This window comes from Polaromonas sp. CF318 (assembly GCF_000282655.1).
Lineage (GTDB): Bacteria > Pseudomonadota > Gammaproteobacteria > Burkholderiales > Burkholderiaceae_C > Polaromonas.
This window is the reverse complement of record NZ_AKIV01000046.1, coordinates 110028-165036: the sequence shown is the minus strand read 5'-3', so window position 1 is coordinate 165036 and position 55009 is coordinate 110028. Positions and strand designations below refer to the sequence as shown.

General features: G+C 63.8%; 52 protein-coding genes and 1 tRNA gene (1 of these 53 running past the window's edge). 27 read left to right on the top strand and 26 right to left on the bottom strand.

Annotated features, from left to right (window positions below):
- Positions 1-235: 235 nt before the first annotated feature.
- From PMI15_RS07760 to urtA, 8 genes are all read right to left on the bottom strand, one after another.
- Positions 236-1273, bottom strand: a complete 1038-nt coding sequence (locus PMI15_RS07760; RefSeq protein ID WP_007866254.1) for an aliphatic amidase — start codon at positions 1271-1273, stop codon at positions 236-238.
- Positions 1274-1298: 25 nt separating this feature from the next.
- Positions 1299-1640, bottom strand: coding sequence for a zinc ribbon domain-containing protein (locus PMI15_RS07755; RefSeq protein ID WP_007866250.1), 342 nt, complete (start codon positions 1638-1640; stop codon positions 1299-1301).
- Between the two features lie 29 nt (positions 1641-1669).
- On the bottom strand, positions 1670-2899 hold the full coding sequence (fmdA, locus tag PMI15_RS07750; protein ID WP_007866246.1) for a formamidase: 1230 nt from the start codon (positions 2897-2899) through the stop codon (positions 1670-1672).
- Positions 2900-2945: 46 nt separating this feature from the next.
- Positions 2946-3635, bottom strand: a complete 690-nt coding sequence (gene urtE / locus PMI15_RS07745) for an urea ABC transporter ATP-binding subunit UrtE (RefSeq protein WP_007866241.1) — start codon at positions 3633-3635, stop codon at positions 2946-2948.
- 19 nt (positions 3636-3654) lie between these two features.
- Complete coding sequence (gene urtD, locus PMI15_RS07740) at positions 3655-4398, bottom strand: urea ABC transporter ATP-binding protein UrtD (protein ID WP_036837966.1); 744 nt, start codon at positions 4396-4398, stop codon at positions 3655-3657.
- Positions 4399-4429: 31 nt separating this feature from the next.
- Positions 4430-5617 (bottom strand): urea ABC transporter permease subunit UrtC, encoded by a 1188-nt coding sequence (gene urtC / locus PMI15_RS07735; protein ID WP_007866234.1) that lies wholly within the window; start codon positions 5615-5617, stop codon positions 4430-4432.
- Positions 5618-5654: 37 nt separating this feature from the next.
- Positions 5655-6569, bottom strand: coding sequence for an urea ABC transporter permease subunit UrtB (gene urtB / locus PMI15_RS07730; RefSeq protein ID WP_007866230.1), 915 nt, complete (start codon positions 6567-6569; stop codon positions 5655-5657).
- Between the two features lie 116 nt (positions 6570-6685).
- Positions 6686-7948: an urea ABC transporter substrate-binding protein gene (gene urtA / locus PMI15_RS07725; protein WP_007866229.1), complete on the bottom strand. Its 1263-nt coding sequence runs from the start codon at positions 7946-7948 to the stop codon at positions 6686-6688.
- 213 nt (positions 7949-8161) lie between these two features.
- Between urtA and PMI15_RS07720 the strand changes: the two genes are divergently transcribed.
- The 6 genes from PMI15_RS07720 to PMI15_RS07695 all read left to right on the top strand — a co-directional run bounded on the left by PMI15_RS07720 (position 8162) and on the right by PMI15_RS07695 (position 15811).
- Positions 8162-11539, top strand: a complete 3378-nt coding sequence (locus tag PMI15_RS07720; protein WP_086003822.1) for an ATP-binding protein — start codon at positions 8162-8164, stop codon at positions 11537-11539.
- The gene (locus tag PMI15_RS07715) at positions 11532-12425 is read left to right on the top strand and encodes a response regulator transcription factor (RefSeq protein ID WP_007866227.1); all 894 of its coding nucleotides are present in this window, start codon (positions 11532-11534) and stop codon (positions 12423-12425) included. Before PMI15_RS07720 ends, PMI15_RS07715 begins: the two co-directional genes overlap by 8 nt.
- 116 nt (positions 12426-12541) lie before the next feature.
- Positions 12542-13114: a dCTP deaminase gene (gene dcd / locus PMI15_RS07710; protein ID WP_007866203.1), complete on the top strand. Its 573-nt coding sequence runs from the start codon at positions 12542-12544 to the stop codon at positions 13112-13114.
- Positions 13115-13278: 164 nt separating this feature from the next.
- Positions 13279-13758: a hypothetical protein gene (locus tag PMI15_RS07705; protein WP_007866200.1), complete on the top strand. Its 480-nt coding sequence runs from the start codon at positions 13279-13281 to the stop codon at positions 13756-13758.
- A gap of 323 nt (positions 13759-14081) precedes the next feature.
- Positions 14082-14756 carry a DUF6088 family protein gene (locus PMI15_RS07700; RefSeq protein ID WP_007866191.1) on the top strand — a complete coding sequence of 225 codons (675 nt, stop codon included), beginning with the start codon at positions 14082-14084 and terminating at the stop codon, positions 14754-14756.
- A 5-nt stretch (positions 14757-14761) separates the two neighbouring features.
- Positions 14762-15811: a nucleotidyl transferase AbiEii/AbiGii toxin family protein gene (locus tag PMI15_RS07695; RefSeq protein ID WP_007866189.1), complete on the top strand. Its 1050-nt coding sequence runs from the start codon at positions 14762-14764 to the stop codon at positions 15809-15811.
- Between the two features lie 20 nt (positions 15812-15831).
- Here the strand turns inward: PMI15_RS07695 and PMI15_RS07690 are convergent, their stop codons facing one another.
- Together PMI15_RS07690 and PMI15_RS07685 are read right to left on the bottom strand one after the other, a co-directional pair.
- Positions 15832-16254, bottom strand: coding sequence for a universal stress protein (locus PMI15_RS07690; protein ID WP_007866185.1), 423 nt, complete (start codon positions 16252-16254; stop codon positions 15832-15834).
- A gap of 96 nt (positions 16255-16350) precedes the next feature.
- Positions 16351-17268 carry a delta(1)-pyrroline-2-carboxylate reductase family protein gene (locus PMI15_RS07685; protein ID WP_036837955.1) on the bottom strand — a complete coding sequence of 306 codons (918 nt, stop codon included), beginning with the start codon at positions 17266-17268 and terminating at the stop codon, positions 16351-16353.
- 158 nt (positions 17269-17426) lie between these two features.
- On the opposite strand from PMI15_RS07685, the gene PMI15_RS07680 reads away from it, so the two are divergent.
- The gene (locus PMI15_RS07680; RefSeq protein WP_007866173.1) at positions 17427-17813 is read left to right on the top strand and encodes a hypothetical protein; all 387 of its coding nucleotides are present in this window, start codon (positions 17427-17429) and stop codon (positions 17811-17813) included.
- Positions 17814-17866: 53 nt separating this feature from the next.
- Entirely contained in the window at positions 17867-18142 is a 276-nt protein-coding gene (locus tag PMI15_RS07675; protein WP_036837917.1) for a hypothetical protein, read from the top strand.
- Here PMI15_RS07675 and pcp read toward each other — a convergent pair.
- Entirely contained in the window at positions 18135-18809 is a 675-nt protein-coding gene (gene pcp, locus PMI15_RS07670) for a pyroglutamyl-peptidase I (protein WP_007866167.1), read from the bottom strand. The two genes, PMI15_RS07675 and pcp, sit on opposite strands and share 8 nt — an antisense overlap.
- Positions 18810-18853: 44 nt before the next feature.
- Between pcp and PMI15_RS07665 the strand changes: the two genes are divergently transcribed.
- Positions 18854-19705 carry a 2-keto-4-pentenoate hydratase gene (locus PMI15_RS07665; protein ID WP_007866152.1) on the top strand — a complete coding sequence of 284 codons (852 nt, stop codon included), beginning with the start codon at positions 18854-18856 and terminating at the stop codon, positions 19703-19705.
- 8 nt (positions 19706-19713) lie between these two features.
- Here PMI15_RS07665 and PMI15_RS07660 read toward each other — a convergent pair whose 3' ends face one another.
- A complete protein-coding gene (locus tag PMI15_RS07660; protein ID WP_007866149.1) occupies positions 19714-20439 on the bottom strand; it encodes a DUF4136 domain-containing protein in 726 nt (241 codons plus the stop codon).
- 172 nt (positions 20440-20611) lie between these two features.
- Here PMI15_RS07660 and PMI15_RS07655 point away from each other — a divergent pair, with 172 nt between their 5' ends.
- The 3 genes from PMI15_RS07655 to PMI15_RS07645 all read left to right on the top strand — a co-directional run bounded on the left by PMI15_RS07655 (position 20612) and on the right by PMI15_RS07645 (position 24295).
- Positions 20612-21490, top strand: coding sequence for a neutral zinc metallopeptidase (locus PMI15_RS07655; RefSeq protein ID WP_007866144.1), 879 nt, complete (start codon positions 20612-20614; stop codon positions 21488-21490).
- A gap of 342 nt (positions 21491-21832) precedes the next feature.
- Positions 21833-23278 (top strand): DEAD/DEAH box helicase, encoded by a 1446-nt coding sequence (locus PMI15_RS07650; protein WP_007866141.1) that lies wholly within the window; start codon positions 21833-21835, stop codon positions 23276-23278.
- A gap of 90 nt (positions 23279-23368) precedes the next feature.
- A complete protein-coding gene (locus tag PMI15_RS07645; RefSeq protein ID WP_051001937.1) occupies positions 23369-24295 on the top strand; it encodes a YihY/virulence factor BrkB family protein in 927 nt (308 codons plus the stop codon).
- Here PMI15_RS07645 and PMI15_RS07640 read toward each other — a convergent pair.
- On the bottom strand, positions 24287-25150 hold the full coding sequence (locus PMI15_RS07640; protein ID WP_036837914.1) for a symmetrical bis(5'-nucleosyl)-tetraphosphatase: 864 nt from the start codon (positions 25148-25150) through the stop codon (positions 24287-24289). The genes PMI15_RS07645 and PMI15_RS07640 overlap by 9 nt on opposite strands.
- Positions 25151-25335: 185 nt before the next feature.
- Here PMI15_RS07640 and PMI15_RS07635 point away from each other — a divergent pair, with 185 nt between their 5' ends.
- Positions 25336-26691, top strand: a complete 1356-nt coding sequence (locus tag PMI15_RS07635; protein ID WP_007866131.1) for a hemolysin family protein — start codon at positions 25336-25338, stop codon at positions 26689-26691.
- Positions 26692-26856: 165 nt separating this feature from the next.
- On the top strand, positions 26857-27738 hold the full coding sequence (locus tag PMI15_RS07630) for a DUF2726 domain-containing protein (RefSeq protein ID WP_007866128.1): 882 nt from the start codon (positions 26857-26859) through the stop codon (positions 27736-27738).
- Positions 27739-27767: 29 nt separating this feature from the next.
- On the opposite strand, the gene PMI15_RS07625 is transcribed toward PMI15_RS07630, so the two are convergent.
- The 7 genes from PMI15_RS07625 to PMI15_RS07595 form a co-directional block, all read right to left on the bottom strand.
- Positions 27768-28658: a transporter substrate-binding domain-containing protein gene (locus PMI15_RS07625; protein WP_007866125.1), complete on the bottom strand. Its 891-nt coding sequence runs from the start codon at positions 28656-28658 to the stop codon at positions 27768-27770.
- Between the two features lie 175 nt (positions 28659-28833).
- Positions 28834-28909 (bottom strand) — tRNA-Thr (locus tag PMI15_RS07620).
- Between the two features lie 23 nt (positions 28910-28932).
- On the bottom strand, positions 28933-29940 hold the full coding sequence (locus PMI15_RS07615) for a class 1 fructose-bisphosphatase (RefSeq protein ID WP_007866123.1): 1008 nt from the start codon (positions 29938-29940) through the stop codon (positions 28933-28935).
- A 46-nt stretch (positions 29941-29986) separates the two neighbouring features.
- The gene (locus tag PMI15_RS07610; RefSeq protein ID WP_007866121.1) at positions 29987-30844 is read right to left on the bottom strand and encodes a tetratricopeptide repeat protein; all 858 of its coding nucleotides are present in this window, start codon (positions 30842-30844) and stop codon (positions 29987-29989) included.
- Positions 30845-30871: 27 nt separating this feature from the next.
- Positions 30872-33607 carry an aminopeptidase N gene (gene pepN / locus PMI15_RS07605; RefSeq protein ID WP_007866118.1) on the bottom strand — a complete coding sequence of 912 codons (2736 nt, stop codon included), beginning with the start codon at positions 33605-33607 and terminating at the stop codon, positions 30872-30874.
- 89 nt (positions 33608-33696) lie between these two features.
- Positions 33697-34801 (bottom strand): peptide chain release factor 2 gene (gene prfB / locus PMI15_RS07600; RefSeq protein ID WP_139200916.1). Its coding sequence is split into 2 segments (ribosomal slippage): positions 33697-34719 and positions 34721-34801, totalling 1104 coding nucleotides; the frame shifts between segments, so codons are not numbered across the junction.
- Between the two features lie 73 nt (positions 34802-34874).
- Complete coding sequence (locus PMI15_RS07595; RefSeq protein WP_007866112.1) at positions 34875-35813, bottom strand: alpha/beta fold hydrolase; 939 nt, start codon at positions 35811-35813, stop codon at positions 34875-34877.
- Positions 35814-35821: 8 nt separating this feature from the next.
- On the opposite strand from PMI15_RS07595, the gene PMI15_RS07590 reads away from it, so the two are divergent.
- Entirely contained in the window at positions 35822-37591 is a 1770-nt protein-coding gene (locus PMI15_RS07590; protein WP_007866110.1) for an acyl-CoA synthetase, read from the top strand.
- A 139-nt stretch (positions 37592-37730) separates the two neighbouring features.
- Here the strand turns inward: PMI15_RS07590 and PMI15_RS07585 are convergent, their stop codons facing one another.
- Entirely contained in the window at positions 37731-38396 is a 666-nt protein-coding gene (locus PMI15_RS07585) for an OmpA family protein (RefSeq protein WP_007866108.1), read from the bottom strand.
- A gap of 289 nt (positions 38397-38685) precedes the next feature.
- Here PMI15_RS07585 and PMI15_RS07580 point away from each other — a divergent pair, with 289 nt between their 5' ends.
- From PMI15_RS07580 to plsY, 3 genes are read left to right on the top strand one after another with little or no spacing between them, the layout of a single operon-like run.
- Entirely contained in the window at positions 38686-39747 is a 1062-nt protein-coding gene (locus tag PMI15_RS07580) for an aldo/keto reductase (RefSeq protein WP_007866106.1), read from the top strand.
- A 25-nt stretch (positions 39748-39772) separates the two neighbouring features.
- Positions 39773-40309 carry an aminoacyl-tRNA deacylase gene (locus PMI15_RS07575; protein ID WP_007866100.1) on the top strand — a complete coding sequence of 179 codons (537 nt, stop codon included), beginning with the start codon at positions 39773-39775 and terminating at the stop codon, positions 40307-40309.
- A gap of 47 nt (positions 40310-40356) precedes the next feature.
- Positions 40357-40989, top strand: a complete 633-nt coding sequence (gene plsY / locus PMI15_RS07570) for a glycerol-3-phosphate 1-O-acyltransferase PlsY (protein WP_007866098.1) — start codon at positions 40357-40359, stop codon at positions 40987-40989.
- Positions 40990-41004: 15 nt separating this feature from the next.
- Here plsY and PMI15_RS07565 read toward each other — a convergent pair whose 3' ends face one another.
- Positions 41005-41673 carry a TIGR02281 family clan AA aspartic protease gene (locus PMI15_RS07565; protein WP_007866096.1) on the bottom strand — a complete coding sequence of 223 codons (669 nt, stop codon included), beginning with the start codon at positions 41671-41673 and terminating at the stop codon, positions 41005-41007.
- Between the two features lie 4 nt (positions 41674-41677).
- Positions 41678-42163, bottom strand: a complete 486-nt coding sequence (locus PMI15_RS07560; RefSeq protein WP_007866093.1) for a YajQ family cyclic di-GMP-binding protein — start codon at positions 42161-42163, stop codon at positions 41678-41680.
- A gap of 70 nt (positions 42164-42233) precedes the next feature.
- Here PMI15_RS07560 and murB point away from each other — a divergent pair, with 70 nt between their 5' ends.
- From murB to PMI15_RS07525, 7 genes are all read left to right on the top strand, one after another.
- Positions 42234-43298 (top strand): UDP-N-acetylmuramate dehydrogenase, encoded by a 1065-nt coding sequence (gene murB, locus PMI15_RS07555; protein ID WP_007866090.1) that lies wholly within the window; start codon positions 42234-42236, stop codon positions 43296-43298.
- 3 nt (positions 43299-43301) lie between these two features.
- Positions 43302-44156, top strand: coding sequence for a hypothetical protein (locus PMI15_RS07550; protein ID WP_007866088.1), 855 nt, complete (start codon positions 43302-43304; stop codon positions 44154-44156).
- A 524-nt stretch (positions 44157-44680) separates the two neighbouring features.
- Positions 44681-45601: a nuclease-related domain-containing protein gene (locus PMI15_RS07545; RefSeq protein WP_007866086.1), complete on the top strand. Its 921-nt coding sequence runs from the start codon at positions 44681-44683 to the stop codon at positions 45599-45601.
- The gene (locus PMI15_RS07540; protein WP_007866084.1) at positions 45598-46239 is read left to right on the top strand and encodes an N-6 DNA methylase; all 642 of its coding nucleotides are present in this window, start codon (positions 45598-45600) and stop codon (positions 46237-46239) included. Before PMI15_RS07545 ends, PMI15_RS07540 begins: the two co-directional genes overlap by 4 nt.
- Positions 46236-47888, top strand: a complete 1653-nt coding sequence (locus PMI15_RS07535; RefSeq protein ID WP_007866082.1) for an Eco57I restriction-modification methylase domain-containing protein — start codon at positions 46236-46238, stop codon at positions 47886-47888. Before PMI15_RS07540 ends, PMI15_RS07535 begins: the two co-directional genes overlap by 4 nt.
- A complete protein-coding gene (locus PMI15_RS07530; RefSeq protein WP_007866079.1) occupies positions 47881-50418 on the top strand; it encodes a DEAD/DEAH box helicase family protein in 2538 nt (845 codons plus the stop codon). The genes PMI15_RS07535 and PMI15_RS07530 overlap by 8 nt, the downstream gene beginning before the upstream one ends.
- A 51-nt stretch (positions 50419-50469) precedes the next feature.
- Entirely contained in the window at positions 50470-51123 is a 654-nt protein-coding gene (locus PMI15_RS07525; protein WP_007866078.1) for a hypothetical protein, read from the top strand.
- A gap of 76 nt (positions 51124-51199) precedes the next feature.
- On the opposite strand, the gene argG is transcribed toward PMI15_RS07525, so the two are convergent.
- Both argG and PMI15_RS07515 read right to left on the bottom strand, forming a co-directional pair.
- On the bottom strand, positions 51200-52528 hold the full coding sequence (argG, locus tag PMI15_RS07520) for an argininosuccinate synthase (protein ID WP_007866075.1): 1329 nt from the start codon (positions 52526-52528) through the stop codon (positions 51200-51202).
- A gap of 37 nt (positions 52529-52565) precedes the next feature.
- On the bottom strand, positions 52566-52892 hold the full coding sequence (locus tag PMI15_RS07515) for a pyrimidine/purine nucleoside phosphorylase (RefSeq protein ID WP_007866071.1): 327 nt from the start codon (positions 52890-52892) through the stop codon (positions 52566-52568).
- Between the two features lie 187 nt (positions 52893-53079).
- Between PMI15_RS07515 and PMI15_RS07510 the strand changes: the two genes are divergently transcribed.
- Together PMI15_RS07510 and PMI15_RS07505 are read left to right on the top strand one after the other, a co-directional pair.
- Entirely contained in the window at positions 53080-53655 is a 576-nt protein-coding gene (locus tag PMI15_RS07510; protein ID WP_007866069.1) for an RNA polymerase sigma factor, read from the top strand.
- Positions 53655-54428, top strand: coding sequence for an anti-sigma factor domain-containing protein (locus tag PMI15_RS07505; protein ID WP_007866067.1), 774 nt, complete (start codon positions 53655-53657; stop codon positions 54426-54428). Before PMI15_RS07510 ends, PMI15_RS07505 begins: the two co-directional genes overlap by 1 nt.
- 84 nt (positions 54429-54512) lie before the next feature.
- Here PMI15_RS07505 and PMI15_RS07500 read toward each other — a convergent pair whose 3' ends face one another.
- Positions 54513-55009: the 3' portion of a glycine zipper 2TM domain-containing protein gene (locus PMI15_RS07500; RefSeq protein ID WP_007866064.1), read on the bottom strand. The gene runs 199 nt beyond the window's last position; the window shows 497 of its 696 coding nt (coding positions 200-696); its start codon lies beyond the right edge, outside the window; its stop codon occupies positions 54513-54515.

The following is a 55009-nucleotide window of genomic DNA, read 5'->3' as shown; positions in this document are numbered from 1 at the left end:
ATCTGCGGATATGAATCTGCTTTCTTCCTTTGCGTTTGCCCTTATCTCTGTTCATCTGCGTCATCCGTGGATAAAAGAATTCATCCGCAGATTACGCAGATTAAGAAAACCACGATCCAAGTCGTGTGCCAGTGTCTGGATGTAGAGGTTACGCCTCGGGTACAAATGTTCTGTTTTCAATCTGCGTAAATCTGCGTAAATCTGCGTCATCTGCGGATATGAGTCTGCTTTTTCCCTACGCTACCACACTGCTCTGATTCGGAATCCCCTCCATAGGCGCTTCATCCGTGCCAATCGTGGTGCGTGTAAACGACTCCACCTGCTTGCGCGCGGCCTCGGGGTCGCGCAGCCAGTCGGCGTAAAAGCTGAAGGGGCAGGTGGGCGTTCCCTTGTCGCCGTCGCCCGAGTTGATCATGCCGGTGTAGCCGCGGTGCAGCAGCTTGAACAAATGGTTCTCCGACTGGCCGTTGCGGCGGAAGTCGCGGATCAGGCTCTTGGACAGCGCCGCGTACTGCACGCCCATTTCCTCCTCGCCGCATTCGCCCAAGGTGCGGCCGTCAAAGCCTATCAGCGCCGAATGGCCGAAATAGGAATACACGCCGTCAAAACCCGAGGCGTTGGCCACCGCCACATAGGTGTTGTTGGCAAAGGCCATGGCCTTGGAGATCAGGATCTGCTGTTCCTTCGCCGGGTACATATAACCCTGGCAGCGGACGATGAGCTCGGCGCCCTTCATCGCGCAGTCGCGCCAGATCTCGGGGTAGTTGCCGTCGTCGCAGATGATCAGGCTGATCTTCAGGCCCTTGGGTCCGTCGCTCACATAGGTGCGGTCGCCCGGGTACCAGCCTTCAATCGGCACCCAGGGCATGATCTTGCGGTACTTCTGCACGATCTCGCCCTGGTCGTTCATCAGGATCAGCGTGTTGTAGGGCGCCTTGCGCGGGTGCTCCTCGTGCCGCTCGCCGGTCAGGGAGAACACGCCCCAGACTTTGGCGCGCCGGCAAGCGGCCGCGAAGATCTCGGTCTCAAAGCCCGGCACCGTGGCGGCGTTCTCGTGCATTTCCTTGCTGTCGTACATGATGCCGTGAGTGCTGTACTCGGGGAAGATCACCAGGTCCAGGCCGGGCAGGCCCTTCTTCATGCCTTCCAGCATGCGCGCGATGTTGTTCGCGTTCTCCACCACCTCGGCCCTGGTGTGAAGCCTGGGCATCTTGTAGTTGACCACCGCCACGCCGACGGTGTCCTTGCTGCTTGAAATATCGCCGTGAATCATGTCGTGCTCCTTGTGAGGGATGCCCTCAGTGGCTGATCATCCAGGGGCGTTTGCTCGGAAAGGCTTTATTGCCATTGGGCGCGGTCATCGTGGCGCCACGTTTGCCGCTCGAACAACAACCACAGCCGGCCGGGTGCTTGAGCCGCGCGTAGTCACCCGAACGCTTGGGCTCATGCCGGGCGCGCTCGTTGGTGTCCATCGCGCGGCGCGTGCCGTCCTCCATCAGCGCCAGCGCGGGCGCGACGGACAGGATGCGCGCGGCCGGGCCGCCGCAGGTCGGGCAGGCGGCGGCCTGGTTGCGCATGGAGACCGAGCGCAGCGCGTCAAAGCTGCCGCATTGCGGGCAATCGTAGTCATAGGTGGGCATGGTGCGGCGCCTCTTCCTTGTCGTTTCGTTCAACGCAGGTCGGGCGACAGCGGCATGCTGACCTTGCCGTCGATGTGCTTGACCGGCCCGGATGCATTCGGGTTGATGTCGAAGTCGAAGATGCCGGTCGGCAGCCACAGCGTGGCGCAGGAATTGGGCACGTCGACCACGCCGCTGATGTGGCCCTGCACCGGCGCCGTGCCCAGGATGGAATAGGCTTGCGCGCCCGAGTAGCCGAACTTCTTGAGGTATTCGATGGCGTTCAGGCAGGCCTGGCGGTAGGCGACGTTCACGTCCAGGTAGTACTGCTTGCCGGCCTCGTCGACCGAGATGCCTTCAAAGATCAGGTAGTCGTCGTAGCGCGGCGTGATCACGCTGGGCTTGAAGATGGGGTTCTTGATGCCGTACTTGGCCATGCCGCCCTTGATCAGCGTGACCTTCATGTGCACCCAGCCGGCCATCTCGATGGCGCCGCAGAAGGTGATCTCGCCGTCGCCCTGGCTGAAGTGCAGGTCGCCCACCGACAGGCCCGCGCCGTCGACGTAAACAGGAAAGTAGACCTTGGAGCCGCGCGACAGGTCCTTGATGTCGCAGTTGCCGCCATGCTCGCGCGGCGGCACGGTGCGCGCGCCCTCGGCCGCGGCCTTGTCGCGGGCGGCGCCCGTCATCTTGCCCATATGGGCGGTGCCGGCCGAGGGCGGGTTGGCCAGGCCCGTGCGCGTCGGGTCGCTGTCGATCAGCGCCTGCTCGCGCGTGTTCCACATCTCCAGCATGGCCTTGTCAGGCAGGCAGCCGATGAGGCCGGGGTGGATCAGCCCCGCGAAGTTCACGCCCGGCACATGGCGCGAACTCGTGAACATGCCCTTGAAGTCCCAGATCGATTTTTGCGCTTCGGGGAAGTGGTCGGTCAGGAAGCCGCCGCCGTTCTTCTTGCTGAAGAACCCGTTGAAACCCCAGAGGCTGTCCTGCTTGGCGCCTATGTCCAGCAGGTCCACCACCAGCAGGTCGCCGGGCTGCGCACCCTTGACGCCGACCGGGCCCGAGAGGTAATGCACGGTGGAAAGATCGATGTCGCGCACGTCGTCGGCGCTGTCGTTGTTCTTGATGAAGCCGCCGGTCCAGTCGAAGGTTTCCAGGATGAAATCGTCGCCCGGGTTGACCCAGCAGGCCATGGGGATGTCCGGGTGCCAGCGATTGTGGATGTTTTCATTGAGGGTGGGCGACTTCGTCAGGTCAACCTTGATCAGCGTGTCGGTCATGCCATATCTCCTGGTGGTGATGAATAAAGGGACAAGGAAAAGAAAATCAGACGGAAAGAAACTGTTTGATGCGCGCCGTGTCGGTGCCGGCCCGCGTGCTTTCATGCACCAGCTGGCCGCCTTCGATCACGAACAGCCGGTCGGCCACGTCCATCGCGAAGCTCAGCACCTGCTCGGACACCACAATCGTGATTTCGCGCATCTTGCGGATCTCGTTGAGCGCGCGCGCGATGTCCTTGATGATGGAAGGCTGTATGCCCTCGGTGGGCTCGTCCAGCAGCAGCACCTTGGGGTTGGTCACCAGCGCGCGGGCAATCGCCAGCTGCTGCTGCTGCCCGCCCGAGAGGTTGCCGCCCTTGCGGCTTCGCATGTCGAAGAGCACCGGGAACAGCGCGTAGATTTCGTCCGGGATCTGTTTGTGCTTGGCGTTCTCCAGGCCGGTCAGGATGTTTTCCTGCACCGTCAGCGTCGGGAAAATCATGCGGCCCTGCGGCACATAGGCCACGCCCTTGGCCACGCGCTGGTAGCTTTCGTCCTTGGAGATGTCCAGGCCGTCGACCTCAATCGTTCCGGACTTGAGCGGCAAAATGCCGATCAGCGACTTGAACAGCGTGGTCTTGCCCATGCCGTTGCGGCCCATGATGGCCACGGTTTCGTTCTTCTTGGCGCTGAAGGTGATGCCGTGCAGGGCCTCGCTCTGGCCGTAGCTGACGTGGAGGTTGTTGACGTTGAGCATGGTGATTTCCCCTTGATGCTTAATGGCCCAGGTACACGTCGATCACGCGCGGGTCGGCCTGCACTTTTTCCATCGACCCTTCGGCCAGGATCTTTCCCTGGTGCATGACGGTCACTTTGTCGGCGATGCGCTTGACGAACTCCATGTCGTGCTCGATGACGATCATGGCGCGGCCCTTGCAGATGCGTTTGAGCAGCTCGGCCGTCAGCTCGCGTTCTCGCACGCTCATGCCGGCAATCGGTTCGTCCAGCATCAAGAGCTCCGGGTCCTGCATCAGCAGCATGCCGATCTCCAGCCACTGCTTTTGCCCGTGCGAGAGCAGGCCGGCCTCGGTGTCCAGCTGGCCCTCCAGGCCGATCTCGGCCGCCACGGCCTGCACGCGGGCTTTGACTTCTTCCGTACGCTTGAAGAACAGCGCGCCGAACACACCGCGCCCGCGCGGGAACGAGACTTCCAGGTTCTGGAACACGCTGAGGTTTTCGTAGATGGAGGGCGTCTGGAACTTGCGGCCTATGCCCGAGCGCACGATCTGGTATTCGGGCAGTTTCGTCATCTCGGCGTTCTTGAACTTGATGCGGCCGTGGCTGGCGCGGGTCTTGCCGCAGATCAGGTCCAGCAGCGTGGTCTTGCCCGCGCCGTTGGGGCCTATGATCACGCGCAGCTCGTTCTGGTCGACGTAGAGGTTCAGGCTGTCGATGGCCTTGAAGCCGTCGAAGGAGACCGTCAGGTCCTCGACCGACAGCACGAAGTCGTTGGGGGTCATGGTGGGGGCGATCATGGTGGCTTCCTTGGTCTCAGGTGCGCTGGCCGCTCAGGCCGGGCGGCAGCGCGGGAGCTTCGCTGGCAGCGGCCGACGGGGGCACTATCGGTGGGACGGCGGGCGGCACGACTTTTTCGCGGCGCGCAAAGCGTTTGGCCAGCCAGGGCTTGACGCGCTGGGTGTAGACGCCGGCCAGGCCGTCGGGGAAGGCCAGCACCACGCCCAGGAACATGCCGGCCATCAGGAACAGCCAGAGGTCGGGAAAGCTTTCCGAAAAATAGGTTTTGCCGAAATTCACCAGCAGCGCGCCGTAGACCGCGCCCACCAGCGACATGCGTCCACCGACGGCGGCGAAGATCACCATCTCGATGGAGGGCACGATGCCGACCAGCGAAGGCGACATGAATCCCACCTGCAGGGTGAACAGCGCACCCCCCACGGCTGACAGCATGGCCGCGAAACAGAAGGCGAAGACCCGGAACATGGCCACGTCGTAGCCCGAAAAGCGAACCCGGTCTTCCTTGTCGCGCATGGCCAGCAGCAGCGTGCCCAGCTTGCTTTTCTGGATCCAGGTGCACAGCACGATGGCGCCCAGCAGCAGGCCGGCGCAGAGGAAGTAGAGGATGTACTTGGCGCTGTCGGTGCGCGTGTCCCAGCCCAGGATGGTTTTGAGATCGGTCATGCCGTTGACGCCGCCGGTGTAGCCCTGCTGGCCGATGATGAGCACCGTGAGGATCAGCGCCACGGCCTGCGTGATGATGGCGAAGTAGACGCCGCCCACACGCCGCTTGAACATGGCGTAGCCAATGATGAAGGCCAGCAACGTGGGCACTACCAGGATCAGCAGCAGCGTGAGCGGGAAGGACTGGAAGGGCATCCACCAGATCGGCAGCGCGGTGATCTGGTTCCAGTCCATGAAGTCGGGAATGCCGGGCGTGGACTGGATCTTGGTGGTGATGGGGTCGCTGGCCTCGAGCTTCAAGAACATCGCCATGCCGTAGCCGCCCAGGCCGAAGAACACGCCCTGGCCCAGGCTCAGCACGCCGCCGTAGCCCCACAGCATCACCAGGCCCAGCGCGACGAAGGCGTAACTCAGGTATTTGCCCACGAGGTTGAGGCGGAACAGGTCCAGCGCCAGCGGGAAGGCCACCAGCAGCACCAGGGCCAGCAGGGCGACGTTGCCCAGGCCGTTGCGCGTTATCCATTGCTTGAGGCTGTTCATGAAAAACTCCGGTTGTCTTGGGAATGTGTTGAAAAGCTCAGCGCCGCACCTTGGAGGCGAACAGGCCTTGCGGGCGCAGCATCAGGATGGTCACGATGGTCATCAGGGTCAGCACCTTGGCCATGGAGCCGGTCATGAAGAACTCGGCGACCGACTGGGTCTGGGCGATGCCGAAGGCCGAGACCACCGTGCCCAGCAGGCTGGCCGCGCCGCCGAAGGTGACGACCAGGAAGGCATCGACGATGTAGAGCGAACCGCTGGTGGGGCCGGTGGAGCCGATGGTGGTGAAGGCCGCGCCGGCCACGCCGGCGATGCCGCAGCCGATCGCGAAAGTCAGCCTGTCGGTCTTTTTGGTGTTGATGCCGGTGGCGTTGGCCATCACGCGGTTGGCGACCGTGGCGCGCACGCGCAGGCCCCAGCGCGACTTGTGCAACGCGATCAGCACGCCGCAGGTCACCACCAGCGTGAGCGCCATCACGAACAGGCCGTTGATCGGGATGTCCAGGCCGGGGGCCGGCGCCCAGGAGCCCATCAGCCAATCGGGCAGGGTGGGGCTGACTTCCTTGGCGCCGAAGGTGGTGCGGAAGATCTGCTGCATGCCCAGCGACAGGCCCCAGGTCGCCAGCAGCGTGTCCAGCGGGCGTTTGTAGAGATGCCGTATGAAAGCCCATTCGGCCAGCCAGCCGACGGCGAACGCGAAGATAAAGGCCGCCGCAATGGCGAAGGGAAAGTAGGCCTGCATGAAGCCCGGTGCGTAGGTTTCGGACAGGTGCGAAAACAGATAGATGGTGTAGGCGCCTATGGTCATGAACTCGCCATGGGCCATGTTGATCACGCCCATCTGGCCGAAGATGATGGCCAGGCCCAGGCCCATGAGCAGCAGAACGGAAAACAGGCTGAGCCCGGCAAAGCCTTGCATCAGGCCGATGTTGAGCATTTCGGAAAGATTCATGGCGGGGCTCCGGTGCGGCGGGTCAATCAAAAAAAGGCAATACGTCAGTCAAGAAAGCCCCTGCCGGCTCACCCCGCCACACGGCGGAATGAACCGGTAGGGGCCAGCGCGCTCGCTTACTGATAGCCCTTGGGGAAGGGGTTGGGTTCGATCAGGGCCGGCGATTCGGCCACCACCTTGAACTGGCCGTCGGCCTGCGCCTGGCCTATGCGGGCCTTGCTCCACAGGTGATGGTTTTCATGCAGCTTCACGTAGCCTTCGGGCGCGGTCTTGAGCTCGATGCCGGTAGAGGCCGCGGCGATCTTGTCCACGTCGAAGCTGCCGGCTTTTTCCACCGTGGCCTTCCACAGCCAGGGGCCGAGGTAGCCGGCCTGCGTCACGTCGCCGATCACCGCGTCCTTGCCGTACTTGGCCTTGAAGGCGCTGACGAAGGCTTTGTTGTTGGGGTTGTCCAGCGACTGGAAGTACTTCATGGAGGCGTAGAAGCCGTTCATGTTCTCGCCGCCTATGCCCAGCACTTCGTCTTCGGTCACCGAGATGGTCAGCAGGAACTGCTTGGCGGCGGTAACGCCCGCGGCCTTGAGCTGCTTGTAGAAGGCCACGTTGGAGCCACCCACCACCGCGATGAAGATGCAGTCGGGCTTGGCGACCTTGATCTTGTTGATCAGCGAGTTGAAGTTGGTGTGGCCCAGCGGGTAGTACTCTTCGCCGACGACCTTGCTGCCGGTGAGGTGGCCTTCGATGTGCTTGCGGCCTATCTTCATCGAGGTGCGCGGCCAGATGTAGTCGGAGCCGACCAGGAAGAAGGTCTTGGCTTTCTTTTCTTTCGAGGCCCAGTCCAGGCCGTAGAGGATTTGCTGCGTGGCTTCCTGGCCGGTGTAGATCACGTTCTTGCTCTGCTCCAGGCCTTCGTAAAAGGTCGGGTAGTACAGCATGCCGTTTTCTTTTTCGAAGATGGGCAGCACGGCCTTGCGCGAGGCCGAGGTCCAGCAGCCGAACACGGCGGCCACCTTGTCGTTGACCAGCAGCTTCTTGGATTTCTCGGCGAAGGTCGGCCAGTCGGAGGCGCCGTCTTCCTTGATGACCTTGATCTTGCGGCCCAGCACGCCGCCCATGGCGTTGATCTGGTCGATGGCGAGCTGCTCGGCCTGGATGGAACCCGTCTCGGAAATCGCCATGGTGCCGGTGGCCGAGTGCAGCTGGCCCACGGTCACTTCGGTGTCGGTGACGGCCAGCTTGGTGGTGTTGACCTTGGCCGTGGGAAATTGCTGGGCCTGCGCCCAGCCGGGCAGGCCGGCCAGCGGCAGGGCGGCGGCCACGCCCTGCATGAGGCGGCGGCGGTTGATGAGGGAAGATGGGTCGCGATCGTCGTTGGACATGCTGGGCTCCTGCGGTTGGTGAAAAACGGTGAAAGGTTGAAGTGATGAAGTGATGAAGGCTTGCGTCGGGGTCAGGTGAATCATGTTCACAAGGGCCGCGCATCCCTATACGTCAATCAACGTAGCCACCCTTGCACCAGATGTGGGCACACTTCTTGCGGGACCTTGGGCGTGCGTTGCCGCACGCCCTACGGCCGTTTGACGGAGACCGCCTTGACCATCGCCACCCAGAAAATTTTTCGTATTCGACGCGAGTACAACGCCTGGGTGGCCGACGAATCCATCGAGGACTATGCGCTGCGCTACACGCCGCGCGGCTTTCGCAAGTGGTCGGAGTGGCGCGTGGGCAACACGGCCTTCGGCGCGATGTCTTTCCTGGCGCTGGAGGCCATAGGCGGCGCCATCGCGCTCAATTACGGCTTCACCAACGCGCTGTGGGCCATCCTGGTGGTGGGGCTGATCACCTTCTTCACCGGCCTGCCCATCAGCTATTACGCGGCGCGCTACGGCGTGGACATGGATTTGCTCACGCGCGGCGCCGGTTTCGGTTACCTGGGCTCGACCATCACCTCGCTGATCTATGCGAGCTTCACCTTCATCTTCTTCGCGCTGGAGGCGGCCATCATGGCGCTGGCGCTGCAGATGTACCTGGACATCCCGATAGCGTGGTGTTACGTGATCAGCGCGGTGGTCATCGTGCCCATGGTGGTTCGCGGCATCACGCTGATCTCGCGCCTGCAGATGTGGACGCAGCCGCTGTGGGGTGTGCTGCTGCTGCTGCCCTACCTGGCGGTGTTCTGGAAGAACCCGCAGGCGTTTTCCGACTTCACGGGGCTGACGGGCCGCAGTTCGGGCAGCAGCGAGTTCGACCCGCTCATGTTTGGTGCGGCCGCCACCGTGGCGTTCTCGCTGGTGGTGCAGATCGGCGAGCAGGTGGACTTTTTGCGCTTCCTGCCTGAAAAGACGCATGCGAATCGCCGGCGCTGGTGGGCCGCGGTGCTGATGGCCGGGCCGGGCTGGATCGTGCTGGGCATGCTGAAGATGCTGGGCGGCGCCTTCCTGGCCTTCCTGGTGCTGCAGCATGAGCTGCCGGCCGCCAAGGCGGTGGAACCCACGCAGATGTACCTGGCGGGCTTTGCCCACGTGTTCAGCGACCCGGCGTGGATTCTGGCCGCGACCGTGGTCTTCGTGGTGGTGTCGCAGCTCAAGATCAACCTGACCAACGCCTACGCCGGCTCGCTGGCCTGGTCCAACTTCTTCGCGCGCCTCACCCACAGCCACCCGGGGCGTGTCGTGTGGCTGGTGTTCAACGTCGCGATCGCGCTGCTGCTGATGACGCTGGACGTCTTCTCTGCGCTTGAAAAGGTGCTGGGCCTTTACAGCAACGTGGCGATTGCCTGGGTGGGCGCGCTGGTGGCCGATCTGGTCATCAACAAGCCGCTGGGCCTGAGCCCGCCGGGCATCGAATTCAAGCGCGCGCACCTCTACGACATCAACCCGGTGGGCCTGGGCTCCATGCTGCTGGCCACCGTGGTGTCGGTGTTCGCCTATACCGGCGCCATGGGCCCACGGGCCGAGGCCTTTTCGCCCTTTATCGCGCTGGGCATGGCGCTGGCGCTGTCGCCGCTGCTGGCCTGGCTCACCAAGGGGCGTTACTACGTCGCGCGCAAGCCGCAGGCCATGGGCGTGCCGGGCCAGAGGGTGCGCTGCCACGTTTGCGAGAACGCCTTTGAAGCCGAAGACATGGCCAGCTGCCCGGCCTACGGCGCGCCCATCTGCTCGCTGTGCTGTACGCTGGAGTCGCGCTGCCACGACCGCTGCAAGACGCGCTCGCGCGCGGCCGAACAGGCCGAGGAATTTTTGAGCAAGCTGCTGCCCAGCGCGCTGTCCAGCCGTGTGAACTTCCGCGTCGGGCACTACATGGTGGTGATGCTCTCGCTGTGCGCGCTGCTGGCCACGGTGATGGGCATGGTCTACATGCAGGAGACCAGCTTCCCGCCCTCGGGCGACCTGGCCGGCCTGCTGCGTTCGGCTTTTGTGAAGGTGTTCGCCATGCTGCTGCTGATCGTCGCGGTGTGCAGCTGGTGGGTGGTGCTGGGCAGCGAAAGCCGGCGCATGGCGCAGGACGAGTCGAACCGGCAGAACCAGTTGCTGTCGCGCGAGATCGAGGCGCACCAGCGCACCGACGCCGCGCTGCAGACCGCCAAGGAAGTGGCCGAGTCGGCCAACCAGGCCAAGACCCGCTACGTGGCCGGCATGACGCATGAGCTGCGCACGCCGCTCAACAGCATCCTGGGCTATTCGCAAATCCTGCTCAAGGGCGAGGCGCTGGCCAGCACCCCGCGTGAAGCCGTGCAGACCATACAGCGCAGCGGCGAACACCTGCTGCAGCTCGTCGACGGCCTGCTGGACCTGGCGCGCATCGAGGCCGGCCGGCTACGGCTGGAGCCGATTCCCGTGCCGCTGCCCGATTTCCTCGAAGGCCTGGTCAGCATGGTGCGGCCGCAGGCCGAGGCCAAGGGCGTGGATTTTTTCTACACCCACAGCGGCCGCATGCCGGCCTGGGTGCAGGCCGACGCCAAGCGGCTGCGCCAGATCATCATCAACCTGCTGAGCAATGCGGTGATGTTCACCGACGCGGGCAGCGTGAAACTGCACGTGGACTGCCGGCGCGAAGTGATCCGCTTCGACGTGGTGGACACCGGCATAGGCATCGCGCCGCAGGACCAGCAGCGCATCTTCCTGCCCTTCGAGCGAGGCGCCGCGGGCCGGCGCCGCGGCGAGCCGGGTACCGGCCTGGGCCTGACCATTACCGGCCTCCTGACCGCGCTGATGGGCGGCGACCTGAGCTTGCAAAGCGAACCCGACAAGGGCAGCACCTTCAGCGTTCGCCTGTACCTGCGCGAGATCGACGACCCCGGCCCGCTGGCCGACCCGCCGCACCAGATCGCGGGCTTCTTCGGCAAGCGCAGGACGCTGCTGGTGGTCGATGACCAGCCGGTGCAGCGCCAGATGCTGGCCGGCATGCTCACGCCCCTGGGCTTTGACGTGAAAGAGGCGGCCAGCGGCCTGGAATGCATAGACAGCCTCAAGGACGGCGTGCCCGACGCCATCCTGCTGGACATCAGCATGGACGACCTGGACGGCTGGGAAACCGCGCTGCAGATACGCGGCCGGGGTTACGCCGGGGTGCCCATCATCGTGGTGTCGGCCAATGTGTTCGAAAACCAGGCCTCGCGCCTCAAGGCCGCGGGCTGCCAGGCTTTTGTCGGCAAGCCGGTGCTCGAATCCGAACTGATGGACGCCTTGCAGCGCCACCTGGGACTGGAGTGGGTGACCTCGGTGGTGTCACCTGCGCCGCTGGCGGCCGGCGTGGCGGCGGAAAGCTCGCTGGGCCTGCCCGAGGAAGCCCGCGCCGGGCTGATACGGCTGGTGAAACTGGGCCATGTGCACGGCCTGCACCGCCTGCTGGACCGCATCGCGGCGGAAGACCCGGCGCTGGCCGCGAGCTGCGCGCGGCTGCGCGGCTTTGTGAGCCGCTGCGAGCTGGAACTGCTGCTGGACCATTTGACGGAGGGCGCCGATGCTTGATACCGTTGACGAGCAACGCCCCGTGGTGCTGGTCGTGGACGACGCCCCCAGCAGCCTGGGCATGCTCTGCGACACGCTGGAAGGTGAAGGCTACACCGTGCTGGTGGCGCGTGACGGCGATTCGGCCTTGCAGCGCCTGGAGCTGGTCGCGCCCGACGCCATCCTGCTGGACGCCGTCATGCCAGGCCTCTCGGGCTTTGACACCTGCCGGCGCATCAAGGCCGACCCTGTCATGGCGCACATCCCGGTGATCTTCATGACGGGCCTGTCGGAGACGCCGCACGTGCTCGAAGGCTTTGCCTGCGGCGGTGTCGATTACGTCGTCAAGCCGCTGCGTGCGCAGGAGGTGGTGGCGCGCCTGCACACCCACACACGCAATGCGCGCATGACGCGGCTGGCGCGCGATGCGGTGGACGTGGCCGGCTTCGGTGTGGTGCTGGTCGATGCGCGCGGGCGCGTCGCCTGGCGTTCGCCGCAGGCCGCCCTCTGGCTGCAGGGCGCCGGGGGAGGGGCGCAGCCGGGTCGTTTGCCCGATTCCGTCCATGCGGCGCTGGAAGGCGACGCCGGCGAAGTGCTGTTGAGCCTGGCCGGCGTACAGCTGTCGGTGCGCAACATGGGCCGGGTCGGCATAGGCGAAACCATGCTGCTGCTGGAGCAGCGCGGCGCCAACGCGGCCTCGCCCTCGCGCCTGGCCAATGCCGCGCTGACGCCGCGCGAAACCGAGGTGCTCTCCTGGCTGGCCAAAGGCAAGACCAACCGCGACATCGGCGACATCCTGGGCATGAGCCACCGCACGGTCAACAAGCACCTGGAGCATATTTTCGAAAAACTGGGCGTTGAGACCCGGGCGGCCGCCGCGGCGCTCGCCACCGGGCATGTGTTTTAGCTGCTTCCCCTTGGTGGGTGGACGCCGGCAGCTCCCAAATCCATAGCGGCCGGGCCGCCGGAGCCGGCCGGCCGCCGGCTTGCCTACAATCGGGGCACAGTGAGGAGTTTCCCCGAATGAGCATCAAGAGCGACAAATGGATACGCCGCATGTCCGAGCAGCACGGCATGATCGAGCCTTTCGAACCCGGCCAGATCCGGCAGCGCGACGGCCACAAGATCATCAGCTACGGCACCAGCAGCTACGGCTACGACATCCGCTGCGCGCCCGAGTTCAAGGTCTTCACCAACATCCACAGCACGGTGGTCGACCCGAAGAACTTCGATGAAAAGAGTTTTGTCGACTTTCACGGCGACAGCTGCATCATCCCGCCCAACAGCTTCGCGCTGGCCCGCACGGTCGAGTACTTCCGCATCCCGCGCAACGTGCTGACCATCTGCCTGGGCAAAAGCACTTACGCGCGCTGCGGCATCATCGTCAACGTCACGCCCTTTGAGCCCGAATGGGAAGGTTATGTGACGCTGGAGTTCTCCAACACCACGCCGCTGCCCGCCAAGATCTATGCGGGCGAAGGCTGCGCCCAGGTGCTGTTCTTCGAGAGCGACAAGGACGACGTCTGCGAGGTCTCGTACAAGGACCGCGGCGGCAAGTACCAGGGCCAGGTGGGCGTGACGCTGCCGAAGGCCTGAATTTTTCCTGGCGACGCGGCTACGCCGCGCGTCAGCCTGATGCAGACGATTCTGGCTCGATAGCCAGAATTAAAAAGTACATTCTTTGTCTACCAAAAGACAAAGTTGTCCGAAGCAGGCATGTGGCGAACTTACGATCTGCGAACCCAAAAAAGGAGGTTCCAATGTCTGTTCGCTTGTATTCCTGTTCGATCATTTTCGCTGCTGCGGGCTTGACCGGTTGCGCATCTATCACCAACGACACCACCACGCCGGTCCGGTTTGAAACATTCAATAGCGCGGGTGTGGAAGTCAAAGACGTCGAGTGCACGCTCGAAAACGACTACGGCCAGCAAATCATCAAGACACCTGTTACGGCCAACGTACGTCGCTCATCCAAAGATTTGCAGGTCACCTGTGTCAGGCCCGGCGAAACCGATGGCCGCGGCGTGGTGGTTTCGCGCGCGAACGCCGGCATGGCCGGCAACATCCTCTTTGGCGGCGGCATAGGCGCCATCATTGACCACAACAAGGGCACCGCCTATACCTATCCGCAGTGGATCCAGGTCGTTATGGGTAAGTTGTTGACTTTTGACCGCAAGGCCGATGTTGATGGCAAGCCCAACAAGGGAACAGAGTTGCCAGCACCCGTCGCCGCCAAGTAAGCCGGCGCCTCAGGTCAATGCCGCGTGCCCTGCGGCTAAGCAAAGCCCAGCCCGCCCTGCAGTCGCTTTGAATAGCATCAGCACGGCGGGTTCTTCATGTCTTGCCGGATCACGTCTACCCTGTCGCAGGTCAAAGGATTGTTCGGTTACTTGGCCAGCAACACCAGCATATGAAACCAGCTTTTGCCGCGAAAACTGCCGGAAATTGCTCGCAAAATGGATTGCATTTGTCCGAAAAACAGTCTGCTTTTCGGTCGGACAGGTTGAAATTTGGTTAAAAATAATACCTTGTATTTTTAACAAAATAATTTCACAATCAAGCCATGAGCCTACAGCCAGCCTCAAAAACCGCCACCAAGCCTGCCAGCACGCCTGTGCCTGCCGCCACGCTGTCGCGTCAGTTGGCGCAGCGGATTGCGGGCCTAGTTCGCAAAGAGTCCGCACGGGTCTTCACCCCGGCGGATTTTCTGGACCTTGGCACGCCCCACGCGGTGGGCATGGTGCTGTCGCGCATGGTGCGGGCAGGCACGTTGCGCCGTGTGGCGCGCGGCCTGTATGACGTGCCGCGCATCCATCCCTTGCTGGGCGAACTGAGCCCGTCTACCGATGCGGTGGTGCAAGCCGTGGCCCGGCGCGACGGCGTGGTGGTGCAGCCCCTGGACGTGGAGGCCACGAACCTGCTGGGGCTGAGCGAGCAGGTAGTCGCCAAGCCGGTGTATGAGACCAATGGCCCCAGCCGCAAGCTGTGGGTGGGAGAGCAGGAGATTGAATTCAAGCATCGATCACCGCGTCGCGTCACGGCAGCTGCGGAATCCAGCAACCTGGTGTTTGCGGCGCTGCGCGGCCTGGGCAAAGCGCATGTGACGATGGAGCGTGTGGCGCACCTGCAGCAGATGCTGCCGCCGAAGCAGCGCGCGCAGCTACTCAAAGATTTGCCGTTGGCGCCGGTGTGGATGCATCCGTATTTGCGCCATATTGCCGCGTCACCCAAAGACTGAACGTCATGGCCACCCGCCCGCTCTCGAGCACCAGCTTCGCCCTGCAAAGTGTGCGGGAGCGCCACACCTTGATTGATGAAGTGGCGGCGCGCTTGCATGTTGCCGGCTTGATTGTGGAAAAAGACTTTTGGGTGGGCTGGCTTTTGGGCCGCCTGTTTGCCATGCCTGCGCTGGCGGGGCAACTGCAATTCAAAGGGGGTACTTCGCTGTCTATGGTGTTTGGTGCTGTACAGCGTTTTTCGGAAGACATCGACCTGGCCATCCTGCCCGCTGCGCTGGGCTTTGAGGAAGGCTACTTCAATGATGCGCCATCAGCCAGTCAGCGCCGCAAGCGCATGGAGGCATTGGCGCAGGCCAGCGAGGCCTATGTGCAGCGCCTTCAACCGGTGTTGGAGGTCGAAATTACGTCCGTACTGGGCGCCAGCCCCGCTGGGACACGCTGGCTCGGCTATGAGATAGACGGCAACGCGGGCACACCGAATCTATGGTTTACCTACCCCAGCGTTATCCCGCAAACCAGTGCATACATTGCCAAGCGGGTGAAGCTTGAGTTTGGCTCGCTCACCAACCAGCAGCCCAGTATGCAGGCTACGGCGCGCACTTTAATCTCAAGCGTGTTGCCCGCAGGCGCATTCACGGATGTGACGGCGCCGGTGGTGGCTTTGGACGTTGCCCGCACGTTTTGGGAGAAAGCTACCATCCTGCACGCAGAGCACCACCGACCGGAACACTTGCCGGTGCGTGACCGGTTCGCACGGCATTATTCGGATTTTTGCGCGCTATGGAGGCAGGACCGTGCCCGCACGGCTGGCCTACACAGGCTGGACTTGCTGGCCGATGTGGCGTTGCACAAGAGCCGTTACTTTGCCTCTGCTTGGGCAAATTACGGCACCGCTGCACGAGGCACCCTCAAACTGGTGCCGCCACCGTACCGCTGGGCCGCTATTGGAGAAGACTACGCGACGATGCGGCCCATGTTTTTGTCTGACCCACCAGCGTTCGGTGAGTTGATGCGTCAACTGACGCAAGCCGAAGCAGCGCTGAACGCGCCCTAAGCGCGGCCAGCTTCTACCGCTTATTTCACCAGCAACACCGGCGTCTCACTCTCAGCGACCACACGCTGCGCCACACTGCCGATCAGCGCGCGGCTCAGCAAGCCCTGGCCGTGCGTGCCCATGACGATGAGATGAGCCTTCTCGCGCCTGGCGGCGCGCAGGATTTCGTCGGTGGGCGTGCCGACCACGGCGATGGTCTTGAATGCAAGCTTGTGGCGCTTGAGGAAGCGCTCTATGGGCGCCAGCACTTTTTGCGACTCTTCAGCGTGGTAGGCCTTGACGTTGGCTGATCCCAGCATGGTCTCGACGCGGCCCGGCACGGGCGCCTGCACATTGACCACCACCACCTCGCCTTCGGCGCCGGCGAGGTCTTCATGGTTGACCAGGAAGGCTAGGGCTTTTTTGGTGTACTTGCTGCCGTCGGCAGCGAACAGAATCTTCATGCTTTTACCTCCGATGTGAATGGGCCAGCGTAACACCGGCATCACGGAACAAGTGTAGGTGAGCGCCTGCTTGCGCCTTGCGGGCCTGAAAACCGCTCAGGCCAACGCCGTGCGCGCCGCGGCCAAATCCCAGCCCGCCCAGCCGCAGCTTTTGAACAGCACCGGCCCGGCGGGTTTTTTCATGTCCTGGCGTATCACCTCGCCCAGGCTGGCGAAGCGGGCCACGTCCAGGCCGGCCTGCAGCAGGTCGCCGGCTTCATGCACGGCGTCAGGGGTGTCGACCAGCACGCTGCCCTGCGCGGCGACGTACTGGCACAGGGCGGCGCTGAGTTCGCGCATGGCCGGCGTGTAGGCGCCCACGGCGCTGATAAAACCATCGTCGCGCGGCAGGGCGCTGAGCACCACGCCGCCGGCGGGGGTGCAGGTGGCGGCCAACGGGCAGTCGGCCAGGGCGGCGTCGGGGTCGGGCACGACGCGGCCGTTCAGGCCCAGCGACTGCGCATGCTGCGCCAGGGCCTGGGCGCTGGCGTGGCTGCGCGAGGTGATGCGGAATTCGCGCACGCCCAGGCCCTGGGCAAAGGCTTCGAGGTGGGCCACGCCCTGCACGCCGGCACCGACGATCAGCATGGGCCCGCGGGTGTTAGGCGCCAGCCGCTGCGCGGCCAGCAGCGAGACGGCGGCGGTGCGCCTGGCGGTGACGGTGGGGCCGTCCAGCATCAGCCGGCGCCGGCCGGTGGCGACGTCAAACACCACCACGTCGCCCTGGATGGCGGGCAGGCCGGTGCCGGCGTTGGCAGGGGTCAGGGTGATGAGCTTGGCGATCACGGTGCGGGCGTCCAGCGCCGGCATCACGAAGAGGCTGCCGCCGCCCGGCAGGGGCTGCACCACCCGCTGCGGAACCTGGACCGACTCGTCCTTGAGCAGGCGCATGAGTTCGGTGACCAGCAGCGGGTAGGGTAGCCGCGCGGCGGTCTGTCCGGCGTCCAGCGAGGTGGGATACGGATGGAGCGTCATGCCTGCGATGGTAAGCGGGATGGCCCGCGAAGTGGTGGATGGGCCGGCGCCCCGGCCGAATTTCACGAGAGGTTTTTATCCTACAGCGGGACGGGCAAGGCGCCGAATGGACTATTGCCAGCCCGCCCTAGCATGGTGTAACCAACGGGGAGGTTGCCATGTTTACTGCGCATTTGAGGAAATTCGATGAACTGCCATACAAGACGCTGCTGATGGTCGCGGCGGGCCTGGTGATCCTGTGCCAGCTGGCCGCCATGGCCTTTGTGGCCGATTCGCAGGTCGCCAAAGCCAGGCTGCGCGACGAGCAGCGGCGGGCGGAACTCGTGGTGATCGCGCATTGCATGGAAACCAGCGCGGGTGCCGCGCGCCATAGCTGTATCCAGCAGGCCCGCGTCATCGCCACCGCACCGCCGCAGCCTGCGGCCGACAGCGTGCCCAGGGAGCCGGCTTTTGCCGAAGCTTCCAGTTCCGCGGGCCACGCGATGCCGGCCCGTCCGGTGCGTCCGCCGCAGGGCTTTATGGCCGCGTCTTTCGCCGTCCGCTAGCTTTGCCTGTTGTCAGGCCCGCGTAGGGCCGCCGCGGTTAGCATGGGGCCACGATGCAACCGTCACGCCCTCTTTCACGCCCTCTTTCACGCCTTTACCAGCCGCGCAACCCGCTGTTCTGGCTGATGCTCACGCTCAACGGCCTGTCGCCGCTGCTGGCTTGGGTGGTGCATAACCGCCCGCTGAACGCCTGGGCCACGCTGCTGCTCACCGGCTTCGCCGTGGGCAATGCCATCTTCGGCACTTTTTTGCTGTGGCGGCTGTTGCGCGACGAGCCGGCCGCGGCGCGGCAGGAGCCCGGCGCGCGGGACGACACCCTGGCTAACTGACGGCGCCCGCGCCCCTGGCGATGTCCCGCGGCGTGGCCAGCGCCGTCGCCACGGCCAGCCGCAGCCCGCGCACAATCTCGTCCAGCGGCATGCTGGGCGCGCCCTGTTCGGGCAGGTAAGGCACATGGACAAAACCGCCGCGCGTGCGCTTGAAGCCTCGCCGGGTGGCCAGCGCATGCATGAGCGCATAAAACACGTGGTTGCAGACAAAGGTGCCCGCCGTTTGCGAGACCTCGGCCGCCACGCCCGCGCCTTGCAGCGCCTGCAGCATGGCCTTGATGGGCAGGCTGCTGAAGTAGGCCGCCGGCCCGCCCGCCACCACCGGTGTATCGACGGGCTGCGCGCCGGCGTTGTCGGGGATGCGCGCGTCATTGACGTTGATGGCGATGCGTTCCAGCGAGATCGCGCCGCGCCCGCCGGCCTGGCCGACGCAGACGACCAGCGCCGGTTTGTGCAGCTGGATCAGCCGCGTGAGTTCGTCCATCGATGCCTGGAACACGGTGGGCAATTGCGCCGCCACCACGAGGTGGCCGCCTATGCGCTTGCCGTGCAGCGCCTTCACCGCCAGCCAACTGGGGTTCAGGGGCTGGCTGCTGTGGCCGGTGTCGCCAAAGGGGTCAAAGCCGGTCAGCAGAACGCGGGAGGAAGAAGAGGAGAGGGAAGCCATGTCGCCATTGTGGGGGAGGGCGACTTTATGGCTACCATGGCCTGATGAACAACACCCCCTCGCATCCGGACATTCCCGCGCTGGTCGCCGACCTGACCCGCGCCCGCCTCGAAGCCAGCCCGCTGCCCTGGCCTTCCACCGTGCCGGCCGATGTGCCGCTGGCCTATGCCACCGCGTTGGCCGTGCGCGCCGCGCGCAGCGCCCAGGGCGACGCCCCGGCCGGTTACAAGGTCGGCTTTACCAACCGCACGATCTGGCCGCGCTATGAGGTCTACGGACCCATCTGGGGCACGGTGTGGCACAGCAGCCTGGCGCGGGTCAACGCCTCGGCGCCCAACGAAGGCGTGCTCTCGCTCCAGGGCTTGTGCGAGCCGCGCATAGAACCCGAGGTGGTGTTCGGCCTGCGCGAGGCGCCGCCGCCCGACTGCACGGTAGCGCAGCTGGTGGCGTCGCTGGACTGGGTAGCGCACGGCTATGAAATCGTGCACACGCATTTCCCAGGCTGGAAGTTCAGCGCCGCACAAGCCGTGGCCGACGGCGGCCTGCACGGCCGGTTGCTGGTGGGCCACAGGGTGGCGCTGCCCGCCGCAACGGTGCCCGAGGCACTGATGGAAGCGCTGGCCGGCCTGCGGCTCAAGCTCTACGCCGATGGCGTGCTCAAGGACCAGGGTGTGGGTGCCAATGTGCTGGACGGCCCGGTGCAGGCGCTGCTGCATTTTGTGCGCGAGCTGCGCGCCACGCCGGGCGCGCCGGCTTTGCGGGCCGGCGACCTCATCACCACCGGCACGCTGACCGACGCCTGGCCGGTGCAGGCGGGGCAGACCTGGCATACCGAGATAGAAGCGGCCGGGCCGCAGGCCGGCGCGCTCAAGGGATTGGTGGTTCGGTTTGAATAACCGAGCAACTATTTCTTGATCACAGCACCCGTTTCGCTGTCGAACTTCACCACGCGCACCTGGCCGTTCTGGCCCGGGAAGTCGTCGAACACCGCGCGAACCAGGTAGGGCACGACCAGCGGCAGGTCGCCGCTGCCGCCTTCATAGACGGCGCGCGATTCAAACACCGTGCGCGGCGGCTTGCCGGGCGGTGTGCCTTGGGTGTCGAGCAGCCGCAGGCGCAGGCTGTTGGTGTAAACCGTCACATTGACCGGCCGGTCACCCACGTAGCGCGGCCCGAAGGGGTCGGGCACCCAGCCGCCGCCGTAGAGCCGCCCCGCGGCGTCGCGGTAGGGCGGCAGGAACACCATGTTGTCCTGGTAGACCGGCTGAAGCCAGGTTTTTTCCTCGCTGCGGCTGCTGGCCGCCACGTCGACCTGCAGGCGCCCGGCCTGGCCCTCGGCCGCGCGCTTGAGGCCGCGTTTTTCAAGCTCGGCCTGCACATAGCCTTCATAGGTGGCTTGCTCCAGCTGCCGCGTGGTGTCCATGGGCGTGATATAGCTGAAGGTGCTGCCCGCCGCGTCGGCGGGCCACTGGTTGAAGCTGGTCACGCGCGTGGCGATGGGGCTGGCACAGGCCGTGAGCAGCATGGCCAGCAGCAGCGCCAGGGCCAGGCGCGGCGAGCGGAACAACAGGGCGCCGGCGCTGCGCTGCGGGCCGGAGCCTGTGGGCGAGGAAAGGGCAGAAGTGTTCATGGGAAATGGATACACCGGGGTTCAATTTTGTTCCGCGGCGGGCGCGCCGCTCAAGTAAAGTCGGCGCATGCGCTGACACGCGCCCGGGGCATTGCGGCAGTGGGGGCAGTGCCGACTCCAACAAGTATTGCACGGTACAAGCACGGTAAAAGCACGGTACAAGGGGAAGATCATGAAATGGGAAGGCAATCGCGAATCCGACAACGTCGAAGACCGCCGCGATGACGGCGGCGGAGGCGGCGGTTTTGGCTTCGGCGGCCGCAGCATCGGCATAGGCACCATCGTGGTGGCCCTGGTCGGCGGCTGGATTTTCGGGATCAACCCGCTGACCATTCTGGGGCTGCTCAGCGGCGGCGCGCCGCCGGCCCAGGTGCAGCAGCAGGGGCCGGCCCACAGGCCGCCGGCCGACGACCGCATGGCCAAGTTCGTCTCCACTGTGCTGGCCGACACCGAGGACGTCTGGACCGACGTCTTCGCCAAGGGTGGCGGCACTTACCAGAAACCCCGGCTGGTGCTGTTCCGGGGCGCCACGCCCACGGCCTGCGGCCAGGGGCAGGCGGCCATGGGGCCGTTTTATTGCCCGGGCGACCAGAAGGTCTACATCGACCTCGGTTTTTACGAAACCCTGCGCAGCCGCCTGGGCGCGCCCGGCGATTTCGCCCAGGCCTATGTGATCGCGCACGAGGTGGGCCACCACGTGCAGAACCTGCTGGGCATCAGCGCCAAGATGGACCAGATGCGCGGCCGGGTCAGCAAGGTTGAATACAACGCGCTGAGCGTGCGGCTGGAGCTGCAGGCCGACTGCTTTGCCGGGGTCTGGGCGCACAACGCGCAGAACGCCCGCCAGATCCTGGAGCAGGGCGACGTCGAGGAGGCCATGAACGCGGCCGCCAAAATCGGCGACGACGCCCTGCAGCGCGCCGGCGGCGGCGCGGTGGTGCCCGAAAGCTTTACCCACGGCACCAGCGCCCAGCGCCAGCGCTGGTTCGACACCGGCTTTAAAACCGGCAGTGTCAAGGCCTGCGACACCTTTAGTACCCGAAATTTGTAGCCTGTCTGGCCGGATTCATTGATTGACGGTGGTTTCGAGCTATAAGATTGATAGCAATTTGCGGCCGGAGGCGGCCCGGGCGCCGGGCCCCCGGCAGGCCCTGAAACCGCGAATCCCCGGCAAAACCAGTCAATGGGCCCAAAGTGCGACAATACGGGGCTGAGGAAGCCCTGCACAAGCCCTGCCGCGCGGTCGATATCGCGCGGACCCGGGCGGTCTGCGGTGTTACCTTTCCCGCCAACGGCTGTGCTGTTGGCCGCACGCGCGCCCAGGCAACCCCATCCCCCGATACGCGCGCTACCACCGACAGAGATACCCGCAGGCGTTACGCAGAGCTTTCTTATGACATCCTCTTTTTCGAATCTTTCGCTGGCTGAACCGCTGGCCCGCGCCGTCGCCGAAATGGGCTACGAAACCATGACCCCCATCCAGGAGCAGGCCATTCCGGTCGTGCTGCAGGGCAAGGACGTGATGGGCGCCGCGCAGACCGGCACCGGCAAGACCGCCGCTTTTTCGCTGCCGCTGCTGCAGCGCATGATGAAACACGAAAACCCCTCGACCTCGCCGGCGCGCCATCCGGTGCGCGCGCTGGTGCTGCTGCCCACGCGCGAACTCGCGGTGCAGGTGGCCCAGCAGGTCGAGCTCTACGCCAAGTACACCAACCTGCGCAGCACCGTGGTGTTCGGCGGCATGGACATGAAGCCGCAGACCGCCGAGCTCAAAAAAGGCGTGGAAGTGCTGGTGGCCACGCCGGGCCGCCTGCTGGACCACATCGAGGCCAAGAACGCGGTGCTCAACCAGGTCGAATACGTGGTGCTGGACGAAGCCGACCGCATGCTGGACATCGGCTTTCTGCCCGACCTGCAGCGCATCCTGAGCTACCTGCCCAAGCAGCGCATCACCTTGCTGTTCTCGGCCACCTTCTCGCCCGAAATCAAGCGCCTGGCCTCCAGCTACCTGCAGGACCCGGTCACCATCGAGGTGGCGCGCTCCAATGCCACGGCCTCCACCGTTGAGCAGCATTTCTACAGCGTGGGCGCCGACGACAAGCGCCGCGCGCTGCACCAGATCCTCAAAGAGCGCGGCATGAAGCAGGCCTTTGTGTTCGTCAACAGCAAGCTGGGCTGCGCGCGCCTGGCCCGCTCGCTGGAGCGCGAGGGCCTGAAGACCGCCGCGCTGCACGGCGACAAGAGCCAGGACGAGCGCCTCAAGGCCCTGGAAGCCTTCAAGAAGGGCGAAGTCGACCTGCTGGTCTGCACCGACGTGGCCGCCCGCGGCCTGGACATCAAGGACGTGCCGGCGGTGTTCAACTTCGACGTGCCCTTCAACGCCGAAGACTATGTGCACCGCATAGGCCGCACCGGCCGTGCCGGCGCCTCCGGCCTGGCCGTGAGTTTTGTGGCCAGCAGCGACAACCGCCTGGTGGCCGACATCGAAAAGCTGATCAAGACCAAGATCGAGCTGGAGCCCCTCGAGTTCGAGGAAGACCGCCCGCGCATCAAGGAGCAGGGCCGCATCAACGACGGCCGCCGCATGTACCGCGAAGGCGAGGACGGCGGCAGCCCGCGCGAGGCACGCCCGCCGCGCGAGCGCCGCGAATACACGCCGCACCGCCAGCCGGCCGCGCCGCGCGACCCCTTCTTCGACCAGCCCTACGAACCGACGGCCGCGCCCGACGCCCAGCCCGCCTGGGAAGCCGCCGCCAAGGCCGCCCCCGCGCGCAGCGGCGTGTCGGCCAATATCAAGCCCAAGAAAAAAGTCGCGGCGCTGTTCAAGACGGCAGGCTAAAAAACCGCCCCGCCGTCGGTCCAAGCCTACGGCGGCTAGAGGGGCTGTCCGGTGCGGGCCGCGCAGCCCGCCTTTTACGCTGTCCCCATGATGGCGAAATCCGATTCCGACCTGAAGCCCTCTCCGCCGGCGGCTTTCGGGTTTGCCGCGCTCTCCCCTCAAGTCCTGAAAATTTTCCGCCCCTTGTGGCGCGCCGTTGACCACTGGATTGACGCCGGCGGCATGCGCATGAGCGCGGCCATGTCTTTTTACGGCATCCTGAGCCTGGCGCCGCTGCTGGTCCTGTTGGTCGCCGTGCTGGGCTGGTGGCTGGACCGCGCCTATCTCGAAACCAGCCTGGTCGACCAGATCCGCAGCGTCATAGGGGCGCAGGGTGCCCAGGTGGTGCAGCAGGCGCTGTCCAGCGCCCAGGCGCCTTCGGAGGGCATTACGGCTTCGCTGTTTGCCTTTGCGCTGCTCCTGTCGGGGGCGACGGGCGTGTTCGCGGAATTGCAGGATGCGTTTGAGCGCCTGTGGCGGCAAGGCAGCGGCGAAGTGCCGCAGCAAAAATGGTGGCACGGCGCTTCCCTGCGCCTGCGCGGGGTGGCCTACATTCTGGCGTTTGGTTTTCTGCTGCTGGTTTCGCTGGTGATCTCGACCGTTTTAAGCCTTCTGTCGGGCTGGGCGGGCAGCTATTTGCCGATCGAGAAGGTCGCCTGGGTCCTCAACGAGCTCGTGTCTTTCGGTTTTTGCGTGCTCCTGTTTGTGGCGCTCATGCGGATCAGCGTGGGCCCCAAACCCGCTTTACGCTATCTGGTGATGGGGTCAGCCGCGGGGGCCATCCTCTTTGCGGTTGGCAAGCACCTGATGGCCTTTTATCTCTCCACCGCCGCCGTGGTGTCGGCCTATGGCGCGGCCGGCTCGCTGGTGGTGATCCTGATGTGGATTTATTTTTCGTCAGCCGTGCTGCTGCTGGCCGCCAGCATGGCGCGCGCCTGGGCTGACGAAGCCGGCCGGGGCCGGCCCGCTTCAGCCTGATTTGCCGGCCTTGCGTGGTTTTTGCGCCTGTTCGCAGGGCACGGCGATCAGCTCAAACGTTCCGGCTTGCGCCCCCAGCCTGGCCGCCGTGAGGCAGCCGCCCCAGACGCAGCCCGTATCAAGCGGCAAGGTGTTGTTGCGAAGGCGCGGCGTGGCGCCGTCCTTGGCCAGGGTGGACCAGTGGCCGAAGGCCACCGCCGTGCCGGCCGTGCGGCGTCCGGGCACCTCAAACCATGGCAGGTAGCCGGCGGGCGCGCCCTCGGCGCCTTCCGTGCTGCCGAACTCCATCACGCCTTCGGGTGTGCAAAAGCGCAGGCGCGTGAGCGCGTTCACCACCACGCGCAGCCGGTCGGCGCCCTGCAAGCCGTCGCTCCAGCGGTCCGGCGTGTTGCCGTACATGGCGCCGAAAAAATCCTTGAGATCACTGCCGCGCAGCACCTGTTCCACCTCGGCCGCCAGCGCCATGGTTTGCGCCGCCGTCCACTGCGGCAGCACGCCCGCATGTACCATGAGCCAGCCGTGGCGCTGCAGCGCCATGGCGCGGTGCCGCAGCCAGTCGAGCAAGCTGTCGGCGTCGCCGGCTTGCAGGATCTCCTGCATGGTGTCGTGGCGGCCCGGCTTGCGCGCGCCCTGCCACAAGGCCAACAAATGCAGGTCGTGGTTGCCCAGCAGGCACTGCGCGGCGTCGCCCAGGGCCGCCAGGCGGCGCAGCACCTTGAGCGATTCGGGTCCGCGGTTGACCAGGTCGCCGAGGAAGTAAAGCGTGTCGCGGCTGGGCGAGAAATCCAGCTTCTCCAGCAGCCGCCCCAGGGGCGCGTCGCAACCCTGCAGGTCGCCGATACAGTACATTGACATGTGTTTATTTTGCGCTAGGAGTCTGGGCGGCAGAAGCCGTCGAAGCGAAACGCGCGAAAAACGAGGACAGCGCGGTGATACCGACAAGCCCATAGCCCGACTATGGGCGCGGGCGGTAGCGCCGCGATGGACCGTTTTCTCGCGCGTTGCAGCTGACGGATTCCTGCCGCCCAGACTCCTAATCTATGGACTTTTTGCTGATTGCTTTTTTGACGCTGCTCAACGGCGTGTTCGCCATGTCGGAAATGGCCCTCGCCTCCAGCCGCAAGGCCAGGCTCACGGCCATGGGGGAGTCCGGTGACAAGGGGGCGCAATCCGCGCTGGGCCTGCTGGACAACCCCACACAGTTTCTCTCGTCGGTGCAGGTGGGCATCACCTCCATAGGCATGCTCAACGGCATCATCGGCGAGGCCGCCTTCAGCGACAACCTGGCCGCCTGGATACAGACCTTCGGCGCGCCGCCGCGCGCCTCCCAGATCACCGCCACCGCGCTGGTGGTGACCGTCATCACCTTCATCACCATCGTCTTCGGCGAACTGGTGCCCAAGCGCATCGGCCAGCTCTATCCGGAAACCGTCGCGCGCCTGGTGTCGCGGCCCATGATGTGGGTGGCGACCGGCTTCAAGCCCTTTGTCAGGCTGCTGTCCATCAGCACGCAGGCGGTGCTCAAGCTGCTGCGCATCGACAACACGGCCGGCCGCGCCGTGACAGAGGAGGAAATCGCCGCCAGCCTGGAAGAGGGCGTGGATGCCGGCCTGATCGAGGAGCACGAACACCAGATGGTGCAGAACGTGTTCCTGCTCGACGACCGGCTGCTGACCTCGCTGATGCGGCCGCGCTCCGACATCGAATGGCTGGACGCCTCCGACACCGTGGCCCAGGCCATTGACAAGGCCGGCGCCACCGGCCATTCCTGGTACCCGGTGTGCCGCGGCAGCCTGGACGACGTGGTGGGTGTGGTCAACGTCGCCAAGCTGCTCGCGCTGCGCGGCCAGATCCAATCGGCCGCTTCCGGCCGGGGACAAGGCCAGGGCCCTGGCGCCGTGCCCTCGGTGGCCGACCGTATAGGCGCTTACGCGGTGCCGGCGGTCTTCGTGCCGGAGACGCTGACCGGTATGGAACTGCTGGAGCAGTTCCGTGCGCGTTCCACCCGCATGGTGTTTGTGGTCGACGAATACGGCGTGGTGCAGGGCCTGATGACGCCCATGGACATGCTGGAGGCCATCACCGGCGAGCTGCAGCCCGGTGCCCAGGTGGACGCCTGGGCCACCGAACGCGAGGACGGCAGCTGGCTCATCGACGGCGTCATGCCCGTGGCCGAACTCAAGGCCAGGCTGGACATCAAGGAGCTGCCCGAAGAAGGCAAGGGCCGCTACAACACGGTCGCCGGCCTGCTGCAAAGCGTCTCGGGCCGGCTGCTCAAGACCGCCGAGATCGTCGAATGCGCGGGCTGGCGCTTCGAGGTGCTGGACCTGGACGGCAAGCGCATCGACAAGGTGCTGGCCAGCGCGCTGCCCGAAGCGGAATCGCCCGACCTGTAAGTTTTGCATCCGGGCTTTCAGCTCGCTTACAGGTGATTGTCCGAATTAAGTTCTCATTTGCTGGGTGATATTGCCTAAATGAGACGTCGCAACAACAGCTCAGTACGTAAATGGTTGTAACACCACGGATGCTGTGTTTAAACTGAATCAAAAGTTAAGGCACACATGTTTGATGTTTTTGTGTTGGCGCTGACGGCAACGGCGGTGTCGGGGATGGCGACGGGGGCGGCATGCCATCATGGCTGGCTGGCGCGTGCCGCCCGAAAAAAAAGGCGTATTCCCGCGCAGTGGCATTTGCAGGCCAGGCCTTTGCTGCTCGATGCCGAGCAGGAAGTCTGGCACTGGCTGCAGCGCGCGTTTTTCGACCACCATGTGGTGGTCAAGGTTCCGGTCATCCGTTTTGTCTCGCCGCGCAACGAGGCCGAAGGCCAGCGTTCCTACGAACTGCTCAAAAACGTCTATTGCAGCTTCACGGTCTGCGCCGCCGACGGCACCGTCATCGGCTGCCTGGACGTCCCCGGCCCGCAGGGCCTGCGCGCCAGCAACCGCGACCTCAAGCGAAAACTCTTCGCCGAATGCGGCATCGCCTACGCCGTGGTGCGCGCCGGCAACCTGCCCACGCTGGAAGACGTGCGCGCCGCCTTTCTTGGTGAAATCGATTTGTCGGACGATGACGAGCCGTCCTCGCCGGCCGTGCTCGGCGAGCCGCCCATGGCCTGGCCGCTGGAGGCTGACGCTGACGCCCTGGCCACCGTGCCCGACACCATGCGCGCGGCCGACGGCAGCGCCCTGGTCGCCGATGCGCCGCAGGCAAGTTCTTTGAAGCCGGTGGAGCAGGCCGCCCAAGTAGACCTGGCTGCCATCACCGCCGCCCGCAGCAGCCTGCGCGCCAAGCTGGAGCGCAACCGCAAGATACGCTTCACCAACTTCGACCCGCTGAGCACCGGCTCCGGCATTGTTCACGACAACGCCGACCACCAGTTCGCCGTGCCATGGGAAGACTCCTTCATCACGCCCGAGGACGCCCCGCCGCCCGCCGGCGCCTGAGCAATGCCGGCCCGCCCGCGTGGGCCCCGTCAGTTCGCCTTGGCGGCGTCAAACAGCGTTTTCATTTCCGCCGGCATGGCCGTGAACAGCGGCTTGCCGCCGGGCTTGGCCGGCTTTAAAAACCACTGCTCGTACCAGCGCTGCGCCGCACCGCTGCGCATGGATTCCTTGATGGAGGCATTGACCAGCGCGCCCATGGCCGCGTCGCCCTTGCGGTAGCCGATGGCGATGGTCTCCACCGACAGGCGCTCCGGCAGGATGGTGTAGTTGCCGGCGTCGGGCAGGCTGGCGAGTTGCGCCGCCAGCATCACGCCGTCACGCGCATAACCGGCCGCCCAGCCCAGCTGCAACTGCCCCAGCGCCGCGTCGGGGTTGACGGCCTTGGCGTGCTGCCAGGTCAGCGAGTGCGATTGCGCATAGCGGTCAAGGGCCGGCACCACGGTGCTGCCGTCAATGCCGACAATGCTTTTGCCCTTGAGCTGCTCCAGCGTGCTGATCATGTCCTTGTTGCGCACCGCCACCTGCACGGCGTCGACAAAAATCGGCGTCGAAAATTCCATGCGCGCGCGGCGCTCGGGCGTGTCGGTCACGTTCTCGCAGAGCAGGTCCACACTGCCCTCGGCCAGCAGGCGGACGCGAACATCCAGTTCGGTTTCGATGTAGCGCACCGGCAGGTTCTTGTTGCCCGCGGCCTGGCGCAGGCGCTCGATCATGGGTTTGCAGAACTCGATGCTGTAGCCCATCGGCTTTTCCGGCGTCTGGTGATACGAGAAGGGCGCCGCCAGCGCGCGGTAGCCCACATTGATCTGGCCCCGGCTCTTGATTTTTTCCAGTGTGGCCTGGGCGAGTACCTCTTGCGGCATGGCGACGGCCAGCAGGGCCAAAGCGGCCGGCAACAGTCCTAGAAATGGTGTCTTCATAAGAACCTCCCGTTGTTCGGGTCCATTCTTAGGCAAAGGCCTTCAATACGCAACGCCGTCGGGGCAGGGCTTCCCCGGTACGACCAAGGTACTCATTGGCTGTAGCCATCGTCCTGCTGAAAAACCGGAAGGACATGAAAAAAGCCCCTGTTTCTTGCGAAACAGGGGCTGATATTGGTGCCGGAGAGATGAATCGAACACCCGACCTTCTCATTACGAATGAGCTGCTCTACCGACTGAGCTACACCGGCTTATTTTGGAATACAGCCCGAGATTATAGCCCGGAGTGGTAGGAGGTCACCCGTTCGACCTCATTTTTGGAGCCGAGCATCACGCTGACGCGTTCGTGGAGCTTGGTGGGTTGCAAATCCAGGATGCGTTGTTTGCCGTTGGTGGCGGCGCCGCCGGCTTGTTCGACCAGCCAGCTCATGGGGTTGGCTTCGTACATCAGGCGCAGTTTGCCGGCTTTTTCGGGCTCGCGTTTGTCCCAGGGGTACATAAAAACGCCGCCGCGGGTCAGGATGCGGTGCACGTCGGCCACCATGGAGGCGATCCAGCGCATGTTGAAGTCCTTGCCGCGCGGGCCTTCCTTGCCTTGAAGGCATTCGTCGATGTAGCGTTTGACCGGCGCGTCCCAGTGCCGCATGTTGCTCATGTTGATGGCGAATTCCTTGGTGTCCTCGGGAATCCTGACGTTTTCTTCGGTCAGCACAAAGGAGCCCTGTTCGCGGTCCAGCGTGAACATGGCTACGCCGTCGCCCACCGTCAGCACCAGGGTGGTCTGCGGGCCGTAAATGCAGTAGCCGGCCGCGACCTGCTTGTTGCCGGCCTGCAGGAAGTCTTTTTCCTCGACGCCGGCATGGCCTTCGGGCTTTTTGAGCACGCTGAAGATGGTGCCGATGCTGACGTTGACGTCGATGTTGCTGGAGCCGTCGAGGGGGTCGAACAGCAGCAGGTATTCACCCTGGGGGTAGCGGTTGGGCACCACGTAAATGCTGTCCATTTCCTCCGAGGCCATGGCCGCCAGGTGGCCGCCCCATTCATTGGCCTCGATCAGCACCTCGTTGGCGATGATGTCGAGTTTTTTCTGGACCTCGCCTTGCACGTTCTCGCTGGAGGCGGTGCCCAGCACGCCGCCCAGCGCGCCTTTGTTGACGGCCTGGCTGATGCTTTTGCAGGCGCGGGCCACCACTTCGAGCAGCAGGCGCAGCTGCGAGGGGATGTGGCCGTCCATGCGCTGCTGCTCCACCAGGTAGCGGGTCAGTGAGATTTTTTGGGACATGGGGGGCTCCGTTCGATGAAAGGGGTGATTCGGTTGGGCGGGGCGTTCAGTGGGCCTCGCCCTGCTGTTCGCGCTCTTCAAATTCGGCCAGCGTGGCCAGGGCGTCTTCCAGCAGGTCTTCGTCGTCCTGGGCGCGCGCCATGTCCACGCGCTGCTGGAAGAGGGCGCGCGCCTCGGCCGGCTGACCGGTTTCGTGCGCGAGCACGCCGAGCTGGAACAGGGTGTCGAGCACGATGTCGGTGTCTTGCAAGGCCTGGCCCAGCGCCATGCGCTGTTGCAGCCAGGATTTTGCCTCGGCATGCTCGCCCAGCTCGTAGGCATTTTGTGCCAGATTGTTGACGACACCTGAGAGGCGCTCGTCCGCGCTGGAGCCGAAGGCGGCTTGTGCATCGGCCAGCAGTTGCTGGTTGTGCGCCAGCGCTTCGGTGAAGCGGCCGGCCTCGTGCAGGGCGTAGCCGATTTCTTCGCGCATGCCCAGCCTCTGGTCGATGCTCAGTGTGGCGCCTTCGTGCGCGGCCCACTGGGCCGATTGCTGCAGGTGTTCGACGGCGGTGTCGTATTCCTCGGCCTCCAAGGCCGATTCGCCGAGGGCGTAGTGCTGCTCGTAGCGTTCGGTGGGCGTGAGTCCGCCCTTGGCGGCGCGCATGGCCAGGGCGCGCAGGCCCAGGGGCAGGCCTTCGCTGTGCTGCTGGCGTTTGCGGAACACCACGAACTGCAGCCACAGCAGGTCAGCCAGTTCGGCGGAATCGGCTCCCACGGCCTCGGCCAGGGGCTGGAGCGCGGCCAGGTCGGCCGACATGCGCGAACCGCTGAACATGCCGCCGGCGTCGTACACCGTGTCGCGCAGCGGGTTGAACTTCTTCGCAAACCGCTGTGCGGGGGTGTTGAATGGGAAGAATGCCATGGCGGGGTGCCGTCCGTCTTCAGTCGTTCAGTCGGCCAGTGCGCGGGAGACCACTTCGTGGGTGTCCTTGCTCAAATCGGTCTTGGCCGCAACGCGCGCAATCGCCTCGCGCGCCGCGCTGCGGTAGGGCTCGGCCAGCTTGCTCCAGCGGTCCAGGGCGCGCGCCAGGCGGGCGGCGACCTGCGGGTTGATGGCGTCGAGTTCCATCACGCGCTCGCTCCAGAACACATAGCCGGCGGCATCCGTGCGGTGGAAGGCGGCCGGGTTGCCCTGGCAGTAGGTGCTGACCACGCTGCGCGCGCGGTTGGGGTTGCGCAGGCTGAAGTCGGCGTGCTTCATGAGTTGCTTGACGGCCGGCAGCACATTTCCGCCGCGATCCGGCGCGCCGGCCTGCAGGCCGAACCATTTGTCGATGACCAGGGCTTCGTCCTTGAACATGGCATGGAACAGCGGCAGCGCCTCGCCGGCCAGGGCGTGGCCGCTGGAGGCCAGCGCGGCCAGCGCGTTGAAGCGGTCGGTCATGTTGCCGGCGTCCTTGAAGCGCTGCAGGGTCTTGCGCGGCCAGTCGGTATTGCCGGTGCTTTGCGCCGCCAGGCACAGATAGGTCAATGCCATGCCCGCGAGCGCGCGGCGGCCGCTGGAGACGGGGTCAGGTGTGTAGGCGCCGGTGTCGTGGTTGGCGTCGTAGACAGCCTCCCAGTCGGCCGCCAGGGCCGTGGCCAGCTGCAGGCGCATGGCTTCGCGCACCGCGTGGATGCGCTGCGGGTCCACCACCTCGAGCTGCTCGGCCAGGTAGGTTTCGGACGGCAATGTGAGCACCAGCTCCTTGAAGGCTGCGTCCAGGCTGGGGTGGCGCAGCACCTGGCGCATGGCGCCCAGGTAGGCTTCGTCGAGCACGTCGGCGGGCGTGGAAACCCCGCCAGGGGTCGCGGTGATGGCCGCGATGGCGCGGTTGACGGCCAGGCGCTGGCCGGCTTCCCAGCGATTGAAGGGGTCGCTGTCGTGCGCCAGCAGGTGCAGCAACTGGGCGTCGCTGTAGTCGAACTCCAGCACCACCGGGGCGCTGAAGCCGCGCAGGATGGAGGGCACCGGTTCGGCGTCTATGCCGGTAAAGGTCAGGGTTTCTTCGGCCTGCGTGAGCACCACGGTGCGCGTGCTGGCCGGTGCCCCGCTTTCGCCGGCCAGCTGCAGCGGCAGGTCCTGACCGTCGGCGCCCAGCAGGCCCAGGCCGACCGGGATGACAAAGGGCTGCTTGACGGACTGGCCCACGGTGGGGGCGCAGCTTTGCGACAGCGTGAGGGTGTAGCTGCGGGCGGCAGCGTCGTAGCGGCCCTGCGCGCGCACGCGCGGCGTACCGGCCTGGCTGTACCAGTGCTTGAACTGGGGCAGCAGGCGCGCCAGGTCCGACATGGGGTTGGCGTCGGCAATCGCCTGCGCGAAGTCGTCGCAGGTCACGGCCTGGCCGTCATGGCGCTCGAAGTACAGCGTCATGCCGCGGGCAAAACCTTCGCGGCCCACCAGGGTCTGCATCATGCGCACGACCTCGGCGCCTTTTTCGTAAATGGTGACGGTGTAGAAGTTGCTGATCTCGACATAGCTGTCGGGCCGCACCGGATGGGCCATGGGGCCGGCGTCCTCGGGGAACTGGGCGGTGCGCAGCACGCGCACGTCCTCGATGCGCTTGACGGCGCGGGCCGAGGGGGCGCCGGCCAGGTCCTGGCTGAACTCCTGGTCGCGGAACACCGTGAGGCCTTCCTTCAGGCTCAGCTGGAACCAGTCGCGGCAGGTGACGCGGTTGCCCGTCCAGTTGTGGAAGTACTCGTGGCCGACCACGCTCTCGATGTTGGAAAAATCCACGTCGGTGGCGGTGGCCTGGTTGGCCAGCACGTACTTGGTGTTGAAGATGTTCAGGCCCTTGTTTTCCATGGCGCCCATGTTGAAGTCGCTGGTGGCGACGATCATGAAGCGCTCCAGGTCCAGCGGCAGGCCGAAGCGGGCTTCGTCCCAGGCCACCGAATGCATCAGCGAAGCCATGGCGTGCTCGGTCTTGTCGAGGTCGCCGGGGCGCACGTAGACCTGCAGCGTGTGCTGCTTGCCGGCACGCGAGGTGATGCGCTGCTCACGGCTGACCAGCTGGCCGGCCACCAGGGCGAACAGGTAGCTGGGTTTTTTGTGCGGATCCACCCATTTGGCGAAATGGCGCGGGCCGTTGGGGCCGGGCTCCAGCGGGCCCTGGTCCACCAGGTTGCCGTTGGACAGCAGCACCGGGTACTGGGCCTTGTCGGCGCGCAGGGTCACGGTGTAGCTGGCCATCACGTCGGGGCGGTCCAGAAAGTAGGTGATGCGGCGAAAGCCCTCGGCCTCGCACTGCGTGAAGAAGGAATCGTTGCTGACGTACAGGCCCATCAGCTTGGTGTTTTTGGCCGGGCAGGTGGTGGTGAAGATTTCCAGCTCGAAGGGCGCGGTGCCTTCGGGCAGGTTCTCCAGCACCAGCCGGCTGCCTTCCATCTTGAAGGAGGTGCCCTGGCCGTTGACCAGCACGCGCGCCAGGTTGAGCTCCTCGCCGTCAAGCTTGAGCGGCTGGGGCGGCACATCGGGGTTGCGGCGCAGGCTCATCTTGTTGAGCACGCGGGTCTTCGCCGGGTCCAGGTCGAAGCACAGGTCGACGGTGTCTATCCAGTAGGCGGGGGCGATGTAGTCGGCGCGGTTGATGACCACCGTGGGCCCTTGTCCAGATCCACGGTCATCGGGCATTTGCAACATGGCTGCTTCCTCAAAACAATCTTAAAAACTCAAACAATCACTCAACAAACCCCCCGGGCGGCCGCGCCGGCCGCCCCAGGGCAGGTGTATCAGACGCCCTGCTTCAGCGAGGCTTCGATGAAAACGTCCAGGTCCCCGTCCAGCACTTTCTGCGTGGCCGAGACCTCGACATTGGTGCGCAGGTCCTTGATGCGGCTGTTGTCCAGCACATAGCTGCGGATCTGGTGGCCCCAGCCCACGTCGGTCTTGGTGTCTTCCAGCTTTTGCTGGGCTTCCTGCTGCTTGCGCAGCTCGAAGTCGTACAGCCGCGAGCGCAGGCGCTTCCAGGCCACGTCGCGGTTGCTGTGCTGGCTGCGGCCGTCCTGGCACTGCACCACGATGCCGGTCGGGATGTGGGTCAGGCGCACGGCCGAGTCGGTCTTGTTGATGTGCTGGCCGCCGGCGCCGCTGGCGCGGAAAGTGTCGGTGCGCACGTCGGCCGGGTTGATCTCGATTTCGATGGAGTCGTCGATTTCGGGATACACGAAGACCGAGGCGAAGGAGGTGTGGCGCCCGCCCGAGGAGTCGAAGGGCGACTTGCGCACCAGGCGGTGCACGCCGGTTTCGGTACGCAGCAGGCCGAAGGCGTATTCGCCCTCGATCTTGATGGTCGCGCCCTTGATGCCGGCGGTATCGCCGGGCGATTCGTCCTCGACCGTGGTCTTAAAACCCTTGCGCTCGGCGTACTTGAGGTACTGGCGCAGCAGCATGCTGGCCCAGTCGCAGGCTTCGGTGCCGCCGGCGCCGGCCTGGATGTCCAGGAAGCAGGGCAGGGGGTCGGCCGGGTTGTTGAACATCCGGCGGAATTCCATTTTTTCGACCTCGGCGGCGATCTTGGCGGCCTCGCCTTCAATCGTCGCCATGCCGGCGTCGTCGCCTTCGCCCTTGGACATCTCGAAGAGCTCGCTGTTGTCGGAAAGCTCCGAGCTCAGGCGGTCGATCACGTGGACCACGTCTTCCAGCGATTTTTTTTCCTTGCCGAGTTCCTGCGCGCGCTTGGGGTTGTCCCAGACCTTGGGGTCTTCGAGCGCGGCGTTGACTTCGTTCAGCTTTCGTTCTTTGGCAGGGTAGTCAAAGATACCCCCGAAGCTCGTTGACCCGGTTGCTGAGGTCCACAAGCTGGTTGCTGATGAGGTTGATGCGTTCTGCTTCCATGGTTCTTCTGTCCTGAATAAGGTGGTAGCCGCAAGAGGGCGGCTGAACCCGTCATTTTCTCACGACACAGGGACTATTGCTCCAGAAAGCCCTCAATCAGTGTTGCCAGCTGTTCCGGCTGGTCATGGTGCAGCATGTGGCCGGCGTCCTGGATCACGGCGACACGGGCCTGGGCCACCTGTTTCAGGCGCTCGTGGTATTCCGCCAGGCTGTATTTGCCCTGCCACCAGGTGGCCAGTGAATCGTCGGAGGCCTCGACGGCCAGCGTGGGCGCGCTGATGCAGCGGTAGACCGCCAGCGCCTCGTCGACGCGGTAAAGCTGGGCGCTGGTGATCTTGTGCGCGGCCTCGCCCAGGATTTGCCATTTCCCCGACGCATCGGGCCGCGCCCAGTGGCCGGCCAGCCAGCCCGCCTTGTCGGCCGAGAGACGCGGGTTGGTCTTCATGAGGCGGCGCGCCACGCCCTCCACGCTGTCATAGGCCTTGAGCGCGAGTTCGCCGCGCTGCAGGCTTTTGAGCTCGTCCATCCATTTGGCATAACGGCCCGGCGCCTGCTCGGGCTTGCTGGCGGGCAGGCCGAAGCCTTCGAGGTTGACCAGCCGGCGTATGCGCGCGGGCCGCACGCCGGCATACAGCATGGCGACATTGCCACCCATGCTGTGGCCGACCAGGTCCACGGGCCGCTCGCTCACGTAATGGTCCAGCAAAAAATCCAGGTCGGCCAGGTAATCGGCAAACCAGTAGTTGTCGGCAGGGCTGCCATCCGGGCCCGAGCCCGTGAGCCCGAAGCCGCGCCAGTCGGGCGCGATGATGGTTCGGCCTTGCACGAAGGCGTCCGACAGGGCGTCCACCATGAACTGGTAGGAAGCGGCCACGTCCATCCAGCCGTGGACCAGAACCAGCGGCGGCAGCGCGGGGTTGGTGCCTGAGGGGCTTTCCCACAGCCGGACGTGGTAGCTGAGGCCGCGTATAGGGACAAACTCGCTGCGGGAAGATCGTTTTTCTTTGTACATTGGGGCCCATGATAAAGAGACACGAAGCTGAACGCAGTCAACACAGAGACAAGCCGGCCGCCGCCCAGCCCGACCACTACGCGGCGCTGCACGCCGGCTTTCGCTGGCAGGTGGATGAATACTTCAACATCGCCGAGGCCTGCTGCAGGCGCTGGGCGCGCGAGCAGCCCCGGACCGCGATACGCGTGCACAAGCCGGGCGCGAAGACGGTGTTGCACAGCTTCCAGGCGTTGCAAAAGGCCGCCGATGCGCTGAGCCAGGTGTTGACGGGCCTGGGTGTGCAGCGCGGCGACCGGGTCGCCATCGTGATGCCGCAGCGCCTGGAAACCGCCGTGGCCTATATGGCGGTGTTCCAGATGGGCGCGGTGGCCATGCCGCTGTCCATGCTGTTCGGGCCCGAGGCGCTCGAATACCGGCTGCAGGACAGCGATGCCGCGGTGGCCATTTGCGATGAAAGCTCCATCGCCAGCCTGAACGCCATTCGCGGCAACTGCCCGGCGCTGCGCACGGTGATCGCCGCCGGCAGCGCCCGGGGCCAGGGCGATATCGACTATGAAACCGCGCTCGCGGCGCAAAACGGCGCCTTCACGGCCGTCAAGACCAAGGCCGACGAAGGCGCCATCCTGATCTACACCAGCGGTACCACAGGCCCGCCCAAGGGCGCGCTGCTGCCGCACCGCGCGCTGATCGGCAACCTGCCGGGTTTTGTCTGCAGCCATAACTGGTTTGGTTTCGACGGAAAAACCAATAAAAAATCGGACGCGGTGTTCTGGTCTCCCGCGGACTGGGCATGGACCGGGGGCTTGATGGATGCGCTGCTGCCCAGCCTTTATTTCGGCCGGCCCATCGTCGCCTTTAACGGGCGCTTCAGCCCCGAGCTGGCCTTCAGCCTGATGGCGGAGCAGGGCGTGACGCACACCTTTTTGTTCCCCACGGCCCTCAAGGCCATGATGAAGGCTTACCCCCGGCCCGGGCAGCACTTCAAGCTGAAATTGCAAGCCATGATGAGCGCGGGCGAAGCCGTGGGCGATGCGGTGTTTGCGTACTGCCAGGAGCAGCTCGGCGTGACCGTCAACGAGATGTTCGGCCAGACCGAAATCAACTACGTCGTGGGCAACTGCAGCCGCTTCTGGCCTGCCCGGCCGGGCAGCATGGGCAAAGGCTACCCGGGCCACCGCGTGGCGGTGATAGACGACGAGGGGAATGAATGCCCGGTGGGCGTGCCGGGCGATGTCTCGGTGAACCGTTATGACGTGCACGGCGATCCCGACCCTATCTTTTTTCTGGGCTACTGGAAAAAAGAGGAGGCCACCCGCAACAAGTTCACCGGCGACTGGTGCCGCACCGGCGACCTGGCGCGCCGCGACGCCGAGGGCTATCTCTGGTACGAGGGTCGTGCCGACGACGTGTTCAAGGCCGCCGGCTACCGCATAGGCCCGGGCGAGATCGAGAACTGCCTGGTCAAGCATGCGGCCGTCGCCAACGCGGCCGTGGTGCCCAAACCCGACCGCGAGCGCGGCGCCGTCGTCAAGGCCTATGTGGTGATCGCGCCCGACCAGGTCGCGGCCCGTGCGGCGCACCCGGGCGGTGCGGCCGGGTTTGACGAAGAACTCACCGCGAAGCTGCAGGCCCATGTGAAGACCCTGCTGGCGCCTTACGAGTACCCCAAGGAGATTGAATTCATAGACGCGCTGCCGATGACGACGACCGGCAAGGTGCAAAGGCGGGTGCTACGCTTGCAGGAAGAAGAGCGCTTCAGAGCACAGTCACCAACCTGACGCGTCCAAAAAAAAAGCACCTTGAGAGGTGCTTTTTTATTCCAGCAGGGGCCGGGAGCTGGCTTTGCCAGTCCCAAGGCGCCGTCCCCTGCAAGGGGAGAGGAGGCTACACGGAGTGAGCCTCAACAGGGGTGAGCAATCACCTCGCTGCAACTTGTTCGGCAACGTAGATTTCAACGCGGCGGTTTTTATCGCGGCCTTGCTGCGTGCTGTTGTCGGCCACCGGCTCGCGCGAACCGCGGCCGTCCGTCACGATGCGGGTGCGGGCCACGCCGCGGCTGACCAGGTAGTCGCGGGCCGAGTCGGCACGGTCTATCGACAGCGGGTTGTTGATGGCGTCGGAGCCGGTGTTGTCGGTGTGGCCGATGATGGTGACCGTCGTAACCGGGTTCTGGTTCAGGCTGGTCGCGAACTGGTTCAGGATGGGCGCGAAGTTGGGCTTGATGGCCGAGCGGCCCACGTCAAACGAGACGTCGCTGGGGATGTCCAGCTTCAGGCGGTTGTCGGTGGTCTGGCTCACGGCCACACCGGTACCCACGGTGGCGCGTTCCATCGCGGCTTTCTGCTCCTGCATTTTCTTGGACCAGATGTAGCCGCCGCCCGCGCCGACCGCACCGCCCAGCACCGCGCCCGTGGCCGCACCCTTGGAGCCGCCGGTGGCCGCGCCCAGCAGCGCACCCGCCACCGCGCCTATGCCGGCGCCCTTGGCCGTGTCGGACTGGGTTTCCGTCATGTTGGCGCAGCCGGACAGTGTGACGGCGGCCAGGACGGCGCAGCTCAGGGAAGTGATGGTCAGTTTGTTCATGGAAATTCTCCTCGGGAAAAATTGGACGATGTCGTTATGAAAGTGTGTTTTTGAATTCAGTTCAGGATTCAGTCACGGGGGGATTAAATCGCCGGTCTGTGAATACTAGGCAGGCAATTGGTGAGCAGTTGTAAGACAAGGGCCCGAATCAGGCCTCCTGCAGGCCGCGAGCTGAACCCTTAAACTAGCCGCTTTGTGAACTTCGTCACACTCGCTTCTCATTGACGCAACAAGGCCTCAAGGCCCGCATCCATCCCCTCCCATCCCAACCGCATCAAGCGCAAATCCCATGAATAAAGTTCAACTCGGCTCCAGCGACCTGCAAGTGACACCCATTTGCCTGGGCACCATGACCTTTGGCGAACAGGTGGATGAAAAAACCTCGCACGCCATCCTGGACCGCTCGCTGGCGCGCGGCGTCAACTTCCTGGACACGGCTGAGATGTATTCGGTGCCGGCGCGCGCCGAGACTTTCGGGGCTACCGAAACCATCATCGGCAACTGGTTCGCCAAAAACCCGTCGGCGCGCGCCAAGATGGTGGTGGCCAGCAAGGTGGCCGGCCCCTCGCGCGGCATGCCCTGGGTGCGTGAAGGCAGCGGCATGACGGCCAAGGACATTGTGGCTTCGTGCGATGCCAGCCTGAAGCGCCTGCAGACCGAGGTGATAGACCTCTACCAAATCCACTGGCCCGAGCGCCATGTGCCGGCCTTCGGCGCGCTGTATTACAACCCCGCGCAGGAACGCTCCGCCACGCCCATCCATGAACAGCTGCAGGCGCTGGCCGGCCTGGTCAAGGCGGGCAAGGTGCGCGCCATCGGCCTGTCCAACGAAACGCCTTACGGCGTGCATGAGTTTGTTCGCCTGGCCGAGCAGCACGGCCTGCCGCGCGTGGCTTCGGTGCAAAACCCGTACTGCCTGGTCAACCGCACCGTGGAAAACGGCCTGGACGAAAGCATGCACCGGCTGGGCGTTTCGCTGCTGGCCTATTCGCCGCTGGGCTTCGGCCTGCTGACCGGCAAGTACGACGAGTCCGGCTTCGAAGGCGCGAACGCGCCCAAGGAGGCGCGCATCGCCAAATTCGAGTCCACGCGCAAGCAGCGCTGGGGCCGCCCCGAGGCACTGGCCGCCGCGCGCCGCTACAACGCATTGGCACGCGCCAACGGCTTGACGCCCACGCAGATGGCCCTGGCCTTTTGCTATACCAAGTGGCAGGTGGCCAGCACCATCATCGGCGTGACCTCGGTGGCGCAACTGGACGAGGACCTGGATGTCTGGGGTACCAAGCTCTCGCCCGAAGTGCTGGCTGAAATCGACAAAATCCGCTGGGAAACGCGCGACCCGGCACTGTAGGCCCAGGTTTGCCGCACGCTGCACCATGGCCAAAAAAGACGGCAAAAAGGACCACGTTAGTGAAACGCCGGCCACGCAGTTTTTAAAAAGCAACGGAGTCGACTTCACCGAGCACCCCTATGAGTACCTGGAGCACGGCGGCGCCCAGCACAGTGCCGAGGTGCTGGGCTTTGACCCCTTCACCGTCGTCAAGACCCTGGTGATGCAGGACCAGGATGCCAAACCGCTGCTGGTGCTGATGCACGGCAACCGCAAGGTGTCGACCAAAAACCTGGCGCGGCAGATAGGCGCCAAGTCGGTCGAGCCCTGCAAGCCCGAAGTCGCCAACCGGCACAGCGGCTACCTGGTGGGCGGGACCTCGCCCTTCGGCACGCGCAAGGCCATGCCGGTCTATATCGAGGAAAGCATCCTGGCTTTGCCTAGAATCGCCATCAACGGCGGGCGGCGCGGTTACCTGGTCGGGCTGGACCCGCGGGTGTGTGTCACATTGCTCGGTGCAAAATCGGTGAACTGCGCCTTAGAACCTGTTCTAGGCCTGGACAACGCCGCCGGCTACGGCTGAACGCCGGCCCTGGGGCCGGCAGCCACTATCTATAAGAGGGAGACCCCATGGTTTACATATATTCAATAGTCGCCACACTGCTGGCCTACCTGCTCGGGTCGCTGTCCTTCGCGGTCATCGTCAGCAAGCTCATGGGCCTGAGCGACCCGCGCAGCTACGGCAGCAAGAACCCCGGCGCCACCAATGTGCTGCGCTCGGGCAGCAAGCCGGCCGCCATCGCGACCCTGCTGCTGGACGGCCTCAAGGGCTGGCTGCCGGTGGTGCTGGTGAAGTGGTTTGGTGCCGACTACGGCCTGGGCGACGGCACGGTGGCCGCCGTCGGCTTCGCGGCTTTCCTCGGGCATTTGTACCCGGTGTTCTTCCAGTTCAAGGGCGGCAAGGGCGTGGCGACGGCTGCGGGCGTGCTGCTGGGCGTGAGCTGGATACTGGGCCTGGCGACGCTGGCCACCTGGGTGATCATCGCCTTTTTCTCGCGCTATTCCTCGCTCGCGTCCCTGGTTTCCGCGGCCTTCGCGCCTTTGTATTACCTGTTTGGCGACCGGGAAGCCTGGTATGTCGACAAGGCCATACTGCTGGTGATGTTCGCGATCAGCGCGCTGCTGGTGTACCGCCACCGCGAGAACATCAACAAGCTACTCAAGGGGACGGAGTCAAAGCTGGGAAGCGGCAAGAAAGCCTGAAGCGGCGCGCGTTGATTAAAAGCGCCGCGTCAGCACCATTTCTTCATTGGTGCGGTTCATCTGGAAGCGCGTCAGAAAGCTGTTGCCCAGCAGGATAAACGGCATGTCGCGCGCCGCCACCACGGCCGGCACGTTAAACACCTCTACATCACCGACGCGCACCGATGCCAGGGAAGTCTGCCATCCCATGATGGCGCCATTGGCGGTGGTCAGCTGTACGGGCCGGCCCGATTTGTAGTCAATCCCCATGCGCTCGGCATCGGTCATCGACATGGACACGGCGCTGGCACCGGTGTCGACCAGGAACTGGGCCATCTTGCCGTTGATCTGGCCCTGCGTCATGAAGTGGCCGCCGCTGCCCGCCGTCAGCACGATGCGGCTGCCCTGTCCGGCCTGCGTGCCCGGGCCGCCGCCGGCGCCCACGCTCATGGGCGCGTCACCGATGCGCAGCGCATGGCGCTTGCCGCCCAGCTCCACCACCGCCTGGTCGCCCGCGGTGGAGACCACCTTGACGCCCTGGTGGGTTTCCCCGGGCGCCACCGTCTTGGGCGGGCCGCCGTCCACAATCAGCAAGGCCTTGTTGCCCAGCATGCCGGCCAGGCCCACGGTCTGGGCTTGTGCGCTGCCATGCGTTAGCGCAAACGCGATCAGCAATGCACACGCATTGGCAAGCCTGGGGGCCATATCTCTAGTCCCTGAAGTTGTTGAAGCTCAGCGGAAAGTCGCTGATCTCGGCGCGGATCATGGCCATGGCCGTCTGCAGGTCGTCGCGCTTGGCGCCGGTCACGCGCACCGCGTCGCCCTGGATGGAGGCCTGCACCTTGACTTTGCTGCCCTTGATGAGCTGCTGGATCTTCTTGGCCTGTTCGGCCTCTATGCCGTTGCGCACCTTGGACACCTGCTTGACCTTGTCGCCGCCGATTTTCTCGGCCTTGCCGATGTCGAGGAAGCGGATGTCCACGCCGGCCTTGGTGAGCTTGTTGCGCAGGATGTCGTTGATCTGGTCGAGCTGGAAGTCGCTGTCGCCGATCAGCGTGATGTCCTTGTCCTTGAGCTCTATGGAGGCGGAGGTGCCCTTGAAATCGAAGCGCGTGGCGATTTCCTTGCCGGTGTTTTCCACGGCGTTTTTGACCTTGACCAGATCGGCTTCAAGAACGGTGTCGAAAGAGGGCATGGTGCGAGTCTTTATGAGGGGGACGGGAAGTGGGTGTCGGGGTGGGTGTCGGGGTGAGACAATCCCCCGGATGTTAGTCGAGAAAAACGTTCCGCTCCAGCATTCCAACAGCTTTGGCATCGTGGCCAAGGCCCTGAGCCTGGTCCGGGTGGCCGATGAGGCCGATATCCACGCTGTTTTGCAAGATACGGCCCTGAAGGCCGCACCCAAGTTCGTGCTCGGCGGCGGCAGCAACATCGTGCTGACCGGCGACGTCAAGCCGCTGGTGCTCAAGGTCGAAATCATGGGCAAACGGCTGCTGCGCGAAGACGCCAAGGCCTGGATCATTGAGGCCGGCGCCGGCGAAAACTGGCACGACCTGGTCACCTGGACCTTGCAGAACGGCTACCCCGGCCTGGAAAACCTGGCCCTGATTCCGGGCACGGTGGGCGCGTCACCCGTGCAGAACATAGGCGCCTATGGCGTGGAGCTGCAGGACCGCTTTGAATCGCTGGACGCCATCGATCTGACGACGGGCCAGGCTTTTTCCCTCAATGCCGCGCAATGCGCGTTCGGCTACCGCGATTCGGTGTTCAAGCACAGCAGCGCGGCGCCCGCCCCGGGCGGCCACGGCTTCGGGCTGGAAGGCAAGGCGCTGATCACCCGGGTGCGCTTGGCCCTGCCCAAAGCCTGGAAGCCCGTACTGGGCTATGCCGACATCGAGAAAAAAATGCAGCAGCTGGGTGTACAGGCGCCCGATGCGACGCAGATTTATGAGTGGATTTGCGACATCCGCAGGGCCAAACTGCCCGACCCCAAGGTCATCGGCAATGCCGGCAGCTTTTTCAAGAACCCCACGGTATCGCCCGAGCAGTGCGCCGACATCATCCAGCGCGAACCCAAGATTGTTCACTACCACCTGGCCGACGGCGCGGTGAAGCTGGCCGCGGGCTGGCTGATAGACGCCTGCGGCTGGAAAGGCAAATCCATAGGCAACGCCGGCGTCTACGAAAAACAGGCGCTGGTGCTGGTCAACCGCGGCGGCACGACCGACCCGGTCACCGGCGGCGAGGTCATGACCCTGGCAAAAGCCATCCAGACCAGTGTGTATGAACGCTTCGGCATCCTGCTGGAGCCTGAACCGGTGGTGGTCTGATATATGGCACGTTTAGGAAAAGTGTATCGGGGCCCGGAGGTATCGCCCTGGCGCAGGCTGGTGCTGCGGCATTCGCGCTCCACCGCCGCCATGCTGGCCTTCGCCTGGGTTGGCTTGATGCTGGGCGCGATATTCGCGGGCTGGAGGCCGCCGGGCTGGACCATGACCACGATCTCCGTGCTGTTCATGTGCATGCTGGCCGCCGGCATCTGGGCCGCCCGCGAGCGCAGCCGGCTGGTCCGCGAGGCGCCGCTGCCCAGGTTCCTGCGGCGCAAGCTGATGGACGCCTATCCGCACCTGAGCCTCAGAGATACCGAACTCGTGGAGCGCGGGCTGCGCCAGTTTTTCATCGCCTGCCAGCGCAGCAACAAACGTTTTGTCGCCATGCCCTCGCAGGTGGTCGACAGCATGTGGCATGAGTTCATCCTGCACACCTCCGCCTACCGCGAGTGGTGCGACCTGGTGATAGGCCGCTTCATCGACCACGTGCCCGCCGAGGTGCTGGGCCGCAAAGCCTCGACCAACGACGGCCTGCGCCGTGCCTGGTTCTGGTCCTGCCGCGACGAATCCATCAACCCCAAGCAGCCCAGCCGCTTGCCGCTGCTGTTTGCGCTGGACGCCAAATTCGCGATTCCCGGCGGCTTTGTCTACATGGCCGACTGCAAGGGCGTGCGCCGTGACGACGGGCAGGGCGGCGGCGCCCATTGCGGCGAGAGCTTTTCAGACGGCAGCTACAGCGGTGACGCCGATGGCTTTGGCGGCAGCGATTCGTCTTCTTCGAACAGCGATAGTTCCGGTAGCGACGGGGGATCGGACAGCAGCGGATGCGGCTCGGGATGCGGCGGCGGGGGTGATTAGCCGGGCGCCACCACGTATGGGCGCCGTCCGGAGTGCCTGGTCAGGGAAAAACGGCTGGGTTGGTGCGCGCGTGGGGGTGGGAAGGCTTATTTTTCTGGCACCTGCGCTCTGTTCAAGCCGGTTTTCATACTTGCGCTTCGTATTAAAGATTGGTTTAAAAAGCCGCCCGAAGGCGGTTTTTTGACATACGCTATGTTTTTAATAGCTGCTTGCACCCGTCAGGCGAGGGGGCGAGCACCTTTGACGCCGAAAATCCGGGTTTTGAAGCCGTCAGAGCAGCGTTTAAAGCTTGTGGGTGCCATTTGCCCCTGCATCGCTTGTCCGAGGGCCAAAAAGAGGGATGTTATTTAACACAAGGCTTTTTTTACGTTAAAAATTATTGAAATATTTAACATGAGGCCGGAGCCAGGCAAGGCGGTGTACTTCATCACTGAGCCTTGGTAAAGCTGCTCATGGAGGCAGAGGCCCCGCAGGGGTAAGCCCTGACGCTGCGGGATATAGTCATTGCCAATGGGGGAGAACACATGCTGATCAAATCAGCCGACGACAAAAGCAAACGCCTGGCATTGCTGCAAGACCTGCAAAAGTCCAGCTTGCTGGACGCCCGTCAGAAAGAGTGGCTGCGCGTTGAACTGCGCAACCTGACCGCCGGCCTCAGGGGCGAACAAGAAGCCGCCTTCCACCTCGACGGTCATTACAAGGATGGCCAAAACAACGTCCTGCTGCACGACCTGCGGTTCCAGATCGATGGTGAGGTGGCCCAAATTGATCATCTGGTCATCAACCGCACCGGCTACATGGTGCTGATTGAAACCAAAAACTACTCAGGCGACCTGGAAGTCAACGCCCATGGCGAATTCACCGTGCGTTATGGCAAGGAGCGCTACGGCATTCCATCCCCCTACGAGCAAAGCCGCCGCCACGCCCGCATCCTGGGCAAGTTGCTGGAGCGGCTGGAAATCAGTACCCGCACCGACAAGTTGCCCGAGTTCCATAACGTGGTCATGATGCACCCGAAAGCCATCATCCAGCGGCCCGACGCCAAGGCCTTTGATACCAGCTTTCTTATCAAGGCAGACCAGTTCCCTTCGTGGCATGAAAAACTGGTGGATGGCATTGGCACGGGCAGCGTGCTCAAGGCGCTGTTCAATCTGCGCAGCCCCGACACCATCAAGGAATGGGGCGAAAAGCTCAAGCGCCAGCACCGCCCGCCAGACCTGCTGGATTTACCACCCTTCATGCAACCCAAGCCCGTCACACCTGTGCCGGTGGCGCACCCCAAGGCCGAGCCGCCTCCTGTTAAAGACGAATCCTTGGCGAAAAAGCTCATCTGCGCCCACTGCCGTGCGAAGATCGGCTACGCCGAGGGAAAATTCTGTTGGAACAACGTTAAACGCTTTGGCGGTTTGCAGTATTGCCGGGAACATCAAGGTCTATTTCAATGAGTTTGGTCAAGTCAAAACAACGTGTTACCGACCACGGCGAGGTTTTCACTCCCGACTGGATGGTGGATGTCATGCTTGACCTGGTGAAGCACGAGACCGAACGCATTGACTCGCGTTTTCTGGAGCCAGCCTGCGGCAGCGGCAACTTCATCGTGCAGATCTTGCGCCGAAAGCTCGCTGTGGTTGAGCTCAAGTACGGCAAGTCAGAGTTCGAGCGGCAACATTACGCGCTGCTCGCACTGATGTGCATCTACGGCATCGAGCTACTTCAAGACAATCTCAACGAGTGCCACGCCAACATGTTGGAGATTTGGGCGGAGTACTTTGACATCAACGAAACAGCTGATTTGTACAAGGCCGCAGCTCACGTGCTGTCGCAAAATATCCTGCATGGCGACGCTCTGACTATGCGCACTCAGGATGGCCAACCCATCACCTTTGCAGAATGGGGCTACCTGGGAAAAGGCAAGTTCCAGCGACGCGATTTCCGCTTCGACGTGCTTACAGGCTCGTCGGCGTTTAGCGCCGAGGGTTCGTTGTTTGCGGACTTGGGCAAACATGAAATATTTGCACCAGTCAAGACGCATTCATCCATGACGGTTCGGGAGTTGGCAGCTTTGCAAGGGCAACGTCAATGACTGGGCAGGCGGCCTTCACACTGCGCGGGCGTAACCCCGATGTGCTGACCTGCATCGCTAATTTGTCGAACGATGAGGTTTTCACGCCGCCCGAGCTGGCCAGCCGGATGCTGGATCGGGTGGCCGAGGCTTGGGCTGCAGACCACCGCGGCGCTAGCCTCTGGGCCGACATGAACGTCCGGTTTCTCGACCCGTGCACCAAGTCCGGCGTGTTCTTGCGTGAGATCACCAGCCGGCTCACTCAGGGTCTGGCGCGGGCTATCCCCGACCTGCCGACGCGCGTAAACCATATCCTGACGCACCAGGTCTTCGGCATCGGCATCACCCAACTCACCAGCCTGCTGGCGCGGCGCAGCGTGTACTGCTCCAAGAACGCCAAGGGTGAACACTCGATTGCTACGGGCTTTGCGAATGACGAAGGAAATATCTGGTTCGAACGGACCGAGCACAGCTGGTCGAAGGGCAAGTGCACATACTGCGGCGCCGGTCAGGAAGCACTGAACCGCGGTGAAGACCTCGAAACCCACGCTTACGCCTTCATCCACACGGACCACATCAACGCCCGCATTGCCGAGTTTTTTGGAGCATCCATGCAGTTCGACGTCATCATCGGCAACCCGCCCTACCAACTGAACGACGGCGGCTACGGCACCAGCGCCGCACCGATCTACCAAATGTTTGTGGAACAGGCTAAAGCGCTGGAACCGCGCTACCTTTCCATGATCATTCCCGCACGGTGGTTTGCCGGCGGCAAAGGCCTGGATGAGTTTCGAGAGTCCATGCTTTCGGATACGCGGGTGCGCTCGATCGACGACTTTCTTAGTGCATCGGATGTGTTTCCTGGCGTCGGCCTCAAGGGCGGCGTCTGCTACTTCCTCTGGGATCGGGACCATCCGGGTCTGTGCGATGTGAGCACGCATTTTAAGGACTGGCCTGTTTCCACGTCCAAACGTCCGCTGATGGAAAAGGGCGCCGATATCTTCATTCGTTTTAACGAAGGGCTGTCGATACTTCGAAAGGTTGTTTCCGTCGAATCTGGGAAGAGGGCGTCACTTGAGCTACCAGAGGATCAGCGTTTCGAACGACTGGTCAGCTCACGAAAGCCTTTTGCGTTGGAAACGACATTTAAGGGCAAAGCGAAAAGACGTGAAAATGATGTGCTCATTTATCAGAATGGTGGGACAGGTTACATAGCAAGGAAGGACGTACCGGCCGGCACCGAGTTGATCGACAAATGGAAGATCTACATTGGACGTGCGGCACCGGGGACCGGCAACAAAGACACCTACCCGCACCGCATTCTGAGTACCCCTTTCATCGGTGAACCGGGCAGCATTTGCTCCGAGACCTATCTCTGTATCGGACCATTCGAAACTGAAACCGAAGCCCAAAGCGCGCTGTCCTATCTTACGTGCCGTCTAACCCGGCTGCTAATCCTGCTACACAAGCCCTCGCAGGACACCACGCGCAAGGTCTACACCTTTGTCCCGACACAGGCATGGGACCGAACATGGACCGATGCTGAGCTCTACGCCAAATACGGCATCTCTAAGAGTGAAATCGAATTCATCGAGAAAGTCGTGCGCCCGATGGACCTGACAACCGACCTGTTGGGCGACGTCGCTGTGGACGAAAGCGACGATGAGTAGGTCTGTCGAAGATATTCTGGCGCCCAAACCGGATGCCAGACCCCGCATTTACGCGTACACCATCGCCGATTCCGCGCACCGGGGTCTGTTAAAGGTGGGGCAGACCGCGCGCGACGTGAAGCGGCGCGTGGCCGAGCAACTCAAAACCGCCGCAATCCGGAACTACCGAATTGAAATCGACGAGCCGGCGGAGCGCAATGACGGCTCGGTATTCACCGACCACGAGGTGCGCGCGGCGCTAGTAAAGCGCGGCTTTGCGAACACCATGTTGGAGTGGGTGCGCTGCACCGCGGCGGATGTGCACACCGTGCTGGCCGAGCTGCGCACAGGGCAGCGTTTTGGCGGCACGCACCACGAAACCTTCGGTCTGCGTGACGAACAGGCCACGGCGGTGAACAAGACGCATGCCTACTTCCACTCCATCTGGCAGGAAGACATGCACGCCACCCCGCGCTTTCTGTGGAACGCCAAAATGCGCTTCGGTAAGACCTTCACCGCTTACCAGCTGGCCAAAAAGCTCAAGGCCAAGCGCGTGCTGGTAGTGACGTTCAAGCCGGCGGTGGAAGACGCGTGGCAGACCGACCTGGAGAGCCATGTGGACTTCGATGGCTGGCAGTACCTGTCGCGCGCGTCGGGCAGCGACCCGACGCAGATCGACAAGCGCAAGCCGGTGGTGTATTTCGGATCGTTCCAGGACCTGCTGGGGCGCGACGCCGCCGGCCACATCAAACCCCGGAACGAATGGCTGCACGCGGTGCACTGGGACCTTGTGGTGTTTGACGAGTACCACTTCGGAGCCTGGCGTGAGAGCGCCAAGGAATTGTTCGAGGGAGACGAGGAGCGCATCGAGCGCTCAGAAACACGGGTGGACGACACCAAGGGTCAGAAGGAGCGGATCGCCGACCTGCAGGAGCCACTGGAGCGAGAAGCAGACTTTCTGCCCATCGCCACCCGGGCGTATCTGTACCTCTCTGGCACGCCGTTCAAGGCGCTGGCCACGGGGGAGTTCATCGAAGAGCAAATCTTCAACTGGACCTACACCGACGAGCAGCGCGCAAAAGATGCCTTCTCTGTCGGGCACCCCGGTCAGCGCAACCCCTACGCGGCGCTGCCGCAAATGCGGCTGCTGACCTACCAGATGCCCGACGAACTGCTGGCCATCGCCAGCGGGGGCGAGTTCGACGAGTTTGACCTCAACGCTTTTTTCGAGGCATCGGGCCCGGAGAAGATGGCCCAGTTCAAGTACAAGGGCGACGTGCAGAAATGGCTGGACATTATTCGCGGCGGCTACGCGGCCCAATCCGCCGAGTTGCTAAAGGTAGGGTCGCGTCCGCCGTTTCCGTATTCTGATGTGCGCCTGTTGCCTTACCTGCAACATTCATTCTGGTTCCTGCCCAATGTAGCGGCTTGCCACGCGATGGCGAACCTACTGCGAGAGAAGCACAACACCTTCTGGCGCGACTACACAGTGATCGTGGCGGCAGGTACCAATGCCGGCATTGGGCTGGACGCGCTGACCCCGGTGCGCCAGGCGATCAGCAGCGGGTTCGGGACCAAGACCATCACGCTTTCGTGCGGCAAGCTCACCACAGGGGTGACCGTGCCGCAATGGTCGTCCATCCTGATGCTTCGCAACCTGAAGTCGCCTGAGACCTACTTCCAGGCGGCGTTTCGGGTGCAATCGCCCTGGTCCATCAAGAACCCCAACGGAGACGATCCGAACGAGGAAGAAATCCTGAAGCCGGTGTGCTTTGTGTTTGACTTCGCGCCCACGCGGGCGCTACGCCAGTTGTCCGAATACGGCATCGGCTTGTCGCCTAACGAAAGCAACCCCGAGCATGCGGTGCGAGACCTGGTGGCCTTTCTGCCCGTGCTGGCCTACGACGGCGCCAACATGACGCAGATCGATGCGGGCGGCATCCTGGACATCGCGATGGCCGGAACTTCGGCCACTTTGCTGGCCCGAAAGTGGGAAAGTGCGCTTTTGGTGAACGTAGACAACGGCACGTTGCGTCGCATTCTGGACAACCCAGACGCAATGGCTGCGGTGGAGCGCATCGAGGGTTGGCGTTCGCTGGGCGAAAACATCATTGAAACCATCATCAATAAGAGTGACAAGGTCAAGAATCTCAAGAACAAGGCCCAGGAAGGCAAGCTGACGGGCAAGGAGAAAAAGGAACTCACCGACGAAGAGAAGGAATACAAGTCCAAACGTAAACTGGTTCAAGAGAAGCTGATCAAGTTCGCCACCCGCATCCCCGCCTTCATGTATCTGACCGACTTCCGAGAGAACACGCTGCAGGACGTGATCACCAAGCTGGAACCGGACCTGTTTCTGACCGTGACCGGGTTGACGGTGAAGGACTTTCACCTGCTGGTGCGGCTTAAGGTGTTCAACACCGAGCAGATGAACCAGGCTGTGTTTGCGTTCCGTCGGTATGAAGACGCATCGCTGCGCTATACCGGAATTGAGAGTCACGAGGGGCTGCGGCACTATGGGCTGTATGACACCGTGGTTGCGAAAGACTGACGGTTCTCACCGCTAAGGTCCGTCACAGGCTGGCGCTTAAGTCGAGAACTCATGCACATAACGCTGATCGCAACTGTCCACGCTGAATCTGGCCGCGCCAACGTAGCGGAACTGCGGACGATCCTTGATCGCCTTGCCCCTGACGTCATCTTTGCCGAAATTCCATCTGCATTTCTTGCTGGCTATCGCAACGGCTCTCATGGCACCCTTGAGTCCGCTGCTGTGGTTCTGTATCGGGAACGCCGTCCAGTCAATGTTGTTCCTGTGGATTTGGACAAGCCAAGCGAAGAATTCTTCAGCAATTCTGAAGATATGTTCAAGAAGGTCGCGAGGACGAGTCCCGACTATCGACGACTTGTAGACCAGAACAGCCTAGACACGCTGAAACTCGGTTTTCCCTACCTCAACAGCGATCGCTGCGCGCAGGCATGGGAAGACATCTACAACGAGGCTCTTGCAACCGTCGAGTGGATCGGCGATCCCAAGTTGCGGCAGACCTACGATCTGTGGAATGAGGCAAATAGCGATCGCGAGACTGGAATGATCGAGAGCATTGAGAGCTATTGCATCCGCCACGTTCCCGCTCATAGCGTGCTTCTCGTTGGGGCCGCACACCGGAAGCCAATCAGGGAGAAGGTTCGCAAGCGTCAAGTTGCTGGCGGACTAGGAGTCATCTGGGACTTTAACGTGCGCTGGAATAGATAGCGGAACGATCAAAAGGAAGAAAGCCCGCCAAGCTTTCACTTGGCGGGCTTTTATTTGGCGACAAGTCAGTTCTGACTTACTTGCCGAGTTTGAGGAAATCATCCCCCTTACCCAACTCCAACATCCCGGCATCGGAATAAATCCCCAGCTTCGCCCGCGTATCCGTAATGTCCAGATTCCGCATGGTCAGCTGCCCAATGCGGTCGGCCGGCGAGAAGGGCGCGTCCTCGACTTTTTCCATGCTCAGGCGTTCGGGTTTGTAGGTCAGGTTGCTCGAGACGGTGTTGAGGATGGAATAGTCGTTGCCGCGGCGCAATTCCACCGTGACTTCGCCGGTGATGGCGCTGGCCACCCAGCGCTGGGCGGTTTCGCGCAGCATGATGGCTTGCGGGTCGAACCAGCGGCCCTGGTAGAGCAGGCGGCCCAGCTTGCGGCCGTTGTCGCGGTATTGTTCGATGGTGTCTTCGTTGTGGATGCCGGTCACCAGGCGCTCATACGCGATGAACAGCAGCGCCAGGCCGGGGGCTTCGTAGATGCCGCGGCTCTTGGCTTCGATGATGCGGTTTTCGATCTGGTCGCTCATGCCCAGGCCGTGGCGTCCGCCGATGCGGTTGGCTTCGAGGATCAGCTCGACCAGGCTGCTGAAGGTCTTGCCGTTCAGCGCCACGGGCCGGCCTTCTTCAAAGCGCACCGTGACCTCCTCGCGCTTGACCTCGACTTCGTCTTTCCAGAAGGCCACGCCCATGATGGGATTGACGATCTTCATGCCGGTGGCGAGCTCTTCCAGGTCCTTGGCCTCGTGCGTGGCGCCCAGCATGTTGGAGTCGGTGGAATAGGCTTTTTCGGCCGACATCTTGTAGCCGAAGCCGGCCTTGGTCATAAAGGCCGACATTTCGGCACGGCCGCCGAGCTCGTCGATGAAGAGCTGATCCAGCCAGGGCTTGTAGATCTTCAGGCCCGGGTTGGTCAGCAGGCCGTAGCGGTAAAAACGCTCGATGTCGTTGCCCTTGAAGGTGCTGCCGTCGCCCCAGATGTTGACGTCGTCTTCCTTCATGGCCGACACCAGCATGGTGCCGGTCACGGCGCGGCCCAGCGGCGTGGTGTTGAAGTAGGTGACGCCGGCGGTGGTGATGTGGAAGGCGCCGCTTTGCAGGGCGGCAATGCCTTCGGCGGCCAGCTGGCTGCGGCAGTCGATCAGGCGGGCTTTTTCGGCGCCGTACTGCATGGCCTTGCGCGGGATTTCGTCGTAGTCGGGCTCGTCGGGCTGGCCCAGGTTGGCGGTGTAGGCATAGGGAATCGCGCCCTTGAGCTTCATCCAGTGCAATGCGGCGCTGGTGTCGAGTCCGCCGGAAAAGGCGATGCCGACTTTCTGGCCGGCGGGGAGGTTCTGGAGTATGGTGGCCATGAGGGGTTCCTGGAAGGCGTGGATGCGTGGAAGGGGATCAGCCGAAGTGGCAGATGTAGTGGTAGGCCGCTTCGCCGGCGGCGACGCGGATCTCGAATTTGGCGTTGCCGGGGACGCTGAATTTTTCGCCGGCGGAGGACTTGACCCAGCTGTCGCTGCCGGCCAGCTTGTATTCGCAGGCGCCGGCCACGCATTCCATGATTTCGGGTGCGCCGGTGTTGAAGGTCAGGGTGGCCGGCAGGATGACGTCCACCGATTTTTTGCTGCCGTCGGCCAGCGTGATGCCGTGGCTCACGCATTTGCCGTCAAAGTACACATTGGCCTGGGTGCTGACGCTGACGTTGTCGATTTTTTCGGTGGGCATGAAAAAAGGGGCTGAAAAGGTGGGAAAGGCTGGGAAAGGGCTGGAAAAAGGCGAAGAAAGCGCTGCGCATCGCAGTCCGCCGCCAAAAACCCCTGATTTTAGGTCACGCCGGGCCCTGCGTCGTGCCAGCCTTGAATCCACCCGGCCCTCTATCGCGTACCCCCATGAATAACCCAGAATGTTGTCCATGAAAGCACAAAGCCCGGATCTTCAATTGATTGCGCTGATCGACCGCGTAGCCGGGGCCGATGAAAAAGCCCTGCGCGAGCTCTATGACCTGAGCTCGTCCAAGCTTTACGGCGTTGCCGTGCGTGTGGTGGGCAAACGCGAATGGGCCGAAGACGTGCTGCAGGAGGCGTTTTTGACCATCTGGCGCATTGCCGGCGACTACAAGGCCAGCCTCTCGCCGCCCATGGCCTGGATGGGGCTGGTGGTGCGCAGCCGCGGCCTGGATTTTTTGCGCCGCCGCGCCTCCGACCGGGCCGACCTGATGCAGGAACTGGACGATGTGCTCTCCGATACCGTGGCGGGCGACTCGCCCAACCCCATGGACACCACCCAGGCCAGCGAACAGGCCTGGGCCCTGCACCAGTGCCTGGGCCGGCTGGAGCAAAAGCAGCGCGAAGTGGTGAGCCTGGCCTATTTGCGCGACCTGAGCCACAGCGAGCTGGCTGAACAACTGAAACTGCCGCTGGGCACGGTCAAGACCTGGATACGCCGCGGGCTTGAACAGCTTCGCGGCTGCATGGCGAGGTTTGCCTGATGAACATCCAGAACAACCCCGCCCTGATGGAGCAGCTCGCGGCCAGCTATGCGCTGGGCACTTTGCGCGGCGGCGCGCGACGCCGTTTTGAGGCGCTGGCGCGCGACAACGCTACGCTGCGCGCCGCAGCGCTGGTCTGGCAAAGCCGGCTGGCTTCCGTGGCCGAACTGCAACCGCAGGCGGCGCCCAGCCCGGCGGTCTGGACGCGCATTGAAAACCTCGTCAGGGCCGACAAGGAGGCGCGCGCCATGCAGGCCGCGCGCGGTGCCGCGCCGGCGGCGGGCGGCTGGTGGGCCAGCCTGGGCCTATGGCGCGGCGCGAGTGCAACCGGCGCGTTGGCGGCGGTGCTGGCCGTTGTGGTCGGGCTGAACGTGAATTCGCGGCTCAGCGGTCAGGTCGGCGAGTTGTCGGCCAAATTGACGGCCACGCCGGAGATCGAGTATGTGGCCGTGCTGACCGACGACAAGGCCGCTGCATCGCTGCTGGTGACCTTTGACCCCAGGAATAAAACCCTGGTGCTCAAGCGCGTGGGTGGTTTCCGCGAGCAGCCCGACAAATCGCTGGAGCTGTGGGCCTTGCCCCCCGGCGCGGCGCCCAGATCGCTGGGTGTGCTCAATGCCGACCCGGTGGTTCGCCTGGCTGCCGTGAGTACCGACATGCGGCAGGTGCCGACACTGGCGATCACGCTGGAGCCCAAGGGCGGGGTGCCGCCGGGCAGCGGGCCGACCGGGCCGGTATTGTTCAAGGGCGCTCTCATCGAGACACCGAAGTAAGGGTCATTTCAGGGCCATTCCAGGCGAGCAGCAAAAAGGGGCGTTGATAACGCCCCTTTTTTGATTCAGCCGGAACCGGCGGGCTTAGCGCCAGTGGTGGTGGCCGTAGCCCCGGCTGTAGCCGAAGTTCAGCGACAGGCCTATGGGGGCGTAGTAAGGCGCGTAGTAGGGCCGGGGGTAGTAGGCCGGATAGACCACGGGCTGCACATAGGTGGGCTGCACGTAAACGGGTTCCGGCGCCGGCTGCACATAGGCTTGGGGCTGCTGGGGCGCGGACTGGAAGGTTTGCGGTGCGGGTGCCATGGCGCCGACCGGCGTGACCTGCAGGCGCACGTACTGGCCGGGGTCGTTGGCCATCTGGGTGGTGTACTGCGTGCCCTGGTATTCATAGACCACGTTGTAGTGGCTGGGGCGGTTTTCGTAATAGGTCTGTGTCGTGCACTGCTGCATGTTCTGGACCTGGGTGTTGTTGCCCTCGATGCGGTCGCCGATCATGGCGCCGCCAACCAGGCCTATCACCGTGGCCACCGCACGGCCGCCGCCGTTGCCGATGGCATTGCCGGCTGCGCCACCGGCCAGCG

What these genes read in the sequence shown, in the direction of transcription:
- fmdA (WP_007866246.1), bottom strand. Translation starts at nt 2,899, where the DNA reads ATGACCGACACGCTGATCAAGGTTGACCTGACGAAGTCGCCCACCCTC.
- PMI15_RS07695 (WP_007866189.1), top strand. Translation starts at nt 14,762, where the DNA reads ATGGCCACCCGCCCGCTCTCGAGCACCAGCTTCGCCCTGCAAAGTGTG.
- PMI15_RS07660 (WP_007866149.1), bottom strand. Translation starts at nt 20,439, where the DNA reads ATGAACACTTCTGCCCTTTCCTCGCCCACAGGCTCCGGCCCGCAGCGC.
- PMI15_RS07545 (WP_007866086.1), top strand. Translation starts at nt 44,681, where the DNA reads ATGCTGATCAAATCAGCCGACGACAAAAGCAAACGCCTGGCATTGCTG.
- urtC (WP_007866234.1), bottom strand. Translation starts at nt 5,617, where the DNA reads ATGAACAGCCTCAAGCAATGGATAACGCGCAACGGCCTGGGCAACGTC.
- PMI15_RS07565 (WP_007866096.1), bottom strand. Translation starts at nt 41,673, where the DNA reads ATGGCCCCCAGGCTTGCCAATGCGTGTGCATTGCTGATCGCGTTTGCG.
- PMI15_RS07650 (WP_007866141.1), top strand. Translation starts at nt 21,833, where the DNA reads ATGACATCCTCTTTTTCGAATCTTTCGCTGGCTGAACCGCTGGCCCGC.
- PMI15_RS07515 (WP_007866071.1), bottom strand. Translation starts at nt 52,892, where the DNA reads ATGCCCACCGAAAAAATCGACAACGTCAGCGTCAGCACCCAGGCCAAT.
- urtD (WP_036837966.1), bottom strand. Translation starts at nt 4,398, where the DNA reads ATGACCCCCAACGACTTCGTGCTGTCGGTCGAGGACCTGACGGTCTCC.
- urtE (WP_007866241.1), bottom strand. Translation starts at nt 3,635, where the DNA reads ATGCTCAACGTCAACAACCTCCACGTCAGCTACGGCCAGAGCGAGGCC.
- PMI15_RS07700 (WP_007866191.1), top strand. Translation starts at nt 14,082, where the DNA reads ATGAGCCTACAGCCAGCCTCAAAAACCGCCACCAAGCCTGCCAGCACG.
- PMI15_RS07675 (WP_036837917.1), top strand. Translation starts at nt 17,867, where the DNA reads ATGCAACCGTCACGCCCTCTTTCACGCCCTCTTTCACGCCTTTACCAG.
- PMI15_RS07575 (WP_007866100.1), top strand. Translation starts at nt 39,773, where the DNA reads ATGGCCAAAAAAGACGGCAAAAAGGACCACGTTAGTGAAACGCCGGCC.
- PMI15_RS07680 (WP_007866173.1), top strand. Translation starts at nt 17,427, where the DNA reads ATGTTTACTGCGCATTTGAGGAAATTCGATGAACTGCCATACAAGACG.
- PMI15_RS07665 (WP_007866152.1), top strand. Translation starts at nt 18,854, where the DNA reads ATGAACAACACCCCCTCGCATCCGGACATTCCCGCGCTGGTCGCCGAC.
- PMI15_RS07535 (WP_007866082.1), top strand. Translation starts at nt 46,236, where the DNA reads ATGACTGGGCAGGCGGCCTTCACACTGCGCGGGCGTAACCCCGATGTG.
- PMI15_RS07755 (WP_007866250.1), bottom strand. Translation starts at nt 1,640, where the DNA reads ATGCCCACCTATGACTACGATTGCCCGCAATGCGGCAGCTTTGACGCG.
- pcp (WP_007866167.1), bottom strand. Translation starts at nt 18,809, where the DNA reads ATGGCTTCCCTCTCCTCTTCTTCCTCCCGCGTTCTGCTGACCGGCTTT.
- urtB (WP_007866230.1), bottom strand. Translation starts at nt 6,569, where the DNA reads ATGAATCTTTCCGAAATGCTCAACATCGGCCTGATGCAAGGCTTTGCC.
- PMI15_RS07550 (WP_007866088.1), top strand. Translation starts at nt 43,302, where the DNA reads ATGGCACGTTTAGGAAAAGTGTATCGGGGCCCGGAGGTATCGCCCTGG.
- PMI15_RS07690 (WP_007866185.1), bottom strand. Translation starts at nt 16,254, where the DNA reads ATGAAGATTCTGTTCGCTGCCGACGGCAGCAAGTACACCAAAAAAGCC.
- PMI15_RS07655 (WP_007866144.1), top strand. Translation starts at nt 20,612, where the DNA reads ATGAAATGGGAAGGCAATCGCGAATCCGACAACGTCGAAGACCGCCGC.
- PMI15_RS07505 (WP_007866067.1), top strand. Translation starts at nt 53,655, where the DNA reads ATGAACATCCAGAACAACCCCGCCCTGATGGAGCAGCTCGCGGCCAGC.
- PMI15_RS07685 (WP_036837955.1), bottom strand. Translation starts at nt 17,268, where the DNA reads ATGACGCTCCATCCGTATCCCACCTCGCTGGACGCCGGACAGACCGCC.
- pepN (WP_007866118.1), bottom strand. Translation starts at nt 33,607, where the DNA reads ATGTTGCAAATGCCCGATGACCGTGGATCTGGACAAGGGCCCACGGTG.
- PMI15_RS07595 (WP_007866112.1), bottom strand. Translation starts at nt 35,813, where the DNA reads ATGTACAAAGAAAAACGATCTTCCCGCAGCGAGTTTGTCCCTATACGC.
- PMI15_RS07635 (WP_007866131.1), top strand. Translation starts at nt 25,336, where the DNA reads ATGGACTTTTTGCTGATTGCTTTTTTGACGCTGCTCAACGGCGTGTTC.
- PMI15_RS07580 (WP_007866106.1), top strand. Translation starts at nt 38,686, where the DNA reads ATGAATAAAGTTCAACTCGGCTCCAGCGACCTGCAAGTGACACCCATT.
- argG (WP_007866075.1), bottom strand. Translation starts at nt 52,528, where the DNA reads ATGGCCACCATACTCCAGAACCTCCCCGCCGGCCAGAAAGTCGGCATC.
- PMI15_RS07760 (WP_007866254.1), bottom strand. Translation starts at nt 1,273, where the DNA reads ATGATTCACGGCGATATTTCAAGCAGCAAGGACACCGTCGGCGTGGCG.
- PMI15_RS07510 (WP_007866069.1), top strand. Translation starts at nt 53,080, where the DNA reads ATGAAAGCACAAAGCCCGGATCTTCAATTGATTGCGCTGATCGACCGC.
- PMI15_RS07525 (WP_007866078.1), top strand. Translation starts at nt 50,470, where the DNA reads ATGCACATAACGCTGATCGCAACTGTCCACGCTGAATCTGGCCGCGCC.
- PMI15_RS07640 (WP_036837914.1), bottom strand. Translation starts at nt 25,150, where the DNA reads ATGTCAATGTACTGTATCGGCGACCTGCAGGGTTGCGACGCGCCCCTG.
- PMI15_RS07530 (WP_007866079.1), top strand. Translation starts at nt 47,881, where the DNA reads ATGAGTAGGTCTGTCGAAGATATTCTGGCGCCCAAACCGGATGCCAGA.
- urtA (WP_007866229.1), bottom strand. Translation starts at nt 7,948, where the DNA reads ATGTCCAACGACGATCGCGACCCATCTTCCCTCATCAACCGCCGCCGC.
- PMI15_RS07610 (WP_007866121.1), bottom strand. Translation starts at nt 30,844, where the DNA reads ATGGCATTCTTCCCATTCAACACCCCCGCACAGCGGTTTGCGAAGAAG.
- PMI15_RS07540 (WP_007866084.1), top strand. Translation starts at nt 45,598, where the DNA reads ATGAGTTTGGTCAAGTCAAAACAACGTGTTACCGACCACGGCGAGGTT.
- PMI15_RS07585 (WP_007866108.1), bottom strand. Translation starts at nt 38,396, where the DNA reads ATGAACAAACTGACCATCACTTCCCTGAGCTGCGCCGTCCTGGCCGCC.
- PMI15_RS07615 (WP_007866123.1), bottom strand. Translation starts at nt 29,940, where the DNA reads ATGTCCCAAAAAATCTCACTGACCCGCTACCTGGTGGAGCAGCAGCGC.
- dcd (WP_007866203.1), top strand. Translation starts at nt 12,542, where the DNA reads ATGAGCATCAAGAGCGACAAATGGATACGCCGCATGTCCGAGCAGCAC.
- PMI15_RS07560 (WP_007866093.1), bottom strand. Translation starts at nt 42,163, where the DNA reads ATGCCCTCTTTCGACACCGTTCTTGAAGCCGATCTGGTCAAGGTCAAA.
- PMI15_RS07590 (WP_007866110.1), top strand. Translation starts at nt 35,822, where the DNA reads ATGATAAAGAGACACGAAGCTGAACGCAGTCAACACAGAGACAAGCCG.
- plsY (WP_007866098.1), top strand. Translation starts at nt 40,357, where the DNA reads ATGGTTTACATATATTCAATAGTCGCCACACTGCTGGCCTACCTGCTC.
- PMI15_RS07625 (WP_007866125.1), bottom strand. Translation starts at nt 28,658, where the DNA reads ATGAAGACACCATTTCTAGGACTGTTGCCGGCCGCTTTGGCCCTGCTG.
- PMI15_RS07715 (WP_007866227.1), top strand. Translation starts at nt 11,532, where the DNA reads ATGCTTGATACCGTTGACGAGCAACGCCCCGTGGTGCTGGTCGTGGAC.
- PMI15_RS07630 (WP_007866128.1), top strand. Translation starts at nt 26,857, where the DNA reads ATGTTTGATGTTTTTGTGTTGGCGCTGACGGCAACGGCGGTGTCGGGG.
- PMI15_RS07645 (WP_051001937.1), top strand. Translation starts at nt 23,369, where the DNA reads ATGGCGAAATCCGATTCCGACCTGAAGCCCTCTCCGCCGGCGGCTTTC.
- PMI15_RS07705 (WP_007866200.1), top strand. Translation starts at nt 13,279, where the DNA reads ATGTCTGTTCGCTTGTATTCCTGTTCGATCATTTTCGCTGCTGCGGGC.
- murB (WP_007866090.1), top strand. Translation starts at nt 42,234, where the DNA reads ATGTTAGTCGAGAAAAACGTTCCGCTCCAGCATTCCAACAGCTTTGGC.